Genomic DNA, 57,671 nt, shown 5'->3' on the forward strand with positions numbered 1-57,671 from the left:
CGGTGCCCGACGATGCACCGCCGGAGATCATTCGCGATACGTCCGAGTCGATCTTTGACGACCGGACCATCACATACGAAGACTACTCGAACCCCTGAAAGCGGGGGCAATCACGGCCAAACGGGGGAGGGCCCAGCATGGACACGATACAGGAGATTTTCTTTCTGCCGCCCATGGCGGTTGCCCGTCTGGGGCCAGGTGAAACGCCGCTGGAAAGCTATGAGTGGCAGCAGGACATGGATGCTCATGGCAACAACAAGACGGTCATCCGGTCGAACATAACCCTGCGCGAAGTCGAAGATGGCAGCGTTTCAGCCTATCTTCCCGATCCCGACACGATCCGCTTTCGCGACGAAGGCGGTGCGCTGCGTCCGGTTGCCCCGTTCTTTGAGCTTTGGGCGCGGATGCATGACGCTGAAACGGGTGAGGTTTATGAGACGCCGGTGACCCTGAACCTGCTTGAGGGGCAGGGCCTGTCGCTGCAGAACGTGCGCTATTCGGTCACCGTCGGCAACACCAAGGCCGAGCGGCGCACTGGCGACGCGGCCTGTGGGTTTCGCGCGCGGGTCGAGATCGCTGGGCAGGATTTCACCCCCAAACCTTTGTTGGCCTTCAGCCCGTACACCTCCGAACAGCAGCCGATGGTCTATGAGCACAATCCGATTCCGCTGGGCTCGATTCGTGCGATGCATCCGGTGCAGGGGCACGACGAGCCGGTGGAAGGAGAGTTCATCGACCGCAGCATCCTGCGCCTGCGGTTCATGCCGCCCAAGGGCGAGGTTTATGGCCCGCCCGATGCCGCCTACGGCCCGGCAACGCTGGCGGTGCCGGGATACCAGAACGACCCGCCGAAATCGGAATATGGCCGTATTCATGAGATCGTGCCCGAGCAGAACCGTATCCTGAACCCCGACACGCCTTGGTCGAAATGGATCATGATGTCCGGCACCTCAGACGACCCCGAGCCACATGACAGCTATGATGGCGCGCGCGTCGGCAATGACCAATCCTGGGGAGTGGCCGATGACACCAGCGACGGCGTGATTGAGGCGACGCTGGCCGTACGCGGCGAACGCCTGACAGCGCGCGCCACGATCATGACCGGCCCGCCCGATTTCGCACCGGATGCGCGGCCCTTCTACAGCCTTGAAGATGATCTGGCCGACCGCGATCTGTCGCTGATTTCGGTGACCGAAGGAAATTACACGCAGGCCAAGACCGAAGTGGTCGACATTTTTCGCCGCGCGTTCGAGACCAACAGTCTGATCAACCTCGACGATATCCGCGCGCAGGGTCTGAAAGACAACGCCAAGCTGCAGGCCAAGACCGACATACCCGTGACGCCGGGCCTGCCGTCGACCGATGCCAAATCCATGACCGAAGAGGACGCAAGGCCACCGGACAAAATCGACGAACTGATCCGTCCGCAGCCGATCTCGGTGTTTTCGAACTCGGTGCCCAATGACCGGTTGCCTTACACGGTGGCCACGAAATTCGTACATGAACAGTTGATTGACGAGGCGAACCTGCTGGATTTCTTGCGCCGCCGCCCGGATTTCGTGAAAACGCTGCTACGCCCGCCTTACGGCATCCTGACCGAGCTTGAAACCGACCCGAACCCGGATCAGGCCCCGAACCCGGAATTCCGCGATCCGCGGATCATCCGCGACTCGATGCACGATGCTCGGATGCCGCCCTATATGCGCGATTCCAACTATTACCCGCTGTCTCTGTCACGCAGGCAATATCATCTGGTGATCTCGTTCATCGACTATCTGGTTGCACAGGAATCGGAGGCTCAGAATGTCTGATCAACCCGGCCAAATCCGCGTCAAACCCCGCAACCTGACCGCGCGTGCGGCCTATAAAGTGCCGGGCAACCCCGACAACACGCGGCTGGACGGATCGGTAGGCAATTGCTTTCCCGGTCTGGAAATGGATGTGCGCAACCTCGACCGCCGGTTCTTTCCCGGTCTTGTGTTCAACGCGGCGCGGGTGCCGCTGAACCCCGTGCCCGAAGCGCCGAAGAATTCGCAGGGCTTCCATCTGGTGTTCGTCGATTACTTTTACGACCCGATGCTGCCCGATAACAGCCCCGAAGACTGGGTGCAGACTCTGTTGGAAGCTTATAGTGGTGAAGTAGGCGCAAATCTCAGTCAGGGGCGCTGGTTTCTGTCCTGGGTCGAACAAAGCGGCAAGCGTATTACCTTCAGGGATGAAGATAATAAACCTTACGACGGGCTGATGATCTGGCGGTTTATTCGCAGTCTGGAACATGGTGACGACAAACCGGTCAGCATAGCATTGGAGCGCCGCAATCACGAAGGCGAAGTGGATGCCGAACAGGTCATCCTGCACGGGTTCCGCCGCCAGTACCGGACCGAGGCGGGCGTTTTCAGCGCCGCCTATGATCCCGGTGAACTGACGCAGAGCCTGTGCAACCCGTGGTCCCATGATTTCCGCGATTGCGGCTGTCATTACTGGCCCTCGAACCACCCCGATGTGGTGATGGCAGAGGTGGCGCATGACGATCAGTTGCCTTCGGGCCAGTCCAAAAACCCGATTGAGGCCGAAACCTATCTGGACTGGTTGCGTTCGGACAAGTCGCCATCGGGCAACGTGGCGGCGCTGAACACGGTGGAGCAGAACCGCCCTTATCAGATCGACCACTATCAGGTGAACCAGATGTGGAGCGAGCTGCCCATCGTGGTCGAGGGTCGCGAAACCGGCGAGGTCTATGAGGTCGATCCTGAAATGCAGGGCGTCGATCCCTATGACACGCCCGAGGAGATGATCGAAGACCTCAAAACCCGTCTGGCGGCGATGGAGATGACGCTGAGCCTGCAATATCTCTATGCCTATTTCTCGCTGGCCGACCCAGAGACGGCGGATACCAGGAAATGGCCGACGTTGAAGGACGACCTGATCTTCGCCCGCCGCTCGGTTCTGGAGGTTGCGATTGGCGAGATGACCCATATGCGCTGGGCGAACCAACTGCTGTGGGAGCTTGAGCCGGAGGGCTATGAACCCATCCTGACTCCATCCGAAACCTTGCCGGCGGGCAAGGGTAAGACGCAGCCCCGCGCGCTGCGGCCTTTGACAGCCGAGGCGCTTGCGGATTTCATCGAGATCGAGCGCCCCGGCGGCTTTATCGACCGTGCCTATGCGCAATGCGTGGCGACTTTGGAGCAGGAGGATTTATTCCCTGAACGCCGCCTCTATGCGTTGGCGGTGCGGATCGACACCGACGGGGACGAGCATTTCCTGCGCTTCAGCCAGATGAAGGACGTTCTGGGCAAGTACGACACGGGCGAGGGCACACCGGCCTATCTGCGCCAGATCGAAGTCGGGACCGAGGCGCAGGCCAAAGCGGCGCTGGATCTGTATGCCAGGGTCAAGGATGGTCTGGCCAAAGCGTATACGCTTGAGGCTGAAGGCAAGCTCGAAGACTCCCAGACCTATATCCAGCAGGTGCGCGACGACATGAAGCTGTTCCGCGTCGAGGGTGAAGCACTGGCCGCCAAAGGGATCGGCATTCCGTTCTGGACGGAGGGCAAGGCGTGATCCCACCCGCCGCGCAGGTGCATTTCTTTGACAGCGGGCATGGGGATCACATGCTGGCCGTCGATGGCTCGCGCGTGTTCGATGTGCCTGCGGGAACATCGGGCCGGTTCGCGGCGATGGATGCGCCTGGCCAAAGCGCGTTCCTCAGGTCAATGGGGCTGGATGGTACGCCGTTTATCAACGACGCTCCGCCGCAAGACATGCCGGTGCGGTCGCTGTCGCTGGCAGTGGCACAGAAATGCAATCTGGCCTGCACCTATTGCTATGCGGCGGGCGGAGAGTTTGGCGGCCCGGCGCGGAATATGGAGTGGGAGGTCGCCAAAGCTTCGGTCGACCGGCTGGTGGCCGAGGCTGAACCGGGCGTGCGGATCAACCTCGCCTTTCTGGGCGGGGAACCCCTGATCAACCGCGATCTGGTGCGACGTACTACGGATTATGCCGTGGATCAGGCGCAGGCAAACGGATTGAGCGTTGGCTTTTCGATCACCACCAACGGGACGCTGCTGCGCCCCGAGGACGCCGCTTTTTTTGAGGCGCATGGCTTTGCCGTCACGATCAGTCTGGATGGTGTGGGTGAGGTGCATGACAAGCTGCGCCCCAATCGCGGTGGGCGCGGCAGTTTCGATACGATCCTGAAACGGGTCGAACCCCTGCTGGCCGCACAACACCGTATGCAGGTCGGGGCTCGGGTCACGGTCACGCCGCAGAATATGAACCTGCCCGAGACGCTGGATCGGTTTGTCAGGATGGGTTTCCATTCCATCGGGTTTTCACCGATGCTGGCCTCGCCCAACGGGCGGCATGAGCTGGATCGGAACGATCTGGACGAGATGCTGACGCAGATGATCCGCTGCGGCGAGGTGTTCGAGGGCGCGGTGATCCAGGGGCGACGCTATCCGTTCTCGAACATGGCGGCGGCAATGCAGGAGATTCATCGCGGCACCCACCGCCCCTATGCCTGCGGAGCGGGCGGCGGGTATTTTGGCGTATCCGCTGATGGCGGCCTGTTCGCCTGCCATCGCTTTGTCGAAGACGAGGCCGGGGCCATGGGCAACGTCTATGATGGCCCTGATCTGCGGCGAGAAGACTGGTTAGCAGACCGGCACGTCCACACCCAATCCCCCTGCAGTACCTGCTGGGCACGCTATCTGTGCGGCGGCGGGTGTCATCACGAAGTCATCCACCGCGGGCGCCCGGCGTGTGACTACATTCGCGGTTGGTTGCACTATTGCCTGCAGGCCTATGTCCGCTTGTCCGAAGCGCGCCCGGATTATTTCGGCGCAACCGCGCAGGCGGCCTCTGCCTGACCGATGACGATAGAGACTGAAATCTGTGTCATCGGCGGCGGTCCGGCCGGCAGCGCCGCCGCGCTGAGACTGGCGCAACTGGGCCGCGGCGTCTGCCTGATCGAGCGCCACACCTTCCCGCGCCAGCATGTGGGCGAGTCTCTGCCCCCCTCGATCTGGCCGATCCTGAACCTGCTGGGGGTCGACGCAGCTGTCGCGCAGGCCGGGTTTCTGCGCGCAGCCGGGTCGCTATTGCATTGGGCCGGAGCGTTTGAACGTCGCGGCGTCGAGGGCGACACCCCCGGGCTTTTGGTGGATCGGGGCCATTTCGACGCAATCCTGTTGCACACAGCGCGTACAGCAGGGGTTCAGATCGTCCAGCCCGCCCGCGCTTACCGCCCGACGCGCCAAGGGGCAGGGTGGAATATCCCGGTCCGCACCGACACGGATGCCTTTCAGGTCAGGGCGCAAGTTCTTCTGGACGCTGCCGGACGGCAAGCCGGGCTGGGCCGCCGGTTCCGCCCCGCCTCCCAACCTTTGCTGGCGCTTTATGCCTATTGGCAGGTGCCGCCGGGTTTCGGTCCGCAAGCCCGGGTCGAGGCTGGGGCGTCGCATTGGTACTGGGGCGCGCTTTTGCCCGGCGGAGTGGTCAACGCCATGGTTTTTGTTGACCCCGACGCTTGTACCGGGCTGTCGCCTGCAGGCCGGCGTGATCTGTATCTGAATCTGCTGGCGCAATCGACTCTGTTGTCGCCCTGTCTGGAACAGCGCCGGATCGGGCCGGTGCGGCGTACCGATGCAACCAGCCGCGCCGAAACGACGCCTCCGACATCGGATCTTCTGCGGGTCGGAGAGGCCAGTTTCTCGGTCGACGCGCTGTCGTCGCAGGGGTTGCAACTGGCGATGGGGCAGGCGGTGCAAGCTGCGGCAGTGGTGAACACTCTGTTGGAAACCCCAGAACATAGCGATCTGGCTTTGTCCTTCTATGCCGATCGGCAGATCGAACGTATTCAGACCCATGCGGCCCTGTCTGCGGATTTCTATGCGCGGCAACAAGCCATTGATCCAGCCCCCTTCTGGGCCGATCGCGCGCAACCGGTGGATTGGTTGAAGCCGTCGCTTTTGGACCCGAACCTTGATGATTTGCCCGCGCATCAACCCCTGATGCTGTCGCCGGAGGCCGGGTTGGTGACCGCCGGAGTGCAGACGGCCACCGCTATCGCGCCCGGCCTCGTGCTGACCCATCCCAACCTGCCCCGTCCGGTTGCAAACCTCGAAGGCGTCTGGGTCGCGCCTTTGCTGGAACGATTGCGGCCCCGGTCAACCGCAGCCGAAATCGTTGCAATCTGGTCGGATGTATTGGACCCGCCCCGCGCGTCCCGCGTGCTGCGCTGGCTGTGGTACCACCGGGTTTTGGCGCCGATCCGCGACCTTGCTTAATCACGGTTTCCTCGGTCCTCTGAATGGCATAAGGTCCGCCGCAACGCCAACCGCCAAGAAACAAGAGGTCGCATGTCGCGTTTTGATGGGTATTTCCTGCGGCAATTGCTGGTGCTGTTCGGCTTTTTTACCCTGGTGCTTGTTGGAGTCTTCTGGATCACACGCTCGGTCAGCTTGTTTGACCGGGTGATCAGCGGTGGTCAGTCGGCGCTGGTGTTTCTGGAATTCACCGCCCTGACCCTGCCGACGCTGATCCGGACGGTGATGCCGATGGCCGTGTTTGCCGCCGCTGTCTACGCCACCAACCGGCTGAGCCGCGAAAGCGAGATGACGGTGATGCTGGCCACCGGCTCCAGCCCGTGGCGGCTGGCGCGGGCGGTTTTGATGTTTGGGCTGTGCGCGGGGCTGATGATGGCCGTGATCAGCGTGTTCCTGCGACCCGCCTCGGTCGAGCAACTGGAACAAAGACAGGCCGAAGTTGCAGGCGACGTGACCGCGCAATTGCTGAACGAGGGTGAGTTTCTGCACCCCGCAAAGGGCGTGACTGTCTACATCGGTAGCATCGATCTGGACGGAACCATGCACGAGGTCTTTGTCTCGGACCGGCGGGTGAAGGCCAATCCTGTCAGTTATTCCAGCGCCACCGCTTATCTGGTCACCCAAAGCACGGGCATCCATCTGGTGATGCTTGACGGCGTGGCCCTTAGATATGACAGGGCGGGCAACACGCTGTCATCGACATTGTTCGAAGATGCATCATACGATATTTCAGAGCTGACCATCACATCGGACATGGGCAGTCGCAGCCTCGAGGCTGTTCCGACGATCGAACTCATCCAGAATATGGCGATCGTCGCCGAAACCGATGGACACTCGATCGGGCAACTGGTCGAGGAACTGCATCAGCGGTTCTCGTGGGTGGCGATCTGCGTCGCGATTGCGCTGGTGGGGTATTCGGCGCTAATGCTGGGTAGCTTCTCGCGCTTTGGGCTCTGGCCGCAGATATTTGGCGCGTTTACCATTCTGGTGCTGCTGGAAGGTGTGCGGGGATTTGTGGCACCGTTGGTGATTGAAAACCCCAGGTTCTGGTTCCTGCTCTATCTCCCTGCGCTGATTGGCGTCGTTCTGTCCGGACTTTTCCTGTCGGTTGCCGGACGCCCCTGGTTCAGACGGCGCGCCAGGGCTGAGGCCGGGTTGACCACGGCCTGATCCTAACAGGACGCCATCAGGCGATAGACGATCTGGGCTGCAGTGAAATCCCACGCGGCATTGCCATTGGGGGCCAGTTCGACCACGTCGAACCCCACGCATTTGCGGCCCCTTAGCGCGTGTTCGACCAGCCGCAGCGCCTGATAATACCCCAGGCCTCCGGGGACGGGCGTGCCGGTCGCGGGCATCTGCGCCGGATCCAGACCATCGACATCGAAACTGACATAGACCAGTTCGGGGAAATCCTCGGGCAGGTCGACGGCGTGGATATGACCGGTCACCAGTTCCTCGGCATCGACGTGGAAGACATGGTTGCGCAGACGGCTTTGTGCCTCTTCTGTCGAGAAGGCACGCACACCGAATTGGGCCAGCCGGATGCCTTCCTCGGCCAGCAGATGCATGACCGAGGCATGAGAGTGTTTCTCGCCCTGATAGGCGTTGCGCAGGTCGGCATGGGCGTCGATCTGCACGATGCCGATGGGCTGGTTCAGCGCGCGCGCCACCCCCATCACTGCGCCGTAGCTGAGCGAATGCTCGCCCCCCAGCGTGACCGGCACCTTGCCCGCACGCACGGCGGCCTCGGTGCGTTGCGCAAGGCGTTCCATGATCTCGGGCAGGGCGGCGTCGCAATCCAGAGGTTCTTCGGTAAAAATCCCCTCGACACAGGGTTCGGCGTGGCCGGTGATGCGTTCCAGCTCGTTGCTGGCTTCGATGATTGCTTCGGGGCCCTTGGCGGTGCCAGAGCCGTATGAGACGGTACGTTCCAGCGGCACCGGGATTACCCGGAAGCGCGCGTCTTCAGTGCGCTCGGATGCGGTCAGTTCACTGTCGAGGAAAATGCTCATGAGAGTCTTTCTTTGAAGTCGTCATAGCCGAACTGCTTGATGATCTTCAGTTCGTCCGTTTCGCTGTTCCACAGGGCAATGGTGGGCAGGGGCACACCATTGAACGTGTTGGTCTTGACCATCGAGTAATGCGCCTGATCGAGGAAGGCAAAGCGTTGACCGATCTGCAATGGCTGGTCCCAAGTGTAGTCGCCGATCACATCGCCCGCCAGGCAGGAAGGACCACCCAGCCGGTAGGTGTGGCCCGCCTCGGCCTCGTCCAGCAGGGCGGGGCGATAGGGGGCCTCGATCACGTCGGGCATGTGGCAGGTGGCTGATATATCGGTGATCGCTAGGGTCATGCCATTGGTCGGCAGGTCGAGGATTTCACCAACCAGAATGCCCGCGTCCAGAGCCACCGCTTCGCCGGGTTCGAGATAGACGTCGATGTCATATGTTTCGCGGATATCCTTGAGGAACGCCACCAGCCCGTCGCGGTCATAGTCGTCGCGGGTGATGTGGTGGCCACCGCCGAAATTCAACCATTTGAGCTGGTCGAGGAAGGGTTTGAGTTTCGGCTCGACCGCAGCCCAAGTGCGTTGCAGAGGTTCGAACCCCTGTTCGCAGAGCGTATGCATGTGCAGGCCGTCGACCCCGTGCAGAGCTTCCGCAGTCAATTGACTGACCGGCGTTCCCAGCCGCGAACATGGCGCGCAGGGGTCGTATTTCGGTATCTCGCCTTCGGAATGTTCCGGGTTGATGCGCAGGCCGACCTGAACGTTTGCGGCTTGGGCCTTGGCGAGGAACCGGTCCTTTTGCGCCGGAGAGTTGAAGATGATGTGGTCGGACAGGGACAGGATGTCGTCGATATCCGCGTCTTTGTATCCGGCGCAGAAGGTTGCAACTTCGCCACCATATTCTTCGCGGCCCAGACGTGCCTCGTAGATACCACTGGCACAAGTGCCGCCGAGGTGCTGGCGAACCAAAGGGGCCAGCGAGAACATCGAAAACGCCTTAAGCGCGCCGAGCACATGCGCGCCTGAGCGGGCGCCGATATCGGATAGGATGGTCAGGTTGCGTTCGACCGCTTTTTCGTCGACCACGAAACAGGGCGTGGGAACGCGGGTCAGGTCGAAATTGCGGAAGGCTCCGGCATCTCCGGCCTGTGTGGTCATCATGTCGGACATATCCGGCGTCTCCGAGTTTTGGAGAGGCCAGGGGCGCTGCCCCCGGACCCCCGGGATATTATTAGCCAGATGGAGCTACGGCGGATCAGAATTCGACCGGGCCGTCGAGTTCGTGGACCTGCCAAGGAAGGCCGTGTTCGTTCAGCATGTCCATGAAATCATCCGGGTCGAGCTGTTCCATGTTCCAGACGCCGGGATCGCGCCAGTTGCCTTTCAGGACTTGCGCCGCGCCGATCATGGCGGGGACGCCGGTGGTGTAGCTGACGGCCTGGGAGCCGACCTCGGCGTAGCATTCCTCGTGGTCGCAGATGTTGTAGATGTAATAGGTTTTCTCGCCCGAGCCGTCCTTGGCCTGACCTGTGGCGATGTCACCGATGCAGGCTTTGCCCTTGGTCTCCGCGCCCAGATCGCCGGGATCGGGCAGCAGGGTTTTCAGGAACTGGATCGGGATGATTTCCTTACCGTCATGCATCACCGGATCGATGCGGGTCATGCCCACGTTTTCAAGCACTTTGGCGTGGGTGATGTAGGCATCGCCGAAGGTCATCCAGAAGCGAGCGCGCTCGATCTCGGGGAAGTGGGTCGAAAGCGATTCCAGTTCCTCGTGATACATCAGGTACATGTTCTTGAGGCCGATGGCGGGGAAGTCGAATTCGACCTTGTGGGTCATCGCCGGGCTGTGCTGCCACGCGCCATTTTCCCAGTGGCGCACTTCGGCCAGCACTTCGCGCAGGTTGATCTCGGGGTTGAAGTTGGTGGCGAATTCCTGATCGTTGCTGCCGCCATTGGCATCCAGCACGTCGATCTGACGGATCGTATCCAGCTTGTGCTTCTTCAGCCATTTGGCGAACACGCTGGTCACACCCGGATCGAAGCCCGAGCCGAGGATAGCGGTTAGCCCGGCCTCTTTGAACCGTTCCTGATAGGCCCACTGCCAGTGGTATTCGAACTTGGCCTCATCCTCGGGCTCATAATTCGCGGTGTCGAGATAGTGGATACCGGCCTCAAGGCAGGCGTCCATCAGCACCAGATCCTGATAGGGCAGGGCGAGGTTCACGAGGATCTCGGCCCCGGTGTCCTTGATCAGCGTCACGGTGTCCGCGACTTTGTACGCGTCCAGTTCGGCAGTCTTGATGTCGACGCCCACACGTTCTTTTACCGCTTTGGCGATGGCGTCGCATTTCGATTTCGTGCGGCTGGCCAGAGTGATTTCGGTAAAGATGTCCGAGTTCATCGCCATCTTGTGCACAGCGGCGTGGGATACGCCGCCTGCGCCGACAACCAGTGTTTTGCCCATGGTGTCTCTCCTCTTATTCGTAATAGGTGTAGCCGTTGATCGAGTCGCGGTAGGCGCTCATCAGGGTTTTGCGGTCCTTGGCTTTCAGAGTACCGGTCGAAATCGCCTCGTCCACCATTTTGCGGAAGGCGGCGACGCAATCCTGCGGGTCGAATTCAACATAGGACATGACCTGGGAAATCGTATCGCCCTCTTGTTCGTGCAGCAGGTCGAAGCCTCCGTCTGCGCGCAGGTCGATGGTGACCACGTTGGTATCGCCGAACAGGTTGTGCAGATCGCCCAGCGTTTCCTGATAAGCGCCGACGAAGAAAACGCCCATGAAGTATTCGTCGTCCTCGGGTAGGGAATGCACCGGCAGGCTGGGCGAGACGCCATCGGCCAGAATGAACCGGTCGATCTTGCCGTCGCTGTCGCAGGTGATGTCGGACAGCACCGCGCGGCGGTCGGGGGTTTCGTTCAGCCTTTGCAGCGGCACGATCGGGTGCAACTGGTCGATAGCCCAGACATCCGGAAGCGATTGAAACAGCGAAAAGTTGCAGTGGTAGATATCTGCTACCTTCTCAAGCTGGTCATCTAGATCGGTTTCCAGATCGTCACTGGCAGCCAGCGCCTTGAGGCGGGACATCAGCGACAGGTAGATGCGTTCGGCGCGGGCCATCTGCCGCAGGTCAACATAGCCGCGGCGGAACAGCGCGCGCAGCTCGTTGCGATAGAATGTGGCGTCGTTCCAGCATTCCTGCAACCGGTCGCTGGACAAATAACCATGCACGGCGGCAAGGTCCGAGACCAGATGGTGATCGTCCGCCTCAACCTCGGGGCCGTTGGGCGCGTCATAGAGTGTGCTTTCCAGCACATTGAACAGAAGCATCGAGGATGTCGCCACCACTGCGCGGCCGCTTTCGGTTACCAGCGTGGGATGGGCGATTTCGGCTTCGTCCATCGCGTAGGCGACGGTTTCCACCACGTTGGCGCAATATTCCTCAACCGTGTAGTTGATCGAGTTCTCTGCCGCCTTTTTCTCGCCGGTATAGTCCACGCCCATGCCGCCGCCGAGATCCAGATGGGTCAGCGGCACACCCTCACGTGTCAGTTCGGTGTAATAGCGGCACGCCTCGCCCACGGCGCGGCGCACGTCGTTGACGTCCTGCACCTGAGATCCCAGATGCGAGTGTTGCAGTTTCAGGCAATGCAGCAAACCGGCTGCTTTCAGCTTGTCCACCGTGGCGACCAGTTGGTCGGTATTCATGCCAAAGGCCGAGCGGTCGCCCGAGCTTTCTTCCCATTTGCCGCTGATCTGATTGGTCAGTTTTACCCGCACGCCGATCAGCGGTTCGATGCCCAATTCGTTATAAACCTCGATCACCGTGTCGGCCTCTTTCGGGCTTTCCAGCACGATGACAGTATTGAACCCGATTTTACGGGACAGGATCGCCAGTTGGATGAACTCGGCATCCTTGACGCCGTTGCAGACGATCAGCGCTTCGGGGGCCAGACGATGTGCCAGGGCCACGACCAGTTCCGGCTTTGATCCGGCCTCAAGCCCGTAATTGTAGGTCTTGCCGTACTCGACGATCCGGTCGACCACCTGCGCCTGCTGGTTTACCTTGATCGGAAAGACGCCGCGATAGCTGCCCTTGTACCCCACGCGCGCAATTGCCTCGGCAAAGCTTTCGTTCAGATGGGCGATTTCGTGTTCCAGATAGGATGTCACGCGCAGAACCATCGGGGCTTTGATGCCGCGGTCGTCCAGATCGCTGAGAATGCCGGGCAGGCTGATGGCGTCCGCCTCGGGCACCATCGGATTGCGCAGACCGATCTCGCCCTGCTCCGTCACCTCGATGAGGCCCCGGCCCCATTTCTCAACCCCGTAGATGGAATGCGGTGCGTCGGGCGTGTGTTTCAATCAAGTCGGTCCTTAACGTGAGCGTACCAGTTTCGCGCCCGCCAATACGGCAGCAGTTTGATTCTTCCAAGTGTAAACTATGTGACAGCGAATGCCGAATTTCATGCGAAAGAACGGATGGGGATCAGGTGGTTGTCCCATTGGCACCGGTTGCGCACAGTGATTTTATCCGTGCCCCGGTCAAGCGTACCGAACGCTCCGGTACCGGTTGTAAAGACCAATCCGTTCCGGCCAGCGCCCAGTCCACACACGTCGGTCTGAGCCACCGCGCCCGAAAACGCGCTGCTTTCGACGTCGAAATAGTGCAGCGTATCGCCGCGAGGGCAGGTGATCGCGATGGTGTCGCCGCTGGCCGCGAAGGCGATGCTTCCCGCGTATCCCTGCAATCTGCTCTGCCGATCCTCTGGCGCAGATAGCAATCGCGCTGTACCGCCCCGACGGTGCAGACCCAGCAGGGGCGGGTATTCAGTCTTTGCCCCCTGCCATTGCATGGCAAAGCCAACCAGACCGTCAGCCCGCACGCTCAGATGCCGAATTGAATTCTTGTGCAGTTCTGGTTGCAGGGTCACCTGTTCCAGAACTGAACCCGACAGGTCCAGATAGCTGAGCCGGGGTTCCATCACTGGCAGGTTTAGCTTGCTGCGCCCCATATCCGGGTGGGTCTCGATGCCGCCATTGGCGATGACCAGAGATTTGCCGTCCGGCATCAGCCGCATGTCATGCGGGCCGACGCCGCCCGAGGGGAATTCGCCCAACCGCTCGTAGCTGTTCCCGTCCCAGACGCCGATCACGCCTTCCCCGACTTCATAATCATTCTCGGTGGTGAAAAAGCACGCGGCGTCTGCCGAAAACACGCCGTGGCCATAGAAATGGCGTCCCGCCGGGGCCTGCAACTGACGCAGCTTTTCGCCGCTGGTGCAATCGATGACCAGCGCGAAAGTGCCGGGGCGGCGCGCAAAGGCAATTGCCTGTGCCTTGTGCGGGTGGGCTGCTGCGGCATGGCCCCGATCCGGCAGTGTCTGACTGAACAGGATTGTCCCTTCGGCGTCCAGCCCGGCCAAACGATAAGAGCCATCGGGAAACAGCGCCGCAGCAAGGTAATCTGGTGAGCCCGCGGCGGCCCATCCCCTAATCGGCGCGATGGTGGCGGCGGCCAGACCGGCGAGAAATCCGCGACGGCTGGTCATACCTCAGTCCCCGTCCAGCGAGTTGAAACCGGCGCTGATGCCAAGGGTCGGGCCAAGCTCGGTTGCGGCGATGGTGCGAATATCGTCGATCGACTGCTTTAGCGCTTCGACGCGGAAGCGGCCTTGCGGTTCTGCGACCCCGGCAAGGGCCGGATCATCCAGCCGCTCTGCCTGCGCAATCGCCTTTGCGAATGCCGCGTCCAGATCGGCGGCGATGTCAGGATGATCGAAGGACAGCCTTGCGGCCAGATCACGCAGGGCGATCAATGACAGTTCCACATGGCGCAGAGAGCGCTCGGACCGCCGCGCCTCGGCCCGTTTCGGGCGCGGCCGGTCGAAACTGCCAAGCGGGCGGCCAAGCCGTGTGTCCGAGGTAAATTGCAGGCCGGTGGTCAGCGCTTTGAACAGTTCCTGCATCGCTTCGTCGCCTGTACGATAAGGACTGTCTTCGCCCGGTACCGTCAGTTGCGGTGCGTAGCTTTGCCAATCGGCGTTGATGGTATCGGCGTTTCGGTCAATATCGGTGGTGATGGCGCGGATCAACGCGCAGCGATATGCGGCGCTGCCCTGTTCATCCATCGCAGGATCATAAAGCATCCGTTCCAGCGCAAAGAACCCCCGACCGGCGATTGAGGTCTCGGCGAAGGCATCCGGGTCTTTGATGGCCTCGTCTTCAGCGGCGATCAATCCGGACAGGGCTTTGGGCGTGAACCCCTTGGTGTCAGGCCAGAAGGCCAGAGCAAAGGCGCGATCATCGACCTCGGTCGGGCCGAAACGCAGGTGACTGGCAGAAATCCAGGTGTCGAAGGCTGCGTTATAGGCGGCGCGCAGCTCGGCAGAGGCGGGTGCGCAATCGGCCTGCGCCGCGTTCGACAACGCCTCGGTCGCCCCGGCCAGACCGGCAAAGCGTGGCAGGATGTGGCTTTCGGCCGCGTCCATCAGGATCGGCGCGCGGTCCTGCGCGTAACCCGCCAGCGGCAGCAACAGGGCGGTCACAAGCGATAGGGTGCGCATGTCAGAGGCTTTCCAGAAAACGGATCAGGGCGTCGCGGTCGGGTTTGGGCATCGACACCACGGTATCACGGGCCGCCTGCGCCTCACCCCCGTGCCAGAGGACCGCTTCGAGCAGCGAACGCGCCCGCCCGTCGTGCAGAAACTGGGTATGGCCGGACACCCGCTCGGTCAGGCCAATCCCCCACAGGGGCGGCGTGCGCCATTCGCGACCCGTCGCGCGCGACTCGGGCCGGTTGTCCGCCAGCCCTTCGCCCATGTCGTGCAGCAGCAGGTCGGTATAGGGCCAGATCAGTTGAAAACTGTGCTCGGGCCGGTCGGCCATGCGATGGGTGACATAGGCAGGCGTATGGCATGAGGCGCAGCCGGTGGTGTAAAATACCTCTTTGCCGCGCAGCACTTGCGGGTCATCGATGTCGCGCCGCGCAGGCACGCCCAGATTGCGGCTGTAGAAGGCGACGAGGTCCATACCGACCTGGCCAATTTCGCTGCCACGTGCATCATCGTCGCCATGCGGGGCGCTGATGCAATTGTTCTGTCGCGCCGTGCAGTCGCCATGGGGCGCGGGAAACAGCGGGCTTGAAATACCGATATCTCCGGCAAAGGCGGCGGCGGACTGCTCCATGATTGTGGGCATCCCCGCCTTATGACCAAAGCGGCCCATCATGGGGGCATCAAACTCGGTCGACCAGACGATATTGGGGCGACCCGAGATGCCGTCGCCATCCGCATCCCCGGGATCGGCCTTGGCCAGCAGATCCTCGACCGGGATCGATTCCAGCAGCCCAAGCCCGATCATCTGCGGTGCAACACGGGGGCTGAGCATCGCCTTGGGGTGAAGCGGGCCATAGCCCAGATCGGCGGCTTCATAAGTTGGTTGGCGCAGCGATGCGGTCTCGCCATCAGATAGCTCCACCTCAAGTTCCTCATAGGTGATGTCCAACCGGTATTCCGCCGGATGTCCCGCCAGCGCGAAATCCTGCATCTGCCCGCCATAGGTCGGTTCGGGCAAGGTGGCGATATAGCCGGCGATTTCAGCCGGGGCATCTTCGGGCGCGCCGGGGATCGAGACGCGCAGGAACATCGACACCGCATTGTCATCCGGCCCGTTCGGCGTATGCCCGCGCCCGTCCTTGATATGGCAGCGCTGGCAGGACCGGGCATTGTACAAAGGCCCCAGCCCATCTGACGCCAATGTCGACGAAGGCGAAGAGACCCAGATCTTCTTGAACAGCCCGTTGCCGACCTTAAAATCCAGTTCCTGTTCGAAACTAATATTGGCCGAAGGGTGCGAGAATGCATCCGCGTTAGAGCGCACGCGAACCGTGGCAGCCCCCGCCGATAGTGCCTCAAACGCCTGAGGAGCGCTGAAATCCACGGGCGCCGTCGTTGCCGCATCGATTCGGGCGCGTTCTTCATCAGTTCTGGGAAGAGTGTTGAGGTGGAGGTCCCGCAGCTCGGTTTCTGCGGATTCAGCCGCCTGTGCAGGGGCGGCCGCCAGTGCGGCCACCAAAATAAGGGCAAGCTTACCCGCCTTCGTCCATCTTGAATGTGTTGAGTTGCGCATGGCTGGCTTCGCCGATCCTTTCAAAGAGGTCGAACTGCGTTTCAAGGAAATCGATATGGCTCTCTTCATCCGACATCAAGTTCTCGAACAATGACATCGACTCATAGCCACCGGCTTCCCGGCAGTATTTGCGCGCTTCCTGGTAAATGGCTCTGGCCTCAGTTTCGGCGGCCAGATCGCGCCGGGGGCGTATTGGCCCCCGGGCAGGTTCAGGGCTTATTGGAATACCGCATTGGGATCATCCAGGCTGTCCGAGCCTTCGAACTCGATCTGGTCAAGCTCCAGCGTGGACACGATGCGCTCGATGGTCTTGGTCTGATCGACCAGCCCGTTAACGCCGCCCATGATCAGCGCTTCGCCGCCTTCGTTGCCGCGCTCCAGCATCTGATCATAAGCAAAACCGCCCTCGGCAGTCGATTTGATACGGCCCAGAGCCTGCATGGTGTTGGCCAGCTTCGCCTTCATCTCGATATCCAGCGCCGGGTCTGTTGCGGTGACCAGATCCGACAGCGATGCGCCCGAAACCGGAGTACCATCGATGCGGGTATAGCTGCCCAGATAGACGTTCTGGATACCAAGGCCATCATAGTAGTGGCTGTTATGGGTGTTGTCCGAGAAGCAGTCATGCTCTTCCTCGGGGTCGTTCAGCATCAGGCCAAGGCGCATACGCTCACCCGCCTGTTCGCCATAGGACAATGAGCCTATGCCGGTCAGAATGGCGCTGACACCGGCGGTTTCGTCTGCGGTCAGGGCCGTGCGGGCCTCACCATCTTCGGCCCACTGTGCGGTCATCCATTCCAGATCGCTGATCAGCAGTTCGGTTGCGGCGCTCAGATACTGGGCGCGGCGGTCGCAATTGCCATTTGTGCAGTCTTCACCCTGAACATAGTCGGTGTAGGGACGGTTGCCCGCGCCTGCGTCGTGGCCGTTCAGGTCCTGACCCCACAGCAGGAATTCGATGGCATGATATCCGGTCGCCACGTTGGCCTCGATCCCGTCCGCCTCGTGCAGCGTGTCGGACAGCAGCGCCGGGGTGATCTCGGCAGCGTCGATGGTTTCGCCCGACAGATCAAAGCTGGGGTTGGCGATGACGTTCAGAACGGCGAATTCGTTTTCATCGCTGGGGCCACCATACGAGGCGTCCACGTAATCGATCAGTCCTTCGTCCAGCGGCCAGGCGTTCACTTTACCCTCCCAGTCGTCGACGATGGCATTGCCAAAGCGATAGGCCTCGGTCTGCTGATAGGGGACGCGGGCTGCGATCCAGGCGGCGCGCGCGGCGTTCAGGGTTGCGTCCGACGGGCCGGAGATCAGCGCGTTCACCGCAGATTGCAGCGACTTTGCGGCGATCAGGCTGTCTTCGTATTTCGCTTCGGCGATGTTGGCATAAGTGCTCAGGACATCGGATTTTAAGGGCGCCTCGGCTGCGGCTGCACCTGCGATGGACAAGGTCAGGGCGCTGGTCGCGGCGTACAATCTGGTCATGGGGTTTGGTCTTTCTGAAATATCTGTTTGCGGGCCCTGCACCAAGGCAGAACGGACAGGGAATTACTTGATAGAATTAGTCAACAATGTCAACCTGAGTTTTATTGTCGGAAATACCTCCCAATTGAACCCCGCCATAAATGGGGAGGGCGGAAAGGCCGTGTCATTATTGCGTGACGCTACAAATTGGCTAAAATACGCGGTGTTTTTGGTGGTGATTGTTATGAAGAGTGTGGCCGTTTCTCTTTTTCTTCTTCCTGCCGGCTTGATGGCGCAGGAAGCCAGTTCATCCAGTACGCACACCCATCAGGTCGGGCGGTTAGAGATGTCGGTTTTGGGAAATGAGATCACGCTGGCCCTGAAAGTGCCCGGAACAGATATCGTAGGCTTCGAACATCCCACCTACAATGATGAGGACCGGTCGCGCGTTGCCGACGCGATCTCTGATCTGTCAAAACCGCTGACAATATTCGAGATCCCGCCCGAGGCCGGGTGTATGACCGCTTCGGCCAATGTGGCGCTGGTCGGGGATGCGTTCGGGCAGGAAGAACCGTCCGGGGACGGTGCAGACCATCACGAGTTTCACGCCGACTACCTGCTGCAATGTGAAGATATTGCGGTGCTGACAACAATTCGGTTTGCCTATTTCGAACGGTTCACGGACGCGCAGCAATTGACGGTTCAGCTTTCTTCGCCCGGTGGAACGCAGGATATTCAAGTGCAGCGGGATGCGCCTCTGATGACGTTGCCTTAAGCGCCGCGCCGCATTTGCCGGGCGATACACAGCGCCTCACAAATCTGAGACCTGAGCGAAAGAAGGTTGCCCCGCCGATGTGACGCGGGCAGGCTTGATGCGACGTCCAGCCGATCGGCGTTGGCGTGTCCGCGCACTGGCAAAACACTGATTTGAGCCACAAGATATGAACTTTCGCGATCTTCAATACGTTATTGCTGTGGCCGAGCATCAGAATTTTACGCGGGCCGCGCAGGCGGTGGCGGTCAGCCAGCCTGCATTGTCGAACCAGATCAGGAAGCTTGAGACCGAACTTGGGGTTGCGATTTTCGAGCGCGGCAAAGACGGCGTTCATCTGACCGGTTTTGGTCAGGAGCTGATTGCCCACGCTCAGCAGGTGGTCGAGATCGTGGATGGTATCGGAGACCTGGCGCGTCGCCACCAGACGACCGAGCTGCCGCCCATTCGTTTGGGCATGACACCGACCCTGGCTGCGTATCTGTCGCGCTATTTCCGCGCGCTGTTCGCGCAGGTGGCCCCGGATCGCAAGATCATCATCGTCGAAGAATATCCCGTCGCCCTGGCCAGGATGGTCGAGGATCGTTCCGTCGACATGGCCTTTATCGCACGCAAAAGCTTCGATCACATCTATCGCGGCTCAACCCGACCTTTGGATTTCACTTCGCTCTGGCTCGAACCGCTGTATCTTGGGATGCGCAAGGGCCACCCGCTGAGCCGCAGAACCAGTATCTGGGCGCATGAGGTTCCGGCGGATCAGTTGATCCGGTTTCCAATCTCCTTCGGCTATGATCTTGAGCAGGACCTGCCAAAGCCGTCTGAAACGGTGGCGGAAGAGACCGGCATTGACGTCACCACCGCCCGGTTTGAAACCGTGTGCCGCTATGTGGCGCAAAGCGAGGCCTGCACGATGGTCAATGCCATCGCTGCCGAACAGTTCAAACGCGACGGGTTTGGCCTGACCTTTCTGCCCTTCGATGACAAGGGGAACATGCGGGAACTGGGGGCGCTGACCCGGCCGCAGTATCCAGACCCCGAGATCATCGAGGCGATGGGCAAGCATATTCATCTGGACCCGCCGCAGGGTACCGTTGCATCGCGCAACGCGAATCTGGTCAAGAAACCGGTCCCTTCCGACTGCTGAAGCCCGGGTCTTATGATCTGGTATCGCCTGACGATGTCCGCGCATGTTCGCTGCAGGGCGTAACAAGGGCCAAACTATTTGTGAAAACCTGTCACCGAATAAGATTTCGGCACCTGCCCTATCGCATCAAGTATCAGTAAAACAACGAATAAAATTCCTTCAATCTCGCGGATCACGTGACTATTCGCGCAGGTTATACACCCCATTCGAAGGAAGAATTTCAAAAGGCTCTGCGCGATCGGCAACTGATGAGAACGCGGACAAACGGCCCCGGTTTGATGTCCGTCCGATTTGAACTCATGCAGGGAGATCCCCAATGCTTTCCGACTTTCTCGTATCCTTGCGCGCCAGATTGTTGACGACCTCGTCACTGGCCCAGGAAACTGTCCGCGACGGGCAGACACTGTCCAACGGATTCTTTCAGGCAACTGTCGTCGATAACACGCCAGCCTATCTGCTGGACAATGATTTTGCCCGACTTCTGAACTTTGGTCAGATCACCACCAACAACGCCGCAGCCGCCGTATCGGTCGAAGGTGAGGATGCACAGGTATTCAACTTCCGCACCGGCAGCATCGAGGCCAATTCGGGCCCAGACGCGCTGGCCACCGGCATTCAGGTCTCGGGCAGCGCCGATATCCGCAACTTCGGTGAGATTGCGGGTGAATTTAATGGCGTTCAGTTCGCGGGCGCAGGCAGCTCGGGCCGTCTGGACAACTTCCGTGGTGGAGTGATCTCATCCGACAGTCGCGCGGTGGACATTCAGGGCGAAGGCGTCAGCGTTCGCAACTTTGGTGACATTATCGGCACCGGAAATCAGCGCAATGGTACGATCTATACCAACTCGACCGCCGAGGATATCAGCATCAGCAACTTCTCGGGCGGTACCATCGACGCAGGCGTGGGCAACTTCGGTGCCGGTATCTCGCTGCAAGTGGGCGACGAGGCAGGCGACCGGGTGTCGAATGCCATTTTCAACGGTTTTGGCGCGACCATTCAGGGTCGTGGTCAGGAAGCGTCGAACACGCCGGGCGCTGGTGACGGTATTCGTATCAACAACGGGGCCGAGGGCACCATTGCCGAGATCGATATCAACAACAGCGGTCTGATCTCGTCCGACAGCAATCAGGGCACCGCAGGCGGTATCCGCATTGCCGATGGTGCCAATTCGGAAGGCCGCATCGTGAACACCTCGACCGGTGTGATCGAAGGCGCGCGCAATGGCCTGTACATCGGCAATGCCGAGCATGATCTGGATGTTCTGAACTTCGGCACCATCCAGTCGGGCAGCCGCGCGGTGAATATCGACGGCACCGGCGTGGATCTGATCAACGGTGGCGTCATTCTGGGCACCGACGATCTGCGCAACGGCACCGTTTATGCCGATGGCACGGCGGACGATTTCTCGGTCCGCAATCTGGCCAACGGCGTGATCGACGCGGGCGAGCACAATCAGGGCTCGGGCTTTGGGGTCGAGATTGGCGGGGCCGAGGATGGCACCAACACGTTTGAGCTGGACAATGACGGCATCATCATCGGTCGAGGCAATGCCGCTGCCAATGTTGGTCTGGCAGGCGACGGCGTGCGGATCGGCAATGTCGGCAATACCGGCACGACCGACGCCACCATCACCAACACCGGCACGATCCTGTCGGAAGGGGCCAACGGCACCGTTGCCGGTCTGCGCGTCGTCAATGGCGTGAACTTCAAAGGCACGTTGACCAATGCAGGCCTGATCGCGGGCATTCAGAACGGCGTGTATTTCGGAACCGGCGATCACTCTGGCGGTCAGTTCCTGAACACCGGCACCGTGTTCTCGGACAGCCGCGCGCTGAACATTGACGGGTTCGGTCTGGATGTGCGCAACGAAGGCGACATTCTGGGCGCTGGCAACCAGCGCAACGGGACCGTCTACGCCGACGGTACCGCCGACAATTATACTTTCACCAATACCGGTCTGGTGGATGCGGGACTTGGCAACAACGGCTCGGCCGTTTCGCTGCAAACCGGTGACGTGGATGGCGACGTGGTCTCGGCTGCGATCTTCAATGAAGGCACCTTCCAGGGGCGCGGCGATGCCATCGAAGGCAACCAGGTCGGCGACGGTCTGCGCCTGTTCAGCAATGTCGAAGACGCCAGCTTTGCCGGTCTGGTGCAGAATGACGGGCTGATCGCAGGTTCCCAGGACAGTGACGCAGCGGCGGGTATCCGTATCGACGGTGGTCTGAACCTTCTGGGTGCCATCGTCAACGAAGGTGAAATCTCGGGTCGGGTCAATGCGATTGACGCGACCGAGGCGGGCTCAGTGACATTCGTCAACGATGACGAAGGTGTGGTAAATGGTAATGTGTTGCTGAGTGCCGGAGACGACATCGTTGTGGACTTCGGTCGGATCAACGGTGTCGTCGACGGCGGCGCGGGGGATGACGTTCTGATCGCCGGTCAGGGTGACAACGTGATCGTCGGTGGCCTTGGAAACGACTTCATCGAAGGTGGCGAAGGTTTTGACACCGCAGATTTCTCGGATCTGGATGTGTCGGTCAAAGTCAGCCTCGATGCCAATGGCAACGGAACCGCCGTGCGTGACACCGGCTTCAACGTCAGTGTCGTCAACCAGACCGTGACCGCACCCGGCCAGTTCGGGTCGGCCATCGCGGATGGCGCTGCCTTTGTGGAGCAGGCTGCTGCAAACAACCTGTATTACAACATCCACACGACCGACTTCCCGGCTGGAGAGATCCGTGGCCAGTTGCTGGTTCAAAGCGACGAAACCGTGGACGGTATCCGCACCCTGACGCTCAGCGGTCCGCTGGATGCGGCGCAAGAGCCCGGGCCGCTGTCGGACAGCAATGCTACCGGCTTCGCCACGGCGGTCGTGGTCCAGAACCTGCATACCGGCGAGGTCACCTATTCCAGCGACCTGAGCGTCACCGGCCTGAACGAAGCCGATCTGCAAACCCCGATCCCGGGTGTTGTTTCAGCCATCCACCTGCATAATGCACCGGCTGGTCAGAACGGCCCGGTTGTTCAGGACACGCTGGTCGATGCAGGCGCGACGCTGGATGTGGACGCTACCGGCGGAACCGGTGTCATCGGCGAAGACGTCATCGACAACCAGATCGAGACGGACATCCTCAGCTCGATCGAACGGGTTGTCGGTTCGGGTGATAGCGACACGATTGACCTGTCGGGTTTTGACGGTGTGGCGATCGATCTGGATCTCAGTGGTCCGGTACCCAGCCCTCTGGTAGTCGGCGACGTAGGTCCGCAGGACGGTGCTATCATCCAGTTCGGCGAGGTCCTGGCCGAGGTCGATGACTTCGAAAACGTGATCGGGTCCGAGGGCGATGACCTGATCCTTGGCAACAACGAGTTCAACGTGCTCGACGGTGCCGGGGGTAACGATGTCATCCACTCGTTCGGCGGGGCGGATATCATCATCGGTGGCGCGGGCAACGACACCGCGCTGTTCTCGGCGGGGCCGGGCGTTGTTCTGGACCTCGACGAGGACGGCAACGGTATCGCCACGGTCAACGCGCCGGACGGGGCCACGCTGGATCAGGTGTACGGGTTCGAAAACATCAGCGGCTCGAACAATGTGAACAGCCCGAATGGCGGTAACGACATCCTGTCGGGTAACTCGGGCGACAACGTTCTGCGCGGTCAGGCCGGGGATGACATCCTGAATGGTGAGGGCGGCAATGATATCCTGATTGGTGGCGCCGGAGAAGACATCCTGATCTTCGAAGGTGAGTTCGGCAACGACGTGGTCGAGGAATACGAGACCGGCATCGACCGACTGGATTTTACCGATTTCGGACCGGATTTCCGCGACAACCTGACCATCGAACAAGACGGAAACGACGCGCTGCTGTCCTTCTCGTCCGACAACTCGGTGCGTCTGGTCGGCATCAATGCCTCGGATCTGACTGACGACGACTTTGTTGTCTGATCACTGACCCAATGGGGTGGCGCCGCAAGTCGCCACCCTTCCATCCTGAAAAGAGATCACCGTCATGTTTCAGAAAAAATCTTCCGTCAAAACAGCCTGGGCCTCGCTGCGGGGCGGCTTTATCGCCATCGGCTTTTTCAGCCTTGTCCTCAATCTTCTCATGCTCGCAGGTCCGCTTTACATGCTGCAGGTCTATGACCGTGTGCTGACCAGCCAGAACATGGATACCCTGATCGCCCTGACCCTGCTGCTGGGCGGTGTATTCATCGTCACTGGCCTGTTGGATCTGATGCGGATGCGCATCCTGAACCGGCTGGGGGCCCGGTTCGAACTGAAGATCGGTGCGCCGCTGCTGCAGGCCTCGATCCGCCGCCGTCTGCAGGGCAATTCCTCGGCCGCAGACAACCCGGCCGCGGATATCGCCGGACTGCGCGATTTCATCTCGGGGGCCACGTTGATCGCGTTTTTCGATGCACCGTGGATTCCGATCTATCTGGCGGTGCTTTACATGTTGCACCCCTACCTGGGCGCGCTGGGCCTTGCCGGGGCGCTGATCCTTACAATTCTGGCCCTGATCAACAACGCGCGCGCCGCTGGCGTCATGCAGGACGCATCCCGCGCGCGCGGCAGGTCCGACGCTTTGTTCACCACAAGTGAGCAAAATGCAGAGCTTGTCCATGCGATGGGGATGAATGGTGATCTCGCCCGTCGCTGGACAGCTCTGCAACACGAGGCGCACGGGTTGAAGACCCGCGTATCTGACCGGATCGCCAGCTTTTCTGTTTTGTCCAAAACAATCCGCATGGCGCTGCAGTCGGGCATGTTGGGGCTGGGTGCGGCGCTGGCCATCACCGGACAGGCCACGGCGGGTATGATGATCGCCGCGACCATCGTTCTGGCGCGTGCCCTGGCCCCTATCGATCAGCTGATCGGCCAGTGGCGCGGCCTTCTGGCGGCACGTGGGTCCTACAAGAACCTGCGAACCCTTGACGAAGCCTTTCCCGCAAAGCCCAAACGGCTGGCACTGCCGCGCCCGCAACTCTCGGTCAATGCTATGATTTCTCAGGCCGGGCCGCCATTGGCCCGCAACGCCACCATCGGGGGTATCGAGTTCGCCCTATCGGCGGGGGACGTGATGGCCGTGATCGGCCACAGCGGCTCGGGCAAGAGCACATTGGCGCGGATGTTGGCGGGCATCTGGACCCCTCAGCGCGGCGCGATCCGGCTGGACGGGACGCCGATGGCAAAGTGGGACCCGCAGGAACTGGGTCAGATGATCGGGTACATGCCGCAGGATGTGCAGCTGTTCGACGGCACGATCCGCGAAAACATTGCGCGGTTTTCGACCTCGGTCGACGACGCCAAGGTGTTCGAGGCCGCCGTGGCCGCCGATGTGCATGGACTGATCAGCAACCTGCCCGATGGCTATGACACGCAACTGGGCAACGGGTTCCACCTGTCCGGTGGTCAACGCCAGCGCATTGCCCTGGCGCGCGCACTGTATGGCGATCCGTTCATTCTGGTGCTGGATGAGCCAAACTCGGATTTGGACGCGCAAGGCGAGCTTGCCCTGCGCAACGCCATCAGCGCTGCCAGCGCACGGGGGGGCATCACATTCGTAATGACCCATCGTCCCAGTACCTTGCAGGCGGTGAACAAGGTCCTGACGCTGAGCAAGGGATCGCAGACCGGCTTTGGCGACAAGGACGAAATTCTGCGCCCGCGCCAGCAAACCGGCCTGCCGTCGAAGGATCACCCTCAGATCGCCGCGCGTCAGGCGCAGCCAGCCATTCAGCAAGGAGCAACCCAATGACTCCCGCAATTTACAAAGCACCCGAACACGGCCTTTTGCGGCTGGAAGACTATAATCGCGCCGAGCAAAGGCTTCCCGGTGCGGGTATCAGGGGCTTCGTGATCCTCGGCCTGCTGATCGTGGCCGGTTTTGTCGGGGGCTCGGTCTATTGGGCCGCTGCCTCGAAACTCGACGGTGCGGTCGTGGCCCCGGCGTCTTTTGTGGTCGAGGGCAATCGCAAGACGGTTGAACATCTGGACGGCGGCATCGTGCGCCGGATTCTGGTCACCGATGGCGATGTGGTCCAGGCCGGGCAGACGCTGGTTGAACTCGACAGCACCGATCTGGATGTCAATCTGGACGTGATCAAAAGCCAGTTGGGCGAACTGAGCGTGCGCCGCGCCCGTCTGATCGCGCAAATCCGTGCTGAGGGCCGGTTTGAGCGTGCAGACGTCGCCGATTTGATGCGCGTTGCTATGGACAGCCGCGACTGGGACGACGCCTTCCTGACCCAGAAACTGCTGTTCGATGCCGAAATCCGCACACGCACTGCCGAGCGGAATCTGCTGGATCAGCAGATCGCAAATCTGCGGGATCAGATCGCGGGGCTGCAGGCTCAGCGTCAGGCCAACGACCGCCAAATGGACATCACCCGCGAAGAACTCGGCAATCTGGAGACCTTGCAGGGCAAAGGGTTGGTCGCGGCCAACCGCGTCAACAGCCGCCGGGTCGAGGTTGAACGCTTGATCGGAGTCGAAGCCTCTCTGACCACGCAAGAGGCGCAGGCGCGCAACCGGATCAGCGAGCTGCAACTGACCAGCATCGGCCAACAAACCCAGCGCGCCGAGGCGGTCTCGACCGAATTGGCACAGGTCGAAGCGCAGTTGGCCACGCTTGTACCTAAATATGTAGGGGCCACAGAGCGCCGCAAGCGCGTTGCGGTCACGGCTCCGGTCAGCGGGCGGGTGGTGGGCCTGACGGTCTTTACCTCGGGCGGCGTTGTCCGCCCCGGCGAGCCCATTCTGGATATTGTCCCGGCCGATCAGCCCCTGATCGTCGAGGCGCGGGTGAACACCGCCGATATCGAGAAGCTGTTCGTCGGTCAGTCAACCCGCGTGCGCCTGTCGGCCTTTGATCAGGGCGAAGTGCCCGAGGCGACCGGCAGGATCACCGATATCTCGGCAGACAGTCTTGAGGATGACCGCACCGGGCAGCCCTATTATCTGGCGCAGATCAGGCTGGATGCGGCGCAGCCCGAACAAGTGGCGTCGCTGGAACTTGTTCCGGGGATGCCTGCGGACCTGTTTGTGAACACCGGCGAACGCACCGCGCTCAGCTATCTGGCGCAACCGCTGCGGGAACGTCTGGCGCGAACCTTCATCGAATAATCCCAAAGCCGCCGACAACCCTGCCGGCGGCCTTCTTAACCGCGTACTAACGCCTTTTGCAGGGCGTAGTACGAGTCTTTGGGTTTTCGCTCCAGCGTTTCGAAATCCACATCAACCAGCCCGAAACGCTTGTCATACCCAAATGACCATTCGTAATTGTCGAGCAGCGACCAGACGAAATATCCTTTGACCGGAACCCCGTGGTCCTGCGTCTTTCGAACCTCGGCCAGATGCAGGTCAAGATAGTTGATCCGGTCCTGATCCTGTTGCCGCTCTGCACTCGCCATGCCGTTTTCGGTGACATAGATCGGCAGGTCGCCGGTATGGTCCTTTGCGGTTCGGATCAGAAAGCGCGAGAGGGCGGCAGGGTCGATCTCCCACCCCATCTGCGTTTTGGGCAGCGGGCCGGGCACCTCTTGCAACGAAGGCCATGGGCTGTCGGCGGGCGCGATCAGCTTGCGGGTGTAATAGTTCAGGCCGCACCAATCGACGGGCGTGCCAATTGTTTCGAAATCGTCCTGCCAGCCTTCGGGCAGATGGCGTTCGAGGCCTTCCAGAACGTCCTTGGGGTAGGCTTTGTTGAAAACGCCGCCCAGAAAGAAGCGGTTGTAGATCCCGTCATAAAGCGTCGCGGCGGCCTGTGCCCCGGTGCTGTTGTCGGCGGGATCGGCCCATTCCAGATTGAACACGGCGCCCAGATTGGACATGCCGAGGCCGCGCATGGTCTGGATCGCATGGCCATGCGCCAACAACACGTGATGCATTGCACGAGCGGTGGCGCGGATATCGCGCAGACCGGGGGCATGGTGCCCCTCGAAATGGCTGAGCCAGCTGACGCACCACGGCTCGTTTATGGGCGCGACACTGTGCATCCGGTCGCCAATGCGCCCCATGAGGACCTGCGTGAAATCGGCGAACCAACCCGCGATATCGCGATTGCGCCAGCCGCCCAGATCGGCCAGCGGCGAGGGCAGTTCCCAGTGATAGAGCGTGGCGCAGGGCTTGATGCCGCGTTCCAACAGCGCATCGGCGAGGCGGTCGTAAAAATCCAGCCCCTCTTGGTTCACCGGACCGCGCCCTTCGGGCAGAACCCGCGCCCAACTGGTGGAAAACCGGTAGCAATCAAATCCGGCCTCCCGGATCAGGTCGAAATCCTGCTCGAACCGGTTGTAGTGATCGCAGGCCAGATCCCCGTTCTCCGCGTTTGCCACATTGCCTGGCGTGGCGGCAAAACTGTCCCAGTGGGTCGCCCCGGCTCCCCCCTGTGCGTGCCCCTCGATCTGATAGGACGACGTTGCTACGCCAAACATGAAATCTTGCGGGAAATCTGAGCGTTTATGTTTCATATCAAGACCTTCGCGGTGCCGGCCCGGTCGAGTTGCCGACAACCAGCTCAGCCTCCAACAGGCGTGTTTTTGGTGGATCATTGGGTGCGTTGATCCGTTCGATCAGCATTTCAGCAGCCAGCTCTCCGGCATGTCTGACGGATGAGCGTGTTGCGGTGAAAATCGGCACGTCCTGCCCGTTGCGCATGTAGGACAGTTCGTCGTCATGCGCGATGACCGAGATATCGCGGCCCATCTTCAACCCGTTGTCTTCCAATGCGCGCCGGACACCGACTGCCGAGATGATGGAAGAGGCCAGAATGGCGGTGGGCGGGTCGGCAAGTTGCAGCATTTCACAGGCGGTTTGGTGGCCGTAAATCTCGGTCATTTCGGCGCTGCGCAGCAAGGCCGGATCGGGGGTGACCCCGGCCCCGGCAAGCGCTGCCAAATAGCCGTTTCGACGGCGCTGGGCAAAGTCCATCTCCTCAAGGCCATTGATCAGCGCGATCCGGCGATGGCCCAGATCGATCAGAAACCGCGTTGCACGCTCGAAAGAGCGTTGGTTGTTCACGTCTATCCAATCATACGGCATGTCGGCCCCGGTCGAACGGCCATGCACGATGAACGGCACCCCCATCCGGGACAGCACGGAAATCCGTGGCTCATGCACCTTGGGGCCTTGCAGCACGACGCCGTCCACGGCGCCGCGGTTGAACAGGCTGCGATAGGACGCCTCGATCGAAGTGTCGGTCGCGTGGGTGAACATCATGTCATAATTGTTCTCGGCGTATTTTCGGGCTGCGCCGGCAACGAAATCCCCGAAGATCGGATTCACCATCTCGTGCCGCGATGAGGTGGGAATCACATGACCGATCACCATGGAGCGTCCCGTCGCCAGCCCCTTGGCGCGGCTGTTGGGGCGATATCCATGCTTGTCTGCGGCGGCCTGAACCCGGATGCGCGTGTTCTCATTCACCTCGGGATAGCCGTTCAGTGCGCGGCTGACGGTTGTCTGAGAAAGACCAAGGATTTCCGAGAGTTTCTTAAGGTTCATGCTTTTCAAAGCGCCTTCAAATTTGGACAGTTTTTTTAATGTTGCGATTTTCTGCCTCCGTCAAGTTGTTTTGAGAATATCCGCAAGAATATTATATTATTGGGGTTCGGGTTGCAGGATGTTGACTCAATTTGAATGTTAGCGCATAAACAGCGCCATTCAAAGCGCTTTGAAAAATGAGTCCAAGATTGCGCTGAGAGAATTGGGAGGAGAATTGATGAAACACTCGCTTTACGCAGGCGCGGCCACGTTCGCCCTGATGGCGGGCGCGGCACAGGCCGACAAGGTCACTGTGTTCGGGCCATGGCTGGGGCCGGATCAGGAAAACGTCGAGGCGGTGCTGGATGGCTTTGCCGCCGCGACCGGGCATGAATATGCCTATGTCGGATCGGACAGTTTTGAACAGCAGATCAGAATCGATGCCGAGGCCGGTTCAGCGCCGAATGTGGCGGTCTTCCCACAGCCGGGCCTTGCGGCGGACATGGCCAAGTCTGGTTTTCTGACCCCGTTGAGCGACAGCACCGGCGATTGGATTCGTGACAATTATGCCGCCGGTCAGTCCTGGGTCGATCTGGGAACCTATCCGGGCGCGGACGGTCAGGATCATCTGTATGGCTTTTTCTACAAGGTCGATGTGAAGTCGCTGGTCTGGTACGTGCCCGAGAATTTCGAGGATGCGGGTTATGAAGTGCCGATCACAATGGAAGAGCTCAAGGCGCTGACCGATCAGATCGTCGCCGACGGAGAGACGCCTTGGTGCATCGGTCTGGGCTCTGGTGGTGCGACCGGCTGGCCCGCGACGGACTGGGTCGAGGACATGATGCTGCGCACCCAGTCGCCTGAAGATTATGACGCCTGGGTCGCGAACGAGATGAAGTTCAATGATCCCAAAGTGATCGAAGCCATCGAAGAATTCGGCGCCTTCGCGCGCAATGACGACTATGTTGCAGGTGGCGCCGGTGCGGTGGCGACCACTGATTTCCGCGACAGCCCCAAGGGCATGTTCAGTTCACCGCCGCAATGTTACCTGCACCGTCAGGCATCATTCATCCCCGCCTTCTTCCCCGAAGGCACTGTTGTGGGTGAGGACGCCGATTTCTTCTACTTCCCAGCTTATGAAGGCAAGGATCTGGGCAGCCCGGTACTGGGGGCCGGCACGCTGTGGGCGATTACCAACGACAGCCCTGCCGCGCATGATTTGATTGCTTACCTGCAATCCCCCGAGGCGCACGAAATCTGGATGCAGCTGACCGGTTTCCTGACGCCCCACAAAGGTGTCGATACCTCATTGTTCTCGGACCCGACGCTGAAGAAGATGAACGACATCCTTCTGGGTGCGACCACCTTTCGGTTTGACGGGTCCGACCTGATGCCGGGTGGCGTAGGGGCCGGGACCTTCTGGACCGGCATGGTCGATTACACCGGCGGCAAGTCCGCTCAGGACGTGGCCGACGAAATTCAATCCTCCTGGGATGCGCTGGATTAAGCGCGTCTGAGAGCGGACGGCCCGTACGCCGGGCCGTCCATTCCCCTTCACAACGGAGAGCGTCATGCATCCGGCATTTCAAGGCCTGCTGACCATCGCCATCGGCGTGTCGGGCTGTGTGGGCTATTTCTATCTGTCGAACCAGTTTCTGGACAAGGTTCTGTTCCCGGCGCGCGGCCCGAATGCGGGGCGCAATATCAACCGCGCCAACATGATCCGGCCCTGGCTGTTCCTGTTTCCCGCGATGCTCGCGCTGGGCCTGTATCTGGCTTATCCGGTGTTTGAAACGCTGCGCCTGTCACTGACCGATCGCATTCCCGGGGGCGGTTACGAATGGGTTGGCCTTGAGAATTATCGCCAGATGGCGGCCGAGCCGAAATTCTGGGAGGCCATGCGCAACAACATGCTCTGGCTGATCGTGGTTCCGGCGATGTCGACCGCGTTCGGGCTGCTGGTGGCGCAACTGACCGACCGTATCCGTTGGGGCAACGTGGCCAAGGCGCTGATCTTCATGCCGATGGCAATCTCGTTCGTCGGGGCCTCGGTGATCTGGAAACTGGTCTATGACACAAGACCAGCGGAACAGGATCAGATCGGCATTCTGAACGCGCTTTATATCTTCTTCGGCGGTACCGAGCCGCAGACATGGCTTACGATCCCGTTCTGGAACAGTTTCTTCTTGATGATCGTTCTGGTCTGGATTCAGACCGGGTTTGCCATGGTCATCCTATCTGCCGCCTTGCGCGGTATCCCCGAGGAAACCATCGAGGCCGCCATTCTGGACGGCGCCAACCCGTTCCAGATTTTCTTCAAGATCAAGGTGCCGCAGATCAAGACAACCATTCTGGTGGTGTGGACGACGATCACGATCACCGTTCTCAAGGTCTTCGACATCGTATTCGCCATGACCAACGGGCAATGGGAAACGCAGGTGTTGGCCAATTACATGTTCGACAAGCTGTTCCGCGCCAATGACTGGGGTGTCGGGTCGGCCTCGGCCATGGTGATCATGTTGCTGGTGACACCGATCCTGATCTGGAACGTGCGCAATGCGCGCCAAGAGATGAAGTAGGGGGCTGGCATGAACGATATTGCAGGAACCAAACCGGCCCTCAGATGGGTGGTCCATGCCTCGGTCGTATTACTAGTGGTATTGTGGGTGTTTCCGACGCTGGGTCTGCTGATCTCGTCCTTCCGAACGGCGGATCAGATTGCGACCAGCGGCTGGTGGCGCTCGCTGTTTCCGTCCGAGCAGAACCTGACCCTGCGCAGCGCCGCGCCCGAGACGCAGGTGCTGGAAAACGGGCTCTATGTGATCGAGGGCAACCTGTTTGATGCGGGCGTGACGGCCAAAATCTCGAATTGGGGCGTCAGTTCTCGTGCCATCGATGCGTTCAAACCGGGTGAGGTGGCCGAGTTGCGCAAGGGCGGGACGATCACGGTTGACGCCGATGGCAATTACCGGATGGAGAACACCGAGGAATTTTCGGGCAGTCGCGGCGTGCGTGTCTTTGTGACCGCCGAGTTGCCGCCTGAATTCACGTTGCAAAACTATCATAAGGTGCTGCTGGCCGAAGACAGCACCGACAGCATGGGCAAGGCCTTTTTCAATACACTCACGGTGACGATCCCGGCAACGATTATCCCGATCCTTGTCGCCGCTTTTGCAGCCTATGCGCTGGCGTGGATGGATTTCCCGGGTCGTGCCCTGCTGATCGCAGCGGTGGTTGGTCTGTTGGTTGTGCCGCTGCAGCTGGCGCTGATCCCGCTGCTGAAACTTCACCTGAGCGTCGGTATTCCCAAGGGATATCTGGGCGTGTGGCTCGCGCATACCGGATTTGGGATGCCGCTGGCGATCTATCTGCTGCGCAACTACATGGCCGGGCTGCCCCGCGACCTGATCGAGAATGCGCGGGTCGATGGAGCGACAGAGTTCCAGATTTTCACCAAACTAATCCTGCCGCTCAGCTTTCCAGCCTTGGCCTCGTTCGCGATCTTCCAGTTCCTGTGGACATGGAACGATCTGCTGGTCGCCAAGGTGTTCCTGATCGATGCGACCGGCCAGACCACGGTGATGACCAACCGCATCGTCGAGTTGTTGGGCACGCGCGGCGGCAACTGGGAAATTCTGGCCACGGCGGCGTTCGTATCGATTGCGGTCCCGCTGGTAGTCTTCTTTGCAATGCAAAAATATCTGGTCCGCGGTTTGCTGGCCGGGTCTGTCAAATAAGGGCGTGTGATGAACGTGCAGAACAACGCGACACTTTCCAAAGCAACCAAAGCGACGCCGGACTGGTGGCGGGGCGGCGTGATCTATCAGGTCTATCCGCGCAGCTTTCAGGACAGCAACGGCGACGGAATCGGAGATCTGAAGGGGATTACCCGGCGGCTGGAATACATCGCCTCGCTTGGCGTTGATGCAGTCTGGGTTTCGCCGTTCTTCAAATCTCCGATGAAGGATTTCGGTTATGATGTCAGCGATTACCGCGATGTCGATCCGATGTTCGGCACCATGGCCGATTTCAAAGAGCTGCTGGATCAGGCGCATGGCCTTGGGCTGAGGGTTATGATCGACCTCGTGCTGTCTCATACCTCGGACCAGCATCCGTGGTTCAAGGAAAGCCGCACCAGCCGGGACAATCCGAAATCCGACTGGTATGTCTGGGCAGATCCGAAACCGGATGGCACGCCGCCGAATAACTGGCTGGCGATTTTTGGCGGCTCGGCCTGGCAGTGGGATGCGCGGCGGTTGCAGTATTACCTGCACAACTTTCTGACCTCGCAACCGGATTTGAACTTCCATAACCCGGACGTTCAGGATGCGGTGCTGGATGTGGCCCGCTTCTGGCTGGACATGGGGGTCGACGGGTTCCGTCTGGACACGATCAACTTCTATTTTCACGACGCACAATTGCGCGACAATCCCGGACTTCCGGAGGATCAGCGCAATGCCACCATCGCGCCGATGGTGAACCCGTATAATCACCAGGATCACCTCTATTCCAAAAGCCAGCCCGAAAATATCGCCTTCCTCGAACGTCTGCGCGCGCTGACCGATGAATACGAAGGCCGCGCCTGTCTAGGTGAGGTCGGCGACGCGCAGCGCGGGCTCGAGATCATGGGCGCATACACCAGCGGCGATAAGCGGATGCATATGTGCTATGCCTTTGATTTCCTAGAAAAACGGACGTTGACGGCGACATATACAAAACAGGTCTTTGATCAGCTGGCAGACAGGGCCGGTGATGCGTGGCCCTGCTGGGCGTTCTCGAATCATGACGTGCAGCGTCACACCTCGCGCTGGGGGCTGGATGACGCAGGCATTCGTCAGCACGCCGTTCTGTTGATGTGCCTGCGCGGGTCCGCCTGTCTGTATCAGGGCGAAGAGTTGGGCCTGCCCGAGGCCGATGTCGCGTTCGAGGATTTGCAGGACCCTTATGGCATTGAATTCTGGCCGGAATTCAAAGGCCGGGACGGGTGCCGGACACCCATGGTCTGGGCGGCGCAGGACGAACAATCCGGGTTCAGCACAAGCCGCCCCTGGCTGCCGGTCAGCTCTGCCCAGGCCGAACGCGCCGTCGACCGGATGGAGCGGGACCCGCAGTCGATGCTGCACCATTACCGCCACGCAATCGCGCTGCGTCACGCGCATTCGGCGCTGATGTCGGGTGCGCAAACCGGAATGTCACAGATCGGATCGGCCCTGACCTTCATTCGAGAGGATGAGACCGAGCAGGTGTTCTGTGCCTTCAATCTGGGGCCGGAACCTGCCGAGGTGACCCTGCCCAAAGGTGATTGGCATCTGATTGGGGAAGAGATGGGCAGCGTTCGGGGCGTAGGCACGGTTACGCTGAACGCCGCGCAATTCTGTCTGTTGGCTCGGGAAAAGAGGTAAACCATGTCGGAACTCAAGCTCACGGATGTGGCCAAATCCTATGGTCCGGTCGATGTCCTGAAACATATCGATCTTGATATCGAGCAGGGCGAACTGATCGTCTTTGTCGGCCCGTCGGGCTGCGGCAAATCCACATTGTTGCGGATGATCGCGGGCCTTGAAAAGATCACCGGTGGCACGCTCGAGATCGAAGGGCAGGTGGTGAACGATGTTCCGCCGGCGCAACGGGGCATCGCGATGGTGTTCCAGTCCTATGCGCTTTATCCGCATATGACGGTGCGCGAAAACATGGCCTTCGCGCTCAAGATCGCCAAGATGCCCGGCACCGAGGTTGATGCCGCCGTAGAGCGTGCCGCGCAGATTCTGCAGCTTGAACCATTGCTGGATCGTCTGCCCAAGGCATTGTCCGGCGGGCAGCGCCAGCGGGTCGCTATTGGCCGCGCCATCGTTCGCGATCCCAAGGTGTATCTGTTTGACGAGCCGCTCTCGAACCTCGACGCCGCCCTGCGCGTGGCGACGCGGATCGAGATCGCCCGTCTGAAAGAGGCGATGCCGGACAGCACGATGATCTACGTCACCCATGATCAGGTCGAAGCGATGACACTGGCCAGCCGCATTGTGGTTCTGGCCAACAAGGGAATCGCGCAGGTCGGAACGCCGCTGGAGCTTTACGAGACGCCCGACAATGAATTCGTTGCGCAATTCATCGGCTCACCCGCCATGAACCTGCTGCCGGGCACCATCACCGCGACCGGAGAATCCACGACTGTTGCGCTGGATGACGGCGGTGTCGCGGTTTCTTCCATCCCGACGGAGGTCGCAGATGAAGGCAAAAAGGTCAATATCGGCGTGCGGCCCGAGGATCTGGTGATGACCGAGGGCAGCGCCATCTATTCAGGCGTGGTGGATTTCACCGAGGCCCTGGGCGAAGTCACGTTGCTTTATTTCGCGGCCCCCGAGGATCGGGAGGCCGTGATTGCCAAGCTGCCGGGGGTGCAGCGCAATCTGCGCAGGCAAAGCGTTTCGGTCACGGCCGCCCCCGAGAAGGTGCATCTGTTCCATGATGGACAGTCGATGCGTCGTTAGCCCGAGGTGATCGCCGCGACGGCTGCCTGCACCGCCTCTTCGGTAAGGTCCAGATCCGCCTGCGTCACCGCGAGCGAGGGATAGAGCTTCCCGGGCGCCTTGAACACGCCCTTCTCGCGCAGAACCGCGTTATAGCGCACATTTCGACCGGGATCGTCATGCGCGGCACTGCGATAGTCGCGACAGGCCTGATCCGTGAAATAGATGTCGAACAGCGTTTCGTCACCGCAAATCCGATGCGGGACTCCGGCTTTGGTCAAAGCGTCGGACTGCATCGCCTGCAGCTTGCGCCCTGTGTCGCGCAGCCGGTCATAAGCGCCGTCGCGGGCCAGAATCTCCATCGTTTTCAGACCTGCGGCTGAGGCGACGGGATTGCCGGACAGCGTGCCCAGTTGCATCAGCCAATTGTCGGCACCGACTTTGTCCTTGTCGAAATGCTGCATGATCTCGGCGCTGGCGCCCAATGCAGCCAGAGGAAAGCCGCCGCCGATGATCTTGCCAAGCGTGCAGATATCCGGCGTCACGCCGTAACGTTCCTGCGCACCGCCATAGGCCAGCCGGAACCCGGTGACGATCTCGTCGAAGATCAGCAGGACATTGTGCTTGTCGCAGAGATCGCGCAGCCCTTGCAGATAGCCGGGCGCGGGTGGGACGATCCGCTGCAGCGGCTCTGCGATGATCGCGGCCACGTCGTCATGCTCGGCCAGCAGTGCCGCCACCGCTTCGAGGTCATTGAACGGCGCGATCAGCATTTGATCGGCAACGCCCTGCGGGATACCAGCGCTGTCGGGCACGGCTTGGGGGAAATTGACGCGTTTGGCGGGCGCAAGGCTCATCTGTGCTTCGGCGCTCATGCCGTGATAGCCGCCTTCGAATTTCAGGATTTTGTCCTTGCCGGTATAGGCGCGCGCCAGCCGGATCGCGTACATATCCGCCTCGCCACCCGAGGCGACAAAGCGCACCTGTTCGCAGCAGGGCACCGCGTTCACGATGGATTCGGCCAGTTCCACGCCCTTGCTGTTATTGGCGAAAAAAGTCATGCCCTTGGGCAGCTGTTCCAGCACCGCCTCCATAACCTCGGGGTGACCATGGCCCAGCAGCATGGGGCCGGAGCCGATCAGATAGTCGACATATTCCTTGCCGTCCTCGTCCCAGACCCGACTGCCTTCACCGCGCGCGATCAGGATGCCGGGGTCAAAGTTGCCGAACCCCCCGGCGGGCAGAACCGCTTGCGCGCGGGCGATCCATTCAGATTGAGTGTGCGTCTTCAACATGTGTCAGGCCATTTCCAAAATCGGAGTTCCAAGGAGGTCCAGGTCAGGCGTCACGCCCAGCCCCGGACCATCGGGTGGCGCGATCCGACCGTCCGCACGTATCGGTGCATCCGGGCAGAGGCGCGGTGAGACGTAAGAGGACAGATCGCAAGTGTTCATCAGCGAACCATGCGGCGTGGAGGCGGCAAAATGCAATGATGCCGCGGTCACAATATCGGAACCCCAGGTGCATTCGGCGCAAATCTCGGCCCCCAGATGAACTGTCAGATCACGGGCGCGGCGCATCGCCGACAGGCCGCCGAACTTGGACAGTTTCAGGGCCACGGCATCCATACAGCCCAGTTCCGACGCACGCATCAGCGAGGCCAGATCATGTGCGTTTTCGTCGATTTTCATTGGCAAACCGGTGGCCTGACGGACGGCGGCGCAATCCTCCAGCGTCTTGCAGGGCTGTTCCAGCATGACATCCAGATGCGCGACGGCACGTCCGGTGCGGGTGGCCTGCAGGCGGGATGCACCACAGTTCCAGTCGCCATAGACCAGCGGGCCCGGGCCTACCGCTTCGCGCACTTTGATCAGCCGTTCCGCGTCGGCCTGCCAGTCACCTTCGACCCCCAGCTTGACTTGAAACTGCCGGATGCCGGTCTGATATGCGGCTTGGGCGATCCGCACCATCTCATCCGGCGCGACACAGGTGATCGAGTGATAAAGCGGCATGTCCTTGCGCGTCCGCCCGCCCAGAAGGGCATGAACCGGCTGACCCGTCGCCTTGCCGAACAGGTCCCACAAGGCGATATCGACAATCGACTTGGCATGGGCGTGCCCCTGAAGGAACCCATCCAGCTTGCGCATCGGGGCATCCACCCCAAATGGAGACATCCCGAGGATTTCGGTGCCCATCTCGGCCACTGCGCTTGGCACGCCTTTGGCAAAGGCGGGCAGGTAGTGCGGGATCGGGCAGACCTCGCCCCAGCCCTTCAGGCCGGTATCCGTTTCAAGGCACAGCACATGGGTTTCAACCGTCGCGCAGGTCTTGCCGTCGGCCATGTAATAGGTCTCGTGGCTGGTCAGGTCGATGGACCAGAGGGATATCTTGATGATCTTCATGCAACCTGCCCTTTGAGTTTGAACGTGGTGCGGGGAGAGGGGCCAGCCTCTTTCTTGGCCTGCGGCCAATTCACTCCCCGGAATATTTTTGGCCAGATGAAGGGGCGGATCATCGCGGGGCCTCATAGGTTGCGATTGGTGGGCCGAGGGTGTCCTCGTCGGGGTGGACGCCGAGGCCGGGTGTTTCCGGCAGATGCAGGTGGCCGTTTGTGTTGCGGGGGCCGCGCCCGCCAGCGATGTCCACGGTGATCATGTCCTGACAGGCCCAGACCGCAAGGCAATTGGCATCCGGTATGGTCGCGGCCAGATGCAGGGCCTCGGCATCGGCCAGCACCGTGCCACCTGTGGCCATGACGAACATGTCGATCCCATGCTCCAATGCGACGTCCCGCATTCGGGCGGCTTTGGTCAGTCCACCGACGCGGTTGAGTTTGATGCCGAAGATCTCGGCGATGCCTTCGCGGGCAATGCGGGTGGCGTCCTGCAGGGTGACGAGGCTTTCGTCTACCGAGACGGGCGAGGCGTGTTTGCCGGAAATCGCCGCGATATCGTCCAGCGTTTCGCAAGGTTGTTCGATCATCACGTTGAGGTCTTCGACCGCGCTCATCACCCGCAGCGCCTGCTGCCGAGTCCAGCCGCGATTGACGTCATAAAGAATGATGTCATCGGGGGTGCGCAGGCTTTCGACGTCTCGGATACGTGCAATGTCGCGGGTCACGTCGCCGCCGATCTTGACGGAATGGGCGATGTAGCCGCGTTGGCGATAACGATCGATCTCGGCGCGGGTGTCTTCGACCGTTTTTGCCCCCACGGATGAGGCGATACGGCGCGGGGTACGGGAACCGCCACCCATCAGGTCGGCAATCGGCAGGTCCGCCGCCTGACCGGCAATGTCCCAGCAGGCCATGTCAATCGGGCTTTTGGCATAGAGATGTCCGGGCAGCGCCAGATCCATTGCCCGTTCCACATCCAGCACCCGGCGCGGGTTGAGGCCCAGTACAAACGGCGCCATCGTCTCGATCCCGGCGCGAATTCCGGGGCCGTGGGCCGGGACATAGGTGTGCCCCCAGGGCGTGCCTTCGCCCCAGCCGGTTATCCCGGCATCGGTTTCGAGTTTCACCAGCGTTGCATCCAGCGTTTCGAATTTCAGCCGCCCCGCAGACAGCCAATATGGACGCGCCAGCGGCAGGTCGATCTGATACACGGTGATGGATGTGATCATCATAAGCTGTACTCTGCCACCGGTTCGCCGAGGCTTTCAAAGTCAGGAACGACACCCATGCCGGGAGTATCTGGCGCAAACAATTTACCGTTCCGCGTGACGGCTCCGCCAATTCCTGTCGAACGTGTGTTGTAATTCATCAAGTCCGTGGTGTTTTGCAGGTACTCGGGCGGCGTCGACGCTGCGAAATGAGCCACGGCGGCGGTTGCAATCTCACCGCCCCATGTATCCTCGCTGACCACCGGGATGCGGTTTTCGATCAGATAATCGCGCACCCGCCGCGCCTTGCTGATCCCGCCAAGATTAGAGATTTTCAGGCAGCAGATTTCGGCCCCGCGATCCGCAACGATCCGTTGGGCCATGTGCATACCGGTCAGGCACTCATCCAGTTTCATCGGCTGTTCCGCGACGCGGCGCACCTGCTGACATTCCTCATAGGTCCGGCAGGGTTGTTCGAGGATGAAATCCAGGTCCCTGGTCGCGCGGGCCACCCGGATCGCATTGTCTACCCGCCAGCCCTGATTGGCGTCGGCCATCGCCTTTTCTCCGGCGTTCAGCAATGGCACGGTGGCCCGTATCCGGTCGATATCCGTGGCCCAATCGCCACCGACCTTGATTTGGAACTGGCGAAACCCCTGATCCCGATAGGCGTTCATTTCGGCGATGGTCTGGTCCGTCGCTTTCTGCGGCGCGACCCGGTACATCGGCGCGCCATCGGTCAATTTACCCCCCAACAGCATCCACACAGGCTGATCGCAGGCTTGCCCCAAGATGTCCCAGCAGGCCGCATCAAACGGAGCCTTGGCATAGCCGTGGCCCTGCGCAAGATGATCCATCAATTGTTCGATCCGTGCGACCTGCCGCGGGTCTTCGCCCAGCAACCTGGGTGCGACCAGCCTGGCCATTGCGGGAACGCCCTCGGAATGGGCGACCATATAATTCTCGCCGCAGGGCGTGAATTCGCCACAACCTTGCAGACCCGCATCGGTGTCGATGACCACAACCGAGGCGATGGCCGTTTCGATCGCATTGCCCGCCCCCCAGGCATAAGCGCCGCCCACATAGGGCAACCCGGTCTGGTAGATGCGGACGCGGTTGATCTTCATGGCGAATCCATCTGCGGCAGGGCGTTCAGACCTGCGCCGCGCCATAGTACAAAGGTCAGGATGGGTTGATCGATCGTTGTCATCGCATGGCTTTGCCAGCTTTGGTGCAGCCGGGTCTGACCGGGGCCGACATAAGCCTCGTTACCTTCGATCCGGAATTGCGCGCCGCCGGCGAGGGTCACATAGAGTTCCTCGGCCTGATGGCTATGCCAGTCATAGTTCAGACCCTTGCCCCAGTAGGCGACATACCCGCGCAATTGGGTCGAGTGGAAATGTCCGGTAGGCCCGAACAATTCGTAATACCCATAACGCGCGAGGAAATCCGCGCCGACCTCTTCCTCGGTATAGGTCAGTTTCCAGTTCGCCAGTTCAGCAGTGGCCGTGATGGTTTTGACCAGGCGATGCGTGGCTTCGGATCCGGGAAGATCGAAATCGCGCACCAGCCGGGCCGCCGGGACTGGCGAAGGTGACGTGTCCGTTGATACCAGATCGGTGGGCCAGTCGGCGAACCCGGCCAGATCAGGATGTGCCTGATGCAGTCGGCGGGCGGCGTCCAGTACATCGTCCAGTGTCATGGGATCACCACGATATTGCCGGTGTGTTTCTTGGCGATGAAAGCAGACTGCGCCGCGTGCAACTCGCTTAGGGGATAGGTCGCGGCGAGGGCGGGTTTTACTTCGCCTGCCTCAATATAGCGCACGAGGTTTTGCATCACTTCCGGGGGGATCACGGTCGAACCGGTAAAGGTCAGGTCGCGCAAATAGAAAGTGCGCAGGTCAAACTCGACAATCGGACCCGCAATAGCGCCCGCGCAGGTATAGCGCCCGCCACGTTCCAGAATGTCGATGAGTGTGGACCAATATGGCCCGCCCACCACATCGGCAATGACGGTGATTTTTTCGTCGCCCAACGCGGCGCGCAGGTCGTCCGGGGCGCGGGGCAGGATGCGGTCGGGACCGAGAATTGCCACCTCGGCGTGCTTGGCCTCGGAGGCCATGGCGATCACTCGCGCACCGCGTCGTTTGGCCAGTTGTACCAGAGCGCCGCCGACGCCCCCCGATGCGCCGGGTACCAGAACGGTGTCATTTCCCGAGACATTTGCGCGGGTCAGCATCCCTTCGGCGGTGGAGTAAGAGCAGGAGAATGTTGCCAGCTCTGCATCCGACAGAGGGGATTGGATCGCGATGGCGTTTCGCGCGGGGATTGTCGTCAATTGCGCAAATCCGCCATCCCGTTCCGAGCCGAAATAGCCAGTCTTGTCCTTGTTCAAAGGCTCCGCCGGATCGCGCAGCCAGCAATCGGTGATCACCCTTTCGCCGATCCGACGCGGGTCCACGCCTTCGCCCACAGCGACGATCTCGCCGCACACATCGGCGCCCTGAATGCGTGGGAAAACCAAAGGCGCACCACCCCAGGTCGGGTCCTCGGCGCCGACCTCATCGAAAGCGCCGCCAGTCGTGGCATCGCTTACGGTCTTTGAATACCAGCCCGAGCGTGTGTTCACGTCCGTGTTGTTCAACCCGCAGGCTCCGACCCGGATCAGCACTTCGCCGGAGGTGGGCGACGGGCAGGGCCAGTCCTCGTGCCAGACCATCTGGTCCAGATCGCCATGCCCCATGGTTACCATCGCCTGCATTGTTGTGGGCGGGGTCATTGGGCGGGCTCCAGCGCGGCATCTGTGCGGGGCAGCAGGCTTTGTGGATCGTAAGCAGGTTCGGACAGGACGCGTGCGGCGCGGGGCGCGCCATGGATGATGACCTGCAGTTCGGTGCCCGCAACAGCGGCTTCGGGTTTGATATAGGCAAAGGCCAGAATCTTACCCACCGTATGCCCATAGGCCACGGATGCGGTCGAGCCGACAACGCGCCCGTCCAGCAACACGGCCTCTCCACCATGCCCGTCGATCTCGCCATCCGGTTCGATCTCAAGATAGGCGCAGATCCACGGCACATCAGTGTTCAGGGTCTTGTTCTTACCTAAGTAGTCCTTGTCGGCGCGGGCAAAGCGCAGCACATCAGCTTCGGCCAGCGTAACCTCGTTGGTCTGTTCTCCGGCCCCTTTGAAAGCTTTCTCCATCCGCATGACATTCATCGCGAAGCTGCCGTAGTCGGCGATGCCGTGTGGCTCACCGGCGGCCCAGAGGGCGTTGTAGACGTCCAGACAGGCGGCGTTGGGCATGTGCAGTTCCCAGCCAAGCTCACCGGCATAGGACATCCGGAAAGCCCAGACCTCATGGCCTGCGATTCCGATCTGCTGCGCCGACAGCCAGCGGAAACCGGCATTGCTGAGGTCAGCATCTGTACAAGCGCTCAGTACATCGCGCGACCTTGGTCCGTTCAGGGACAGCGCCGACCAATCAGCCGAAAGCGCGGTGATCGTGACATTTTCACCGTCGCGCTGTTGCGCCAGATGATCCAGCAGGCGTTGTTCGAAAAACGCTGCACAAACAAGATAGTAACGGTCCTGCGCCATGCGGACGATGGTTGTTTCCAGTTCAATCCGGCCCCGGCGGTTGAGCATATGTGTCAGAGTGATCGAACCATCTTTCTGCGGCATCCGGTTCGCGGTCAGCCGATCCAGCAGGGCATAGGCGCCCGGGCCCGAAACCTCGACCTTGGTGAAGGCGGTGACATCCATGATGCCGACCCGGTCGCGCACGGCTTCGACCTCAGCCGCGACCATGTCGTCCGCAGCAGTCCGGCGGAAGGAATAGTGATCCTGCTGCGCCACCCCATTACGTGCGAACCAGCGCGGGCGTTCAAAGCCATAGACCTCTTCATGCACCGCGCCCTTTGATTTCAGCACCTCGTACAGAGGCGACGGTTTGATTGGGCGACCGGCCAGCCGGTTGAAATGCGGGAAGGGGATTTCGTGGCGCAGGCAATAATCTTCCTCGGCCTTGATGACCTGCCAGTCCTTCGTGGCATAGCCGCCAAACCGGCGCGGGTCATAGTCACGCATCGAGATATCGGCGGCCCCGTGCACCATCCAGCGGGCCAGCTCGCGCGTCAGGCCCGGCCCCCAGCCGATCCCGATCTGCGTGCCACAGCAACACCAGTAGTTCCGCACGCCGGGCGCAGGCCCGATCAGCGGGTTGCCATCGGGTGGATGGCTGATCGCGCCATGTACCTCGCGCTGAATGCCCAGCTCTGCAAAGATCGGCATCCGGTTCAGGCTCTCCTCAAGCCACGGCATCACCCGATCATAATCCGCATCGAACAGCCAGTTCTCATAATCCCACGGGCAATGATCGTGCCAGACCGAGTTGGGGTTCTCTTTCTCGTAAATCCCGATCAGACCGCGCTTTTGCTCCATCCGGATGTAGCCTGACACCTTCTTGTCGTCGCGGATCACCGGCAGTTCTTTGTCCAGTGATTCAAACTCGGGCACCGGTTCAGTCACGAAGTAGTGGTGGGTCATCGAGGTCATCGGCAGTTGCAGCCCCGACCATTCGCCCATCTGCCTGGCATAGGTGCCGCCCGCGTTGACCACGTGTTCGCAAGTGATCGTGCCCTTGGGTGTCTCGACCACCCATTCGCCGTTCTCGGCCTGCGTGATGTTCGTCGCCTGACAATGGCGGATGATCCGAACACCCTTCTGACGTGCGCCTGCAGCCATCGCCATGGTCACATTCGTCGGGTCCACATGACCGTCATCGGGCGTATGCAGTGCGCCCAGCACGCCGTCCAGATTGTAGAACGGGTGCAGTGCGGCCACCCGATCCGGACCGACCAGTTCGATGTTGAAGCCCAGCGAGCGACCGACCGACAGGGTATGGCGCAGCCAATCCATCTCATCCTCGGTATAGGCCAGCCGGAACGAGCCACAGCCATGCCACGTCACGGCCTGCCCGGTCTCGGCCTCGAGCGCACCGGAATAGAGCCCGACATTGTAATCGACGCATTTGCCTAAGCCGAAGCTAGAGGTCGAATGGGTGATCTGTCCCGCCGCGTGCCAGGTGCTGCCGCTGGTCAGTTCCGCCTTTTCCAGCAGTACGGTGTCTGCACCCCAGCCTTCGTGCCCCAGGTGGTAGGCAAGGCCCACCCCCATCACGCCGCCACCCACGATAACCACGCGCGCATGGGTCGGGAAATCAGATGCCATCAGACCGTTCCTCTGAGTCGATTTTGTCTCGACAGCGTAAGCAAACAAAAATACCATCGTCAATCATGAATGGGACAAATGTATCAAGCACGATTCTCGAACGGTTGGCGGATGAACTGTCCGAGCTGACGCCCGAGGCGCGTAAAGCCGCCACCTATGTGCTGGAAAACCCGCGCGACGTGGGGGTTTCGACCGTGCGCGAAATCGCCGAGGCAGCGAATGTGAAACCCAACACCATCGTCCGCATGGCGCGGCAGGTGGGCTTTGAAGGGTATGAGGACTTCCGTGTGCCCTTCCGCGAGGCGATCCGGCGCGGGCAGGCCGATTTCCCCGACCGTGCCCGCTGGCTGCAGGATATTCGCAAATCCGGCAACATGGGCGGGCTTTACGCAGACATGGTGCAGGACGCCTTGCGCAATCTGGAAGAAACCTTCGCCAATATCTCCTCCGAGCAGTTGAAGGCCGCGGCCGAGGATATCTGGAATTCGCGCAATGTGTTCGTTTTGGGCGTTGGGGTGAACAACTCGAACGCGCGAAACTTTGTCTATCTGGCATCGACCGGGATGGTGCAGTTCCATGCCATCCCGCGCGCTGGGTCAAACCCGATCGACGATCTGGCCTGGGCGGACAAACGCGATGTGCTGATCGCCATGACCTGCAAACCTTACCGCAATGAGGTGGTCGAGGCGGTACAGGTCGCGCGCGAGCAGGGGCTGACAGTGGTGGGTCTGTCCGACAGCCCGGCCAGCCCGATCCTGCGCACCGCCGACCATGGCTTTGTCATCTCGGCGGATACGCCGCAATTCTTCCCGTCCTCGGTCAGTACGGTTGCCTTGCTGGAAACGCTGCTGTCCTTCGTGATCGCCGTTGCCAGCGACGAGATCGTCGAACGGGTCGAGACTTTTCACAAACGCCGCCATCAACTTGGCCTTTACCACGCGGAGGACACGTGACAGCCCCCATCCAATCCCTTGCAGCCCGGTACTATACCGACCCCGCCATATTTCGGTTGGAAACCGAGGGGTTGCTGGCGCGTACATGGCAGTTTGGCTGCCACGCCTCTGAACTGGCCGAGCCGGGCGCATATGTCGCGTTTGAAGTCGCCGGGCAGGACCTGTTCGCCATCCGGGGTCGTGATGACAAGATCCGCGTGTTCTACAATGTCTGCCAGCACCGCGCGCACCAACTGGTCGAGGGTACGGGCACCACGCGCGTCGTCGTCTGCCCCTACCACGCCTGGACCTATGAACTGACCGGAGAGTTGCGGGCCGGGCCAAACCTCAAGGCGGTTGAGGGGTTCGACAAGTCCTCGGTCTGCCTGAACGAAGTGCGCAGCGAAGAGTTTCTGGGATTTGTCTTCGTCAACCTCGACCCGGACGCGGCACCTATGGACGAATGGTTCCCGAATGCCCGCGCCGAGCTTGAAGAATGGGTGCCAAACTGGGGTGACCTGAAACCGCTGGAATGGGTCGAGATACCGGAACTGTGCAACTGGAAGGTCTCGGTCGAGAACTACTCGGAATGCTACCACTGTTCGCTCAACCATCCGACCTTTGCGAACGGTGTGGTCAGGCCGGAAACCTACGACATCCAGCCGCAGGGCATGTGCCTGCGTCATACGACGGAATGCCAGAGCCTTGAGAACATGACTTACGACATTCAGTCGGGCTTTAGGCACTTCGATGAGTATTCCAGTTGGTTCCTGTGGCCGATGTTCTCGTTTCAGGTTTATCCGGGGAATGTGCTGAACACCTATCACTGGCGCGCCGTGGATGCCGATCATGTGGTGGTCTGGCGGGGCTGGTATTCGGTGGGCGGCGTGGATGATCCTAAGATACGGCAACTGGCCGCGCAGGATCGGGCCACCACGGTGGAAGAAGATATCCGGCTGGTCGAATCCGTGCAGCGCGGTCTGCATTCGCGCGGATATCGTCCGGGCCCTCTGGTGATTGACCCTAAGGGCGGGGTGAATTCAGAGCATCCCGTCATGCATCTTCAGAAATGGATGCGCGAAGCGGTTGACGGGCAGCCTCAGTAAAAGGAGCAAGTGATGAGCACATTTGACGAAGACCTGTTTCTGAAAGGTCTGGAACAGCGCAAGGCGACGCTGGGCGCGGAATATGTCGAAAAGAACCTGGCCGCGGCCGACGATTTCACCCGCCCGTTTCAGGAGGCGATGACCGCCTGGTGCTGGGGGTTCGGCTGGGGTGACGATGTGATCGACGCCAAGACGCGGTCGATGATGAACCTGTCGATGATCGGCGCGCTGGGCAAAATGCATGAATGGGAAATCCATTGCCGGGGCGCGATCAACAACGGCGTCACGACCGAGGAAATCCGCGCCATCATCCATGTTATCGGCATCTATTGCGGCGTGCCGCAGGCGCTGGAATGCTTCCGCGTGGCCCGTAAGGTGATCGAGGGCTAAGCGCCTTAGTGAAAATCCCGGCTCGGGAACAGCCGCTTGGCCTGTTCACGGGGATGACGGGCGCTCGGGCCGTTCTGCCGGGGGCGTGGGGTGTCATCCGCTTGCGGTTGGGTGATGCCGATAGCCTCGTCCAGAGGATGCCCAAGCTCGGACAGTTTGTGCGACATATCGGTGATCTCCTGCGCGATCAGATGCACGACGATCCCCTCGCGCTGCAGATACCCGCGGACCTGCAGCAACCGCCCACCCATCACGATACGGCGAAAGCGTTCATAGACCTTGGGCCAGACAACTACGTTGCTGACCCCGGTTTCATCCTCAAGCGTCAGAAAGATCACACCCGAGGCGGTTCCCGGCCGTTGCCGCGTGATCACCAGCCCGCAGACGCTGTAACGGCCCAGCGGGATATCCGGCAGCGTGGCATGCGGCACAAGGCCGGGCAGGGACGGGCGTAACAGCTCCATCGGGTGCGCGCGCAGGGTCAGGCGGGTCGAGACGTAATCCTCGACCACTTCCTCGCCCAGATGCATGGCCGGCAGGTTCACCTGCGGCTCGTTGATGCTTTCGCCATCGATCGGATCATTGAACAGCGGCAGGGCGGTCCGGCTGCGGATGGCTTTGACATGCCACAGGGCGTCGCGCCGGGTCAGGTCCATGCCGGAAAACGCATCCGCCTCGGCCAGACGGGTCAGAACATCGGGGCGTAGCCCGGCCCGCAGCCACAGCGTTTCGGGGTCCGGGTACCCGTTGCCCCGCGCGGCCACGATCCAATCCGCGTCTTCCTGCTTGAACCCCTTGATCTGGCGAAAACCCAGCCGCAGGGCCAACGCCCCATCGGCGCGGCGTTCCAGTAGATTGTCCCAGGTCGAGGCGTTGACGCAGACCGGGCGAATCTCGACCCCATGCTCGCGCGCGTCCCGCACGATCTGGGCAGGCGCATAAAACCCCATGGGCTGCGAATTCAGCAGCGCGCAGGAGAAGATCGCCGGGTGGTGGCATTTCATCCAGGCCGAGACATAGGCCAGCATCGCAAAAGCCGCGGCGTGGCTTTCGGGAAAGCCGTAATCGGCAAAGCCTTCGATCTGGCCAAAGCAGCGGTCGGCGACCTCGGGCGAATAGCCGTTGTCCAGCATCCCTGCGATGAACTTGTCGCGATAGGTGCCAATCGTCCCCATCCGCCGGAACGAAGCCAGCGAGCGGCGCAGGTGGTCAGCCTCTTCCGCCGAAAACCCAGCGCCTACCACGGCGATTTGCAGGGCCTGTTCCTGAAACAGCGGCACACCCAGCGTGCGCCGGGTCACCTCTTCCAAGGCAGGGCCGAAAGGTTCGGACTTTTCCAGCCCGTTGCGCCGCCGGATATAGGGCTGCACCATGTCGCCCTGAATGGGGCCGGGGCGGACGATGGCGACCTCGATCACCAGATCGTAGAATTCCTTCGGCCTCATCCGGGGCAGGAAATTCATCTGCGCCCGGCTTTCGACCTGAAACACGCCCACCGCATCGGCGGCGCACAGCATGTCATAGGTCGCCGTATCCTCTTGCGGGACGGTGGCGATGCTGAGGGTTTCGCCGTTGTGCTGCTGCATCAGGTCAAACGCCTTGCGGATACAGCTGAGCATCCCCAGCCCTAGAATATCCACCTTCAGAATTCCAAGCGCGTCGATGTCGTCCTTGTCCCACTCGATCACGGTGCGGTCTTCCATCGCGGCGTTTTCGATCGGGCAGAGCTCATCCAGTCGCCCTTTGGTGATGACGAACCCGCCCACATGCTGCGACAGGTGGCGGGGGAAGCCGATGATCTCGCCGATCAGGCGGACGGTCTGCATCAGCCGCCGGTCTTTGAGGTCGAGGCCCAGTTCCTGCAGCCGCTCGCCATCAACGCCGCCATTGCTCATCCCCCAGATCTGACCGGACAGACCTGCGGTGACGTCCTGAGACAGCCCCATCACCTTGCCCACCTCGCGGATCGCCGCGCGGGATCGGAAATGGATGACAGTGGCACACAGGCCCGCGCGGTGGCGGCCGTATTTCTCGTAAATCCACTGGATTACCTCTTCGCGCCGCTCATGCTCGAAGTCTACGTCGATATCCGGCGGTTCGCCCCGGTGTTTCGAGACGAAACGTTCAAACACCATGGCGATCATGTCGGGGCTGACATCGGTGATGCCCAGCAGGTAACACAGGATCGAATTGGCGGCTGATCCGCGCCCCTGACACAGAATGCCCTGTGAACGCGCGAATTGCACAATGTCATGCACGGTCAGGAAATAGGCCGGGAAATCCAGATCCGCGACCAAGGCCAGCTCTTTCTGCATCAATTGCAGCGCACGTTCGGGCGGGCCACCGGGATAGCGCCGTTTCAACCCCTCGCGTGCCAGACGTTCCAGCCGCGCCTGCGGGGTCTCGGCGCTGGCGATCTCGTCGGGGTATTCGTAGGACAGCTCACTCAGGTCAAAGCTGCAGCGGTCGGCGATTTCCAACGTGCGGCGCAGCGCGCCGGGGTGGTCCTGAAACAGCCGGGCCATGTCCGCATAACCTTTCAGCCGCCGTTCGGCATTGGGCAGGGCGCTTGTGCCGATCTGGTCAATGGTGACGTGCTCGCGCATGCAGGTCAGCACATCGGCCAGTTGGCGGCGGCTGCCACGGTGCATCAGCACATCCCCCACCGCCACCATGGGGGCCGAGGTCTGCTGTGACGCCCGCGCGCAGGCCGCCAGATAGGCCCGGTCACTGCCGTCATAGCGCGGTGCGGCACCCAGAAAGACCGCATTGGGGAACTGCCGCCGGACGGTCTGAATGTCGGGGATGGCCTGCTTCAACCCCGCCTGCGGCAGCGCGACCAGGATCATCCCCTGACAGGCCGCCCGCATATCCTGCAGATCCAGATGGCACTCCCCTTTCTCGGCCCGCCGCTTGCCCAGCGTCAGCAGGCGGGTCAGCCGCTGATAGGCGGCGCGGTCACGGGGCAGGGCCAACCAGTGCACCGCGCTGTCGCGCAGAACCAGCCGGCAACCGACGATCAACTTGGGCAGAGCGGGCACATCCGGTTTGTCGAGCGGCTGCACATGCCCGACCTCTTGTCGGGATGAAGAATCGAGGCGGTGCTGCGAGCGGATCTGAACCGCCCCTTCGGTCTCGCGTCGCAGCTCTTTCAGCGCGCTCCAGCCCCGAACCACCCCGGCCAGAGAGTTCCGGTCGGTGATCGCGATGGCCTTCAGGCCCAGCTCTGCTGCGCGAGTGACCATCTCTTCGGGGTGGGACGCCCCGGTCAGGAAGGTGAAATTGGTAGTCACGCCCAACTCGGCATAGCCGGGGTCCTGCGCGTGCGAGCTGGGCGGGTTCGGTTTGCTCATGCGAATTCCCCATGCACGAACCATCCCGGATTCTGCGGCGTGTAATACAGCCACAACCGCCGCCCCTGCCGGGTTTCGACCTGCCAGTAATCGCGCAAGCCCGTGCGCCAGTTCTCATCCTCCAGCCACCATTCGGGGCAGATGCGTTCAGGGCCGGTTGAGCGGCCCGTGGTCAGCGACATCCGCCGCCAGCGAAAGCGGCGCGGCGGATGCGGGCCCGATCCGGCAATGGGTTCCGGAGGAAACAGTTGCAGAGGGCGGGGGCGCAGGGTGTTCCACCCGCCTGCGGGGTCGGAATAGGCGGCGGGCGAGATGATGAAGCTGCGCTCGGGGATATGGCTTTGCGCAGGCAGCAGGCGGTGGATTTGTTCCAGCCCGATCCGGGTGCCGATGCGGGTGATCAGGTCGTCCAACTGATCCTTGTCCCGGCTTACGGTGCGGCTGATCTGGCGCACCGGCAGGGGTTCCACCTGCGTGGCCTGCAGCCGGAACTGATCGATCCCGAAACCCGCATCCACCTCGGCCAGTCCGCGTTCGAACAGGGGCAGGATGCGATGCGGATCGCGCAGGGGGCGGGCAAGGCGCAGCTCGACCTGCTGGTGATCCTGATCCACCCGGCGCAGGGTCATGCACAGCTTGCGCGCACCCATCTCTTGCGCTTTCAGCTTGTCGCAGAGCCGTTCCAGCAGCCGTTCGGCCCCGGCCATCATGTCGGACAGCAGGCCAATGGGTTCAGGCAGGGTCATGCGCACGCCGTAATGGGGCGGATCGGCCAACGGGGTGATCTGTTCGGGTTGATCCCCCAGCGCCTGATCCAGCCGCATCAGCGCCTCGGGGCCAAACCGGCGCGTCAATGGCGCGCGCGGGGTTTGCGCCAGCTCGCCAATCCGGCGCAGGCCCAGCCGTTGCAGCGCGACCGAGGTGTCCTCATCCAGCCGCAGCGCCGCCACCGGCAGGGCGCGGATGGCTTTCAGCGTATCCTCATCCGCGACCCCTTCACCATAATGCGCCAGGGCCCAGGCCGCGCCGCGTGTCGGGGCAAGGCCGATCTGCACCGCCAGCCCGGCCCGGGCCAGACGCCTGCGCATATCGGTCAGCATCATCTCTTCCCCGCCCGCAAGATGCGCCGATCCGGTGATGTCCAGAACCAGCCCATCCTCACCCTCGAGCCCGACCCAGGGGCAATAGCGGGTCGCCCAGCGGCGCAAAGCGTGCAGAAACCGCTGATCCCCCTGCGGGTCGGCGGGATGGCTTTGCAGATCGGGGCAAAAGGCGCGGGCATCGGAGTAGGGCATGCCGCAATGCAGGCCCTGCCGCTGGGCCTGCGTGTTCAGGCAATACACCCGGTTTGCATTGTTCTGTTTCAGCGTCAGAACAAACGGCCCCTCGACCGGACGCAGACGCAGAGCCCGGTCGCTTGCCAGCCGGGGAAACCACAGTGAAACGATACGCCGTCGGGTGCCATCGAGCATGCTGGAAACCAAATGTTCTGTATTTGTTCTTTTTAGGTTTCCTTGGATGCAGAGTCGAGTCTTTCGTGGCCAAAAAGCCCGTCAGCTATAGTGCTTGTTGCGCGACATTTTCCCGATGCCGGGGTTCATGCTGTTGGTCGGGTCAACCGATTTGTAGAACGCTGCCAGATCCGGCTTGGCCGCATAAAGGTGTCCTACATTGTGTTCGGCCGGGTACTCGGCCCCGCGCTGATCCAGAATCTCCAGCATCCCCGCCTTCAGCGCCTTGGGGTCGGCCCCTTTCTTCACGATGTAATCCTGATGCAGAACGTGGCACATGAAATGCCCGTAATAGAGCTTGCTGAGCAGTTGATCCGCCAGCTCGGGGGGCAATTCCTCGAACCAGTTCACATCATTGCGACGCAGGGCGATGTCCAGCGCGATGATGTCTTCGACCTCATGCGCGTGCACTTTCATGTAACGGATTGCGGCCCCGGCAGCAGCAAAGCGGTGCAGACCGGCGATCTTGGCCTCGCGCGGGTCACATTCGAAGAAATCCAGACGCTCCTCATCCACCATGTCGCTCAGCAGCGCGCGCGCCTCGTCGATGCCACCATCGTGCATTTTCAGGATCAGGTGATGGGGGAAGCGGTCGCGATAGGCGCGCATCCGGCGGGGCAGGATATCGGGCCAGAACCGCATCGTGAACTGCATGAAACGGTCGGTGAAATTCGACAGACCCGGAATAGCCTCGAACCGCGCATCCACCGCACCTTTCAACGCAAAGAAGGTGGGCAGCCGGTCGGTGCCCAGCTTGTCGATCATCACCATGGTGTCCTTGCCGTAGCGATCCGAGATGTCGAAGACCTCTTCATGCATATATTCGGCGCTGACCGGCAGGGTGTTGAACCCCGACAAGATGCGGCGGCGTAGCTCGGTCAGGGCGCTGGTGTCCTTGGCGCCGACATAGAATGTACGCTCGCTGCCGTTCTTGGGATAGGTGTCCAGCCGAACGGCAAAGACGGCGAGTTTTCCGGCGCACCCGGCGGCCTCGTACAAGCGGGATTTGTCGGCGTTGAACCGGGCCGGGGTGTCGGCATCCACATCGCGCACCCGGCGGGCATAATCGGTGTCGGAGGACTTGCGATTGTCGGTCTCGACATCTGTTGTGCAGAAATCACCGTTCTGCAGACGGGTCAGGATTTCTTCGGGCGAGTCACCCAGGTTCATTCCCAGATGATTGACCAGTTCCAGTTGGCCATCCCGCGTGATGCGGGCGTGCAGAGAAAGTTCAGTATAGGAGGGGCCACGCTCGACGAGCGAACCGCCCGAATTGTTGCACACCCCGCCTACGACCGAGGCCCCGATGCACGATGATCCAATCACCGAATGCGGCTGACGCCCGATCGGATCCAGCAGCTTTTCCAGCGCAAACAAGGTGCTGCCCGGAAAGCTGATCACCTGTTTGCCATCATTGATCAGATGCAGATCATCCATCCGCCGCGTATTGATCAGCACCACATCGCGATCATAGCGGCCCTTGGGCGTAGACCCTTCGGTCAGGCCGGTATTGGCGGCCTGCATGATGACGATCTTGTCGGCGGCAACACAGGCCTGCAGCACCTTCCATTGTTCCAGCAGCGTGGAGGGTTGAACCACCGCCAGCGCATCGCCTTCACCCGATCTGAACCCCCGGCGAAACCGCCGGGTGCTGCGGGCCGAGGTCAGCACGCGCCGCCGCCCGCAAATGGCCTGAAGGCGCTTGATCAGATCGGCATCGGTCATCTTGCTGCCCTCCGTTAATACGCGACTGAGGGTAGCCAAGTGGCTAGTTGCGGCCAGAGGAACACAAAGAACAGACCGGTCAGTTGCAGGATCACAAACGGGATGATGCCTTTGTAGATATCGGTCAGCTTGATCTCGGGCGGACAGACTCCTTTCAGGTAGAATAGAGCAAACCCAACCGGAGGTGTCAGGAACGAGGTTTGCAGCGTCACCGCCACAAGGATCACGAACCACACGAGCGCGGGTTCATCGATAACCCCGAAGCCGTCGATATCCAGGCCCAGCCCGTTCACGATGGGGCGCATCAGCGGCAGGACGATCAGCGTGATCTCGATCCAGTCCAGGACGAAGCCCAGCAGGAAGACAATGAACAGGATCATGAAGACCGTACCATTGGGGCCAAGCCCGGTGCCGTGGATCATATCCTCGATCAGAGCGTCACCGCCCAGTTCCCGCAGGACATAGGAGAACACCGTCGCACCCAGGAAGATCGCAAAGATATAGGCGGTGGTGTTGAACGTGGCTTTCAGTACGTTCACCAGCTTGGCCAGCGTCAGCTTGCGATATCCCAGCGCCAGCAGTGTCGCGCCCAAAGCGCCTACGCCCGAGGCTTCGGTTGGCGTGGTCAGGCCCGCAAAGATCGACCCCAGTACGGCAAGGATCAGCGCCAGTGTCGGCAGTACGGCGATCAGCACGTCCTTGACTGCTGCCCAGTCGGGACGGGTTGCGCCCTCGGGCACGGGGGCCACGTCGCGTTTGATCAGCGCGATGACGAAGATATAGGTCAGATACAATGCTCCGATGATCACACCGGGGAACACTGCGGCCATGAACAGATCGCCGACCGACAAGGCCATCTGGTCCGCCATGATCACGAGCATGATTGACGGCGGGATCAGGATGCCCAGCGTCCCCGATGCGCTGACCACACCGGCGGCCAATGAGGGGCTGTATTTCTGCTCCATCATCGAAGGCAGGGACAGCACGCCCAGCAGAACCACAGACGCCCCGATAATGCCGGTTGAGGCGGCCAGAATGATGCCGATCATCGTTACCGTGATTGCCAACCCGCCGCGCACTGTTCCAAACAGGCGCTGCATTGAAGACATCAGCCGCTCGGCCACGCCAGATTCGTCCAGCATCAGGCCCATGAAGATGAACATCGGCAGCGCCACCAGAACCGCGTTGGACATCGTGGCATAGACGCGGTTCACCACCGCGCCCAGCGTCAGATAGTCCAGCCCGGTCAGCGTTTCCTCAAGCCCGGTCCAGTTCATCATGCCGTTGTCGAACAGATAGGCCAGACCGCAATAGGCAACACCAACACCAGCCAGCGTCCAAGCCACCGGGAAGCCGGTGAACAGCAGCGCGATGAAGGTCAGGAACATGGCGATGACCAGCTTTTCCTCGGTCGTCTCGACAAGGAAAGTCAGCGCCGTCGCCACCACGGCAAAGCCCAGCAAGGCCCAGAGGATCAGGCGCAGGCCTTTGCCCTGACGCTCTTCCTCCAGATTCATGAACAGCGCGTGTACGTCATGGATCAGCCGCGCCCCCGCTGCCAGAGCCAGCAGAATGAAACTGGCCGGGATCACGCCTTTCAAGGCCCAACGTGCGGGCAAGCCAGTGGGGCTGTCCGAGGATTCGTTGACCCGCCAGCTTTCGTAGAAATAGTCGTATCCCTGATCGATCATGAGATAGATGAACGGCACCAGCAGGGTGAAAATCCCGATGATCTCGATAATCCGCCGTGCGCGCTGGCTGAGTTGCATATGCAGCAGATCCACCCGCACATGGCTGTCAGTGACCAAGGCATACGAGATACCGATCATCGTCACCAACCCATAGAAATGCCACTGAATCTCGTCCAGCTTGGGATAGTTCTGGTTCAGCAAATAGCGCAGCGCCACTTGCGAGACGATGGCCGTAACCAGCAGCAGGTTGGCCCACATGACCACATGGCCCACCGCCTTGACGCCATTGTCGATGGCAACGGCCAGTTTCTGGCGGTCGGGCTCGCCATGCTCAAGGATGCTTTCATAGACTTCAATCGGGTCGTCCTGATGACGCTGTGTCTCGGCCATGGTCTCCTCCTCAAGAGTTTGGCGGTGGGGACGGGAATGCGCCCGGGTCGTTTGGGAAATGAAGAAAATCTGGGTTCTGAGGGCGGCGGATCGGTACCGCCCCCAGAAATTCGCAAGTGTTTAATTACTTGCGGGGGAGGAACGCGTTCTCTTTCCAGACGGCGTAACCGTCGCGGAACTCGGTCATGTCGGCCAAAACTTTGGCAAAGAATTCGTCATTGGCGGCCTGCTCTGCGGCAACCTCTTCCCAGGTCGCGCGGAAGGTCGACAGCATCTCGTCATTCCATTGCTTGATCTGAACACCGTTGTTTTCGACATTGTCCAGCAGCGCCGCGTGTTGGATCGCTTCGCCTTCGGCAAAGCTGTCGGCCATCGACGCCTTACAGGCATTTTCGATGATCGCTTTGTGCTGATCGCTGGCTTCGTTCCAGACGTCCTTGTTGATCATCAGCTCAAACACCGTCGCCTGCTGGTGCCAGCCAGGGAAGTAGTTGTACTTGACCAGTTTGTGGAAGCCGAGGCGCGCGTCGATGGCGGGCATCGAGAACTCGGTTGCGTCAATCGCGCCCTTTTCCAGCGCCGGGAAGATTTCGCCGCCGGGCAGCAGCGAGGTTGCAACGCCCAGTTTCTGCATCACTTCACCGCCCAGACCGAAGAAGCGCATCTTCAGGCCGTTCAGATCTTCGGGGCTGTTGATCTCATTCGCGAACCAGCCCGAGGTTTCAGGGGCGATGATGGCGCAGGGGATGACGTGGACGTTGAAACCGGCCTGATCATACATCTCTTGATACAGGCTCATGCCGTTGCCGTAATACAGCCATGCCATGTATTCGCCCGCCTCAGGCCCGAACGGAACGGCCGAGAACAGCGGCGCGGCCGGGATCTTGCCCGCCCAGTAACCGGCGGTGGTGTAGCCCGAGTTGATCTTGCCCGAAGACACCGCATCCAGAATTTCAAACGGCGGAACCAGCTTGCCGGGCTCATAGACCTTCATCTTCAGGGTGCCGCCGGACATCAGGTCCAGCTGCTCGGCCACACGCGGGATCGGCGAGCCAAGCCCCGGCAGGGCGGTCGAAAACGCGATCGGGGTTTTCAGCAGCATCTTGTCCGCTGCATGGGCAACCGGAGCAGCCAGCAGCGAGGCCGCAACGGCGAGTGATGTCAGGGTGGTCTTCATGGTTTCTCCTCCAAGGTATGTGCCAGCCGATCAACCGACTGCCGAAAATCCCGCCATGGCGGCGACATAAGAGGTAAATATTTTTTACCAACACTAGTAGTCAACAATTTTGTTTACCACTGATCGCATGAGGCGAGCCATTCTGAGGTGATGCCAAATCAGGGGTATTTCGTGCCAAAAGTCTGATGGTCTAGAAGTTATCTATATTTTGCAAGCAGATAGAAAATCGACATCCATCCGTAGTTTTGGGTAGTTTTGCTTGCATAAATTTGGAGGATTGGTAAATTTAGTGAACAACTAAAAATTCACGAATAATGAGGCGCAGCAGGATCGGCATGAGCAACAGCAGCCCTTTTGAGCCCGTCGGTCACGAATCAATTGCCGACGCGGTGGTCGAGCAGATCGAGACGATGATCGTCGATGGCATCCTGAAAGAAGGCCGCAGATTGCCCTCGGAACGGGACCTGGCCGAGGCGATGTCCGTCTCGCGCCCCAAACTGCGCGAGGCGCTGCAGATCCTCGAACAGCGGGGCTTGGTCTCGGTGCGTCATGGCGAGGGGACATTCATCGCGGCGCTAACGGGTCGGGCGATGTCTCCGGCGCTGTTGTCGCTTTATGCCAGGCATGGCGGCGCGTTCTACGACTATCTCGAATACCGGCGCGAGCAGGAGGCGTTTGCCAGCCATCTTGCCGCGCAGCGGGCCACGCAATCCGACAAGGAACGCATCTCGGAAATCATCGACGAGATGC

At 60.9% G+C, this 57,671-nt stretch carries 43 protein-coding genes (2 of these 43 cut by a window edge); 20 read left to right on the top strand and 23 right to left on the bottom strand.

Features of this window, described 5'->3' with window-relative positions; translation table 11 throughout:
- The 6 genes from ACR3E4_RS11225 to lptF form a co-directional block, all read left to right on the top strand.
- Positions 1-98, top strand: partial view of an FAD-binding oxidoreductase gene (locus ACR3E4_RS11225; protein WP_480535539.1) — the end only. It extends 1,468 nt beyond the left edge of the window; 98 of the gene's 1,566 nt are visible here — the last part of the coding sequence; its start codon lies off the left edge, out of view; it ends in the stop codon at positions 96-98.
- 39 nt (positions 99-137) lie between these two features.
- Entirely contained in the window at positions 138-1,811 is a 1,674-nt protein-coding gene (locus tag ACR3E4_RS11230; protein ID WP_480535537.1) for a hypothetical protein, read from the top strand.
- Entirely contained in the window at positions 1,804-3,564 is a 1,761-nt protein-coding gene (locus ACR3E4_RS11235) for a ferritin-like domain-containing protein (RefSeq protein WP_480535536.1), read from the top strand. Before ACR3E4_RS11230 ends, ACR3E4_RS11235 begins: the two co-directional genes overlap by 8 nt.
- A complete protein-coding gene (locus ACR3E4_RS11240) occupies positions 3,561-4,871 on the top strand; it encodes a radical SAM protein (protein ID WP_480535535.1) in 1,311 nt (436 codons plus the stop codon). The genes ACR3E4_RS11235 and ACR3E4_RS11240 overlap by 4 nt, the downstream gene beginning before the upstream one ends.
- Before the next feature lie 3 nt (positions 4,872-4,874).
- The gene (qhpG, locus tag ACR3E4_RS11245; protein ID WP_480535534.1) at positions 4,875-6,290 is read left to right on the top strand and encodes a flavin-dependent monooxygenase QhpG; all 1,416 of its coding nucleotides are present in this window, start codon (positions 4,875-4,877) and stop codon (positions 6,288-6,290) included.
- A 72-nt stretch (positions 6,291-6,362) separates the two neighbouring features.
- The gene (lptF, locus tag ACR3E4_RS11250) at positions 6,363-7,499 is read left to right on the top strand and encodes an LPS export ABC transporter permease LptF (protein ID WP_480535533.1); all 1,137 of its coding nucleotides are present in this window, start codon (positions 6,363-6,365) and stop codon (positions 7,497-7,499) included.
- Positions 7,500-7,501: 2 nt separating this feature from the next.
- On the opposite strand, the gene speB is transcribed toward lptF, so the two are convergent.
- From speB to ACR3E4_RS11295, 9 genes are all read right to left on the bottom strand, one after another.
- A complete protein-coding gene (gene speB, locus ACR3E4_RS11255; protein WP_480535532.1) occupies positions 7,502-8,344 on the bottom strand; it encodes an agmatinase in 843 nt (280 codons plus the stop codon).
- Complete coding sequence (gene nspC, locus ACR3E4_RS11260; protein ID WP_480535531.1) at positions 8,341-9,510, bottom strand: carboxynorspermidine decarboxylase; 1,170 nt, start codon at positions 9,508-9,510, stop codon at positions 8,341-8,343. The genes speB and nspC overlap by 4 nt, the downstream gene beginning before the upstream one ends.
- Before the next feature lie 85 nt (positions 9,511-9,595).
- Complete coding sequence (locus ACR3E4_RS11265; protein ID WP_480535530.1) at positions 9,596-10,807, bottom strand: saccharopine dehydrogenase family protein; 1,212 nt, start codon at positions 10,805-10,807, stop codon at positions 9,596-9,598.
- 13 nt (positions 10,808-10,820) lie between these two features.
- A complete protein-coding gene (gene speA, locus ACR3E4_RS11270; protein WP_480535528.1) occupies positions 10,821-12,710 on the bottom strand; it encodes a biosynthetic arginine decarboxylase in 1,890 nt (629 codons plus the stop codon).
- A 101-nt stretch (positions 12,711-12,811) separates the two neighbouring features.
- Entirely contained in the window at positions 12,812-13,897 is a 1,086-nt protein-coding gene (locus ACR3E4_RS11275; protein ID WP_480535527.1) for a DUF1513 domain-containing protein, read from the bottom strand.
- Between the two features lie 3 nt (positions 13,898-13,900).
- Positions 13,901-14,911: an imelysin family protein gene (locus tag ACR3E4_RS11280; RefSeq protein ID WP_480535526.1), complete on the bottom strand. Its 1,011-nt coding sequence runs from the start codon at positions 14,909-14,911 to the stop codon at positions 13,901-13,903.
- A gap of 1 nt (position 14,912) precedes the next feature.
- On the bottom strand, positions 14,913-16,418 hold the full coding sequence (locus ACR3E4_RS11285) for a di-heme oxidoreductase family protein (protein ID WP_480535525.1): 1,506 nt from the start codon (positions 16,416-16,418) through the stop codon (positions 14,913-14,915).
- 16 nt (positions 16,419-16,434) lie between these two features.
- Positions 16,435-16,701 carry a ferritin-like domain-containing protein gene (locus ACR3E4_RS11290; RefSeq protein ID WP_480567107.1) on the bottom strand — a complete coding sequence of 89 codons (267 nt, stop codon included), beginning with the start codon at positions 16,699-16,701 and terminating at the stop codon, positions 16,435-16,437.
- Positions 16,692-17,960, bottom strand: a complete 1,269-nt coding sequence (locus ACR3E4_RS11295; RefSeq protein WP_480535524.1) for an imelysin family protein — start codon at positions 17,958-17,960, stop codon at positions 16,692-16,694. Before ACR3E4_RS11295 ends, ACR3E4_RS11290 begins: the two co-directional genes overlap by 10 nt.
- On the opposite strand from ACR3E4_RS11295, the gene ACR3E4_RS11300 reads away from it, so the two are divergent.
- From ACR3E4_RS11300 to ACR3E4_RS11320, 5 genes are all read left to right on the top strand, one after another.
- A complete protein-coding gene (locus tag ACR3E4_RS11300) occupies positions 17,917-18,714 on the top strand; it encodes a ZrgA family zinc uptake protein (protein ID WP_480535522.1) in 798 nt (265 codons plus the stop codon). The two genes, ACR3E4_RS11295 and ACR3E4_RS11300, sit on opposite strands and share 44 nt — an antisense overlap.
- 166 nt (positions 18,715-18,880) lie before the next feature.
- Positions 18,881-19,855 carry a LysR family transcriptional regulator gene (locus ACR3E4_RS11305; protein WP_480535521.1) on the top strand — a complete coding sequence of 325 codons (975 nt, stop codon included), beginning with the start codon at positions 18,881-18,883 and terminating at the stop codon, positions 19,853-19,855.
- 316 nt (positions 19,856-20,171) lie between these two features.
- Positions 20,172-23,807, top strand: coding sequence for a CHRD domain-containing protein (locus ACR3E4_RS11310; RefSeq protein WP_480535519.1), 3,636 nt, complete (start codon positions 20,172-20,174; stop codon positions 23,805-23,807).
- A gap of 64 nt (positions 23,808-23,871) precedes the next feature.
- Positions 23,872-25,620, top strand: coding sequence for a type I secretion system permease/ATPase (locus ACR3E4_RS11315; RefSeq protein WP_480535518.1), 1,749 nt, complete (start codon positions 23,872-23,874; stop codon positions 25,618-25,620).
- Positions 25,617-26,987 carry an HlyD family type I secretion periplasmic adaptor subunit gene (locus ACR3E4_RS11320; protein ID WP_480535517.1) on the top strand — a complete coding sequence of 457 codons (1,371 nt, stop codon included), beginning with the start codon at positions 25,617-25,619 and terminating at the stop codon, positions 26,985-26,987. The genes ACR3E4_RS11315 and ACR3E4_RS11320 overlap by 4 nt, the downstream gene beginning before the upstream one ends.
- Positions 26,988-27,022: 35 nt before the next feature.
- On the opposite strand, the gene ACR3E4_RS11325 is transcribed toward ACR3E4_RS11320, so the two are convergent.
- Both ACR3E4_RS11325 and ACR3E4_RS11330 read right to left on the bottom strand, forming a co-directional pair.
- On the bottom strand, positions 27,023-28,333 hold the full coding sequence (locus ACR3E4_RS11325) for a GH1 family beta-glucosidase (protein WP_480535515.1): 1,311 nt from the start codon (positions 28,331-28,333) through the stop codon (positions 27,023-27,025).
- Between the two features lies 1 nt (position 28,334).
- Complete coding sequence (locus ACR3E4_RS11330; RefSeq protein WP_480535513.1) at positions 28,335-29,366, bottom strand: LacI family DNA-binding transcriptional regulator; 1,032 nt, start codon at positions 29,364-29,366, stop codon at positions 28,335-28,337.
- Between the two features lie 217 nt (positions 29,367-29,583).
- On the opposite strand from ACR3E4_RS11330, the gene ACR3E4_RS11335 reads away from it, so the two are divergent.
- The 5 genes from ACR3E4_RS11335 (at position 29,584) to ACR3E4_RS11355 (ending at position 35,833) form a co-directional block, all read left to right on the top strand.
- Positions 29,584-30,852 (top strand): ABC transporter substrate-binding protein, encoded by a 1,269-nt coding sequence (locus ACR3E4_RS11335; RefSeq protein WP_480535511.1) that lies wholly within the window; start codon positions 29,584-29,586, stop codon positions 30,850-30,852.
- A gap of 64 nt (positions 30,853-30,916) precedes the next feature.
- On the top strand, positions 30,917-31,924 hold the full coding sequence (locus ACR3E4_RS11340) for a carbohydrate ABC transporter permease (RefSeq protein WP_480535510.1): 1,008 nt from the start codon (positions 30,917-30,919) through the stop codon (positions 31,922-31,924).
- Between the two features lie 9 nt (positions 31,925-31,933).
- Complete coding sequence (locus tag ACR3E4_RS11345; protein ID WP_480535508.1) at positions 31,934-33,082, top strand: carbohydrate ABC transporter permease; 1,149 nt, start codon at positions 31,934-31,936, stop codon at positions 33,080-33,082.
- Between the two features lie 9 nt (positions 33,083-33,091).
- The gene (locus ACR3E4_RS11350) at positions 33,092-34,747 is read left to right on the top strand and encodes an alpha-glucosidase (protein ID WP_480535506.1); all 1,656 of its coding nucleotides are present in this window, start codon (positions 33,092-33,094) and stop codon (positions 34,745-34,747) included.
- A 3-nt stretch (positions 34,748-34,750) separates the two neighbouring features.
- On the top strand, positions 34,751-35,833 hold the full coding sequence (locus ACR3E4_RS11355; protein ID WP_480535504.1) for an ABC transporter ATP-binding protein: 1,083 nt from the start codon (positions 34,751-34,753) through the stop codon (positions 35,831-35,833).
- On the opposite strand, the gene ACR3E4_RS11360 is transcribed toward ACR3E4_RS11355, so the two are convergent.
- From ACR3E4_RS11360 to ACR3E4_RS11390, 7 genes are all read right to left on the bottom strand, one after another.
- Positions 35,830-37,107, bottom strand: a complete 1,278-nt coding sequence (locus ACR3E4_RS11360; RefSeq protein WP_480535502.1) for an aspartate aminotransferase family protein — start codon at positions 37,105-37,107, stop codon at positions 35,830-35,832. The genes ACR3E4_RS11355 and ACR3E4_RS11360 overlap by 4 nt on opposite strands.
- Positions 37,108-37,110: 3 nt before the next feature.
- Positions 37,111-38,214 (bottom strand): mandelate racemase/muconate lactonizing enzyme family protein, encoded by a 1,104-nt coding sequence (locus ACR3E4_RS11365; RefSeq protein WP_480535500.1) that lies wholly within the window; start codon positions 38,212-38,214, stop codon positions 37,111-37,113.
- A gap of 109 nt (positions 38,215-38,323) precedes the next feature.
- Complete coding sequence (locus ACR3E4_RS11370) at positions 38,324-39,439, bottom strand: mandelate racemase/muconate lactonizing enzyme family protein (protein ID WP_480535498.1); 1,116 nt, start codon at positions 39,437-39,439, stop codon at positions 38,324-38,326.
- Positions 39,436-40,542, bottom strand: coding sequence for a mandelate racemase/muconate lactonizing enzyme family protein (locus ACR3E4_RS11375; RefSeq protein WP_480535497.1), 1,107 nt, complete (start codon positions 40,540-40,542; stop codon positions 39,436-39,438). Before ACR3E4_RS11375 ends, ACR3E4_RS11370 begins: the two co-directional genes overlap by 4 nt.
- Entirely contained in the window at positions 40,539-41,117 is a 579-nt protein-coding gene (locus ACR3E4_RS11380; protein ID WP_480535495.1) for a dimethylsulfonioproprionate lyase family protein, read from the bottom strand. The genes ACR3E4_RS11375 and ACR3E4_RS11380 overlap by 4 nt, the downstream gene beginning before the upstream one ends.
- Positions 41,114-42,196, bottom strand: coding sequence for an alcohol dehydrogenase family protein (locus ACR3E4_RS11385; RefSeq protein ID WP_480535494.1), 1,083 nt, complete (start codon positions 42,194-42,196; stop codon positions 41,114-41,116). Before ACR3E4_RS11385 ends, ACR3E4_RS11380 begins: the two co-directional genes overlap by 4 nt.
- A complete protein-coding gene (locus tag ACR3E4_RS11390) occupies positions 42,193-44,646 on the bottom strand; it encodes an FAD-dependent oxidoreductase (protein WP_480535493.1) in 2,454 nt (817 codons plus the stop codon). The genes ACR3E4_RS11385 and ACR3E4_RS11390 overlap by 4 nt, the downstream gene beginning before the upstream one ends.
- A 65-nt stretch (positions 44,647-44,711) precedes the next feature.
- On the opposite strand from ACR3E4_RS11390, the gene ACR3E4_RS11395 reads away from it, so the two are divergent.
- The 3 genes from ACR3E4_RS11395 to ACR3E4_RS11405 are packed head-to-tail and all read left to right on the top strand — an operon-like array spanning position 44,712 to position 47,074.
- A complete protein-coding gene (locus ACR3E4_RS11395) occupies positions 44,712-45,599 on the top strand; it encodes a MurR/RpiR family transcriptional regulator (RefSeq protein ID WP_480535492.1) in 888 nt (295 codons plus the stop codon).
- Entirely contained in the window at positions 45,596-46,684 is a 1,089-nt protein-coding gene (locus ACR3E4_RS11400) for an aromatic ring-hydroxylating oxygenase subunit alpha (protein WP_480535490.1), read from the top strand. Before ACR3E4_RS11395 ends, ACR3E4_RS11400 begins: the two co-directional genes overlap by 4 nt.
- 12 nt (positions 46,685-46,696) lie before the next feature.
- Positions 46,697-47,074 (top strand): carboxymuconolactone decarboxylase family protein, encoded by a 378-nt coding sequence (locus ACR3E4_RS11405; protein WP_480470619.1) that lies wholly within the window; start codon positions 46,697-46,699, stop codon positions 47,072-47,074.
- Positions 47,075-47,079: 5 nt separating this feature from the next.
- Here the strand turns inward: ACR3E4_RS11405 and ACR3E4_RS11410 are convergent, their stop codons facing one another.
- The 5 genes from ACR3E4_RS11410 to ACR3E4_RS11430 form a co-directional block, all read right to left on the bottom strand.
- Positions 47,080-50,427 carry an error-prone DNA polymerase gene (locus tag ACR3E4_RS11410; RefSeq protein ID WP_480535488.1) on the bottom strand — a complete coding sequence of 1,116 codons (3,348 nt, stop codon included), beginning with the start codon at positions 50,425-50,427 and terminating at the stop codon, positions 47,080-47,082.
- A complete protein-coding gene (locus ACR3E4_RS11415; RefSeq protein WP_480535486.1) occupies positions 50,424-51,899 on the bottom strand; it encodes a Y-family DNA polymerase in 1,476 nt (491 codons plus the stop codon). Before ACR3E4_RS11415 ends, ACR3E4_RS11410 begins: the two co-directional genes overlap by 4 nt.
- 81 nt (positions 51,900-51,980) lie before the next feature.
- Entirely contained in the window at positions 51,981-53,663 is a 1,683-nt protein-coding gene (dld, locus tag ACR3E4_RS11420) for a D-lactate dehydrogenase (protein ID WP_480535485.1), read from the bottom strand.
- 14 nt (positions 53,664-53,677) lie between these two features.
- On the bottom strand, positions 53,678-55,744 hold the full coding sequence (locus ACR3E4_RS11425; RefSeq protein WP_480535484.1) for a TRAP transporter large permease subunit: 2,067 nt from the start codon (positions 55,742-55,744) through the stop codon (positions 53,678-53,680).
- Between the two features lie 124 nt (positions 55,745-55,868).
- The gene (locus ACR3E4_RS11430) at positions 55,869-56,921 is read right to left on the bottom strand and encodes a TRAP transporter substrate-binding protein (protein WP_480535483.1); all 1,053 of its coding nucleotides are present in this window, start codon (positions 56,919-56,921) and stop codon (positions 55,869-55,871) included.
- Between the two features lie 335 nt (positions 56,922-57,256).
- On the opposite strand from ACR3E4_RS11430, the gene ACR3E4_RS11435 reads away from it, so the two are divergent.
- Positions 57,257-57,671, top strand: partial view of a FadR/GntR family transcriptional regulator gene (locus ACR3E4_RS11435; RefSeq protein ID WP_480535481.1) — the 5' portion only. The gene runs 359 nt beyond the window's last position; 415 of the gene's 774 nt are visible here — the first part of the coding sequence; it begins with the start codon at positions 57,257-57,259; its stop codon lies beyond the right edge, outside the window.

Source organism: Ruegeria sp. AP11 (assembly GCF_056535865.1).

Bases quoted from the DNA above. Each gene is read 5' to 3' on its own strand.
- ACR3E4_RS11230 (WP_480535537.1), top strand. From the start codon at position 138: ATGGACACGATACAGGAGATTTTCTTTCTGCCGCCCATGGCGGTTGCC.
- ACR3E4_RS11235 (WP_480535536.1), top strand. From the start codon at position 1,804: ATGTCTGATCAACCCGGCCAAATCCGCGTCAAACCCCGCAACCTGACC.
- qhpG (WP_480535534.1), top strand. From the start codon at position 4,875: ATGACGATAGAGACTGAAATCTGTGTCATCGGCGGCGGTCCGGCCGGC.
- lptF (WP_480535533.1), top strand. From the start codon at position 6,363: ATGTCGCGTTTTGATGGGTATTTCCTGCGGCAATTGCTGGTGCTGTTC.
- speB (WP_480535532.1), bottom strand. From the start codon at position 8,344: ATGAGCATTTTCCTCGACAGTGAACTGACCGCATCCGAGCGCACTGAA.
- nspC (WP_480535531.1), bottom strand. From the start codon at position 9,510: ATGTCCGACATGATGACCACACAGGCCGGAGATGCCGGAGCCTTCCGC.
- ACR3E4_RS11265 (WP_480535530.1), bottom strand. From the start codon at position 10,807: ATGGGCAAAACACTGGTTGTCGGCGCAGGCGGCGTATCCCACGCCGCT.
- ACR3E4_RS11275 (WP_480535527.1), bottom strand. From the start codon at position 13,897: ATGACCAGCCGTCGCGGATTTCTCGCCGGTCTGGCCGCCGCCACCATC.
- ACR3E4_RS11280 (WP_480535526.1), bottom strand. From the start codon at position 14,911: ATGCGCACCCTATCGCTTGTGACCGCCCTGTTGCTGCCGCTGGCGGGT.
- ACR3E4_RS11300 (WP_480535522.1), top strand. From the start codon at position 17,917: ATGGACAAGGTCAGGGCGCTGGTCGCGGCGTACAATCTGGTCATGGGG.
- ACR3E4_RS11295 (WP_480535524.1), bottom strand. From the start codon at position 17,960: ATGACCAGATTGTACGCCGCGACCAGCGCCCTGACCTTGTCCATCGCA.
- ACR3E4_RS11305 (WP_480535521.1), top strand. From the start codon at position 18,881: ATGAACTTTCGCGATCTTCAATACGTTATTGCTGTGGCCGAGCATCAG.
- ACR3E4_RS11310 (WP_480535519.1), top strand. From the start codon at position 20,172: ATGCTTTCCGACTTTCTCGTATCCTTGCGCGCCAGATTGTTGACGACC.
- ACR3E4_RS11315 (WP_480535518.1), top strand. From the start codon at position 23,872: ATGTTTCAGAAAAAATCTTCCGTCAAAACAGCCTGGGCCTCGCTGCGG.
- ACR3E4_RS11320 (WP_480535517.1), top strand. From the start codon at position 25,617: ATGACTCCCGCAATTTACAAAGCACCCGAACACGGCCTTTTGCGGCTG.
- ACR3E4_RS11325 (WP_480535515.1), bottom strand. From the start codon at position 28,333: ATGAAACATAAACGCTCAGATTTCCCGCAAGATTTCATGTTTGGCGTA.
- ACR3E4_RS11330 (WP_480535513.1), bottom strand. From the start codon at position 29,366: ATGAACCTTAAGAAACTCTCGGAAATCCTTGGTCTTTCTCAGACAACC.
- ACR3E4_RS11335 (WP_480535511.1), top strand. From the start codon at position 29,584: ATGAAACACTCGCTTTACGCAGGCGCGGCCACGTTCGCCCTGATGGCG.
- ACR3E4_RS11340 (WP_480535510.1), top strand. From the start codon at position 30,917: ATGCATCCGGCATTTCAAGGCCTGCTGACCATCGCCATCGGCGTGTCG.
- ACR3E4_RS11345 (WP_480535508.1), top strand. From the start codon at position 31,934: ATGAACGATATTGCAGGAACCAAACCGGCCCTCAGATGGGTGGTCCAT.
- ACR3E4_RS11350 (WP_480535506.1), top strand. From the start codon at position 33,092: ATGAACGTGCAGAACAACGCGACACTTTCCAAAGCAACCAAAGCGACG.
- ACR3E4_RS11355 (WP_480535504.1), top strand. From the start codon at position 34,751: ATGTCGGAACTCAAGCTCACGGATGTGGCCAAATCCTATGGTCCGGTC.
- ACR3E4_RS11360 (WP_480535502.1), bottom strand. From the start codon at position 37,107: ATGTTGAAGACGCACACTCAATCTGAATGGATCGCCCGCGCGCAAGCG.
- ACR3E4_RS11365 (WP_480535500.1), bottom strand. From the start codon at position 38,214: ATGAAGATCATCAAGATATCCCTCTGGTCCATCGACCTGACCAGCCAC.
- ACR3E4_RS11370 (WP_480535498.1), bottom strand. From the start codon at position 39,439: ATGATGATCACATCCATCACCGTGTATCAGATCGACCTGCCGCTGGCG.
- ACR3E4_RS11375 (WP_480535497.1), bottom strand. From the start codon at position 40,542: ATGAAGATCAACCGCGTCCGCATCTACCAGACCGGGTTGCCCTATGTG.
- ACR3E4_RS11380 (WP_480535495.1), bottom strand. From the start codon at position 41,117: ATGACACTGGACGATGTACTGGACGCCGCCCGCCGACTGCATCAGGCA.
- ACR3E4_RS11385 (WP_480535494.1), bottom strand. From the start codon at position 42,196: ATGACCCCGCCCACAACAATGCAGGCGATGGTAACCATGGGGCATGGC.
- ACR3E4_RS11390 (WP_480535493.1), bottom strand. From the start codon at position 44,646: ATGGCATCTGATTTCCCGACCCATGCGCGCGTGGTTATCGTGGGTGGC.
- ACR3E4_RS11395 (WP_480535492.1), top strand. From the start codon at position 44,712: ATGAATGGGACAAATGTATCAAGCACGATTCTCGAACGGTTGGCGGAT.
- ACR3E4_RS11405 (WP_480470619.1), top strand. From the start codon at position 46,697: ATGAGCACATTTGACGAAGACCTGTTTCTGAAAGGTCTGGAACAGCGC.
- ACR3E4_RS11410 (WP_480535488.1), bottom strand. From the start codon at position 50,427: ATGAGCAAACCGAACCCGCCCAGCTCGCACGCGCAGGACCCCGGCTAT.
- ACR3E4_RS11415 (WP_480535486.1), bottom strand. From the start codon at position 51,899: ATGCTCGATGGCACCCGACGGCGTATCGTTTCACTGTGGTTTCCCCGG.
- dld (WP_480535485.1), bottom strand. From the start codon at position 53,663: ATGACCGATGCCGATCTGATCAAGCGCCTTCAGGCCATTTGCGGGCGG.
- ACR3E4_RS11425 (WP_480535484.1), bottom strand. From the start codon at position 55,744: ATGGCCGAGACACAGCGTCATCAGGACGACCCGATTGAAGTCTATGAA.
- ACR3E4_RS11430 (WP_480535483.1), bottom strand. From the start codon at position 56,921: ATGAAGACCACCCTGACATCACTCGCCGTTGCGGCCTCGCTGCTGGCT.